Annotated in this window: 53 protein-coding genes (2 of these 53 running past the window's edge); 24 read left to right on the top strand and 29 right to left on the bottom strand. The window is 62.3% G+C overall.

The genetic code is table 11. The features are described 5' to 3' along the window. The 10 genes from F7R20_RS32010 to exaC form a co-directional block, all read right to left on the bottom strand. Positions 1–319, bottom strand: the 5' portion of a protein-coding gene (locus F7R20_RS32010; protein ID WP_003205936.1) for an HNH endonuclease. 452 nt of this gene lie to the left of the window's left edge; 319 of the gene's 771 nt are visible here — the first part of the coding sequence; it begins with the start codon at positions 317–319; the stop codon falls past the left edge of the window. Between the two features lie 517 nt (positions 320–836). Then, positions 837–1,568: a LexA family transcriptional regulator gene (locus F7R20_RS27140; RefSeq protein ID WP_003205934.1), complete on the bottom strand. Its 732-nt coding sequence runs from the start codon at positions 1,566–1,568 to the stop codon at positions 837–839. 195 nt (positions 1,569–1,763) lie between these two features. Continuing rightward, a complete protein-coding gene (gene ppa / locus F7R20_RS27135) occupies positions 1,764–2,291 on the bottom strand; it encodes an inorganic diphosphatase (protein ID WP_003205933.1) in 528 nt (175 codons plus the stop codon). A 111-nt stretch (positions 2,292–2,402) separates the two neighbouring features. Then, on the bottom strand, positions 2,403–3,215 hold the full coding sequence (locus tag F7R20_RS27130) for a M90 family metallopeptidase (protein ID WP_003205930.1): 813 nt from the start codon (positions 3,213–3,215) through the stop codon (positions 2,403–2,405). Between the two features lie 5 nt (positions 3,216–3,220). After that, positions 3,221–3,877 carry a DedA family protein gene (locus tag F7R20_RS27125; protein WP_003205927.1) on the bottom strand — a complete coding sequence of 219 codons (657 nt, stop codon included), beginning with the start codon at positions 3,875–3,877 and terminating at the stop codon, positions 3,221–3,223. 950 nt (positions 3,878–4,827) lie between these two features. Next, positions 4,828–5,289 (bottom strand): GNAT family N-acetyltransferase, encoded by a 462-nt coding sequence (locus F7R20_RS27120; RefSeq protein ID WP_003205924.1) that lies wholly within the window; start codon positions 5,287–5,289, stop codon positions 4,828–4,830. A 107-nt stretch (positions 5,290–5,396) separates the two neighbouring features. Continuing rightward, on the bottom strand, positions 5,397–6,221 hold the full coding sequence (gene eutC, locus F7R20_RS27115; RefSeq protein WP_003205922.1) for an ethanolamine ammonia-lyase subunit EutC: 825 nt from the start codon (positions 6,219–6,221) through the stop codon (positions 5,397–5,399). Between the two features lie 27 nt (positions 6,222–6,248). Beyond that, a complete protein-coding gene (locus tag F7R20_RS27110) occupies positions 6,249–7,643 on the bottom strand; it encodes an ethanolamine ammonia-lyase subunit EutB (protein ID WP_003205921.1) in 1,395 nt (464 codons plus the stop codon). A gap of 330 nt (positions 7,644–7,973) precedes the next feature. After that, positions 7,974–9,344, bottom strand: coding sequence for an ethanolamine permease (gene eat / locus F7R20_RS27105; RefSeq protein WP_003205920.1), 1,371 nt, complete (start codon positions 9,342–9,344; stop codon positions 7,974–7,976). Between the two features lie 243 nt (positions 9,345–9,587). After that, positions 9,588–11,108 (bottom strand): acetaldehyde dehydrogenase ExaC, encoded by a 1,521-nt coding sequence (gene exaC, locus F7R20_RS27100; protein ID WP_003205918.1) that lies wholly within the window; start codon positions 11,106–11,108, stop codon positions 9,588–9,590. Between the two features lie 455 nt (positions 11,109–11,563). On the opposite strand from exaC, the gene F7R20_RS27095 reads away from it, so the two are divergent. From F7R20_RS27095 to F7R20_RS27075, 4 genes are all read left to right on the top strand, one after another. Next, positions 11,564–13,471 (top strand): sigma-54-dependent Fis family transcriptional regulator, encoded by a 1,908-nt coding sequence (locus F7R20_RS27095; protein ID WP_003205916.1) that lies wholly within the window; start codon positions 11,564–11,566, stop codon positions 13,469–13,471. A 188-nt stretch (positions 13,472–13,659) separates the two neighbouring features. After that, positions 13,660–15,009, top strand: coding sequence for a UDP-N-acetylmuramate:L-alanyl-gamma-D-glutamyl-meso-diaminopimelate ligase (mpl, locus tag F7R20_RS27085; protein ID WP_003205915.1), 1,350 nt, complete (start codon positions 13,660–13,662; stop codon positions 15,007–15,009). Next, positions 15,006–15,638: a flavin prenyltransferase UbiX gene (ubiX, locus tag F7R20_RS27080; protein WP_003205914.1), complete on the top strand. Its 633-nt coding sequence runs from the start codon at positions 15,006–15,008 to the stop codon at positions 15,636–15,638. Before mpl ends, ubiX begins: the two co-directional genes overlap by 4 nt. After that, positions 15,631–15,915, top strand: a complete 285-nt coding sequence (locus F7R20_RS27075) for a YceK/YidQ family lipoprotein (RefSeq protein ID WP_003205913.1) — start codon at positions 15,631–15,633, stop codon at positions 15,913–15,915. Before ubiX ends, F7R20_RS27075 begins: the two co-directional genes overlap by 8 nt. A gap of 148 nt (positions 15,916–16,063) precedes the next feature. On the opposite strand, the gene F7R20_RS27070 is transcribed toward F7R20_RS27075, so the two are convergent. The 3 genes from F7R20_RS27070 to F7R20_RS27060 form a co-directional block, all read right to left on the bottom strand. Then, positions 16,064–16,705: an oxidoreductase gene (locus F7R20_RS27070; RefSeq protein WP_003205912.1), complete on the bottom strand. Its 642-nt coding sequence runs from the start codon at positions 16,703–16,705 to the stop codon at positions 16,064–16,066. Between the two features lie 27 nt (positions 16,706–16,732). Next, on the bottom strand, positions 16,733–18,451 hold the full coding sequence (locus tag F7R20_RS27065; RefSeq protein WP_003205910.1) for a C13 family peptidase: 1,719 nt from the start codon (positions 18,449–18,451) through the stop codon (positions 16,733–16,735). A gap of 102 nt (positions 18,452–18,553) precedes the next feature. Beyond that, positions 18,554–19,009 carry a MaoC family dehydratase gene (locus F7R20_RS27060; protein ID WP_003205908.1) on the bottom strand — a complete coding sequence of 152 codons (456 nt, stop codon included), beginning with the start codon at positions 19,007–19,009 and terminating at the stop codon, positions 18,554–18,556. A 192-nt stretch (positions 19,010–19,201) separates the two neighbouring features. Here F7R20_RS27060 and F7R20_RS27055 point away from each other — a divergent pair, with 192 nt between their 5' ends. The 3 genes from F7R20_RS27055 to F7R20_RS27045 are packed head-to-tail and all read left to right on the top strand — an operon-like array spanning position 19,202 to position 20,881. Next, a complete protein-coding gene (locus F7R20_RS27055) occupies positions 19,202–19,567 on the top strand; it encodes a CidA/LrgA family protein (RefSeq protein WP_003205907.1) in 366 nt (121 codons plus the stop codon). Further along, positions 19,564–20,280, top strand: a complete 717-nt coding sequence (locus tag F7R20_RS27050) for an LrgB family protein (protein ID WP_003205906.1) — start codon at positions 19,564–19,566, stop codon at positions 20,278–20,280. Before F7R20_RS27055 ends, F7R20_RS27050 begins: the two co-directional genes overlap by 4 nt. Before the next feature lie 10 nt (positions 20,281–20,290). After that, complete coding sequence (locus F7R20_RS27045) at positions 20,291–20,881, top strand: LON peptidase substrate-binding domain-containing protein (RefSeq protein ID WP_003205904.1); 591 nt, start codon at positions 20,291–20,293, stop codon at positions 20,879–20,881. A 66-nt stretch (positions 20,882–20,947) separates the two neighbouring features. On the opposite strand, the gene F7R20_RS27040 is transcribed toward F7R20_RS27045, so the two are convergent. Beyond that, positions 20,948–22,264 carry a bifunctional DedA family/phosphatase PAP2 family protein gene (locus F7R20_RS27040; protein WP_003205902.1) on the bottom strand — a complete coding sequence of 439 codons (1,317 nt, stop codon included), beginning with the start codon at positions 22,262–22,264 and terminating at the stop codon, positions 20,948–20,950. A 176-nt stretch (positions 22,265–22,440) separates the two neighbouring features. Continuing rightward, positions 22,441–23,118, bottom strand: coding sequence for a DNA-3-methyladenine glycosylase (locus F7R20_RS27035; protein ID WP_003205899.1), 678 nt, complete (start codon positions 23,116–23,118; stop codon positions 22,441–22,443). A 196-nt stretch (positions 23,119–23,314) separates the two neighbouring features. On the opposite strand from F7R20_RS27035, the gene F7R20_RS27030 reads away from it, so the two are divergent. The 13 genes from F7R20_RS27030 to F7R20_RS26965 all read left to right on the top strand — a co-directional run bounded on the left by F7R20_RS27030 (position 23,315) and on the right by F7R20_RS26965 (position 36,593). Continuing rightward, positions 23,315–24,586 (top strand): glutamate-5-semialdehyde dehydrogenase, encoded by a 1,272-nt coding sequence (locus tag F7R20_RS27030; RefSeq protein WP_003205898.1) that lies wholly within the window; start codon positions 23,315–23,317, stop codon positions 24,584–24,586. Between the two features lie 43 nt (positions 24,587–24,629). Beyond that, positions 24,630–25,274 carry a nicotinate-nucleotide adenylyltransferase gene (gene nadD, locus F7R20_RS27025; protein ID WP_161797247.1) on the top strand — a complete coding sequence of 215 codons (645 nt, stop codon included), beginning with the start codon at positions 24,630–24,632 and terminating at the stop codon, positions 25,272–25,274. 71 nt (positions 25,275–25,345) lie between these two features. Continuing rightward, positions 25,346–25,840 (top strand): ribosome silencing factor, encoded by a 495-nt coding sequence (gene rsfS / locus F7R20_RS27020; protein ID WP_003205895.1) that lies wholly within the window; start codon positions 25,346–25,348, stop codon positions 25,838–25,840. Positions 25,841–25,849: 9 nt separating this feature from the next. Continuing rightward, a complete protein-coding gene (gene rlmH, locus F7R20_RS27015) occupies positions 25,850–26,317 on the top strand; it encodes a 23S rRNA (pseudouridine(1915)-N(3))-methyltransferase RlmH (RefSeq protein WP_003185785.1) in 468 nt (155 codons plus the stop codon). A gap of 9 nt (positions 26,318–26,326) precedes the next feature. After that, entirely contained in the window at positions 26,327–28,222 is a 1,896-nt protein-coding gene (mrdA, locus tag F7R20_RS27010) for a penicillin-binding protein 2 (protein ID WP_003205893.1), read from the top strand. A gap of 31 nt (positions 28,223–28,253) precedes the next feature. Continuing rightward, complete coding sequence (gene rodA, locus F7R20_RS27005) at positions 28,254–29,357, top strand: rod shape-determining protein RodA (RefSeq protein WP_043042958.1); 1,104 nt, start codon at positions 28,254–28,256, stop codon at positions 29,355–29,357. A 17-nt stretch (positions 29,358–29,374) separates the two neighbouring features. Continuing rightward, positions 29,375–30,385 carry a lytic murein transglycosylase B gene (gene mltB, locus F7R20_RS27000; RefSeq protein WP_003205890.1) on the top strand — a complete coding sequence of 337 codons (1,011 nt, stop codon included), beginning with the start codon at positions 29,375–29,377 and terminating at the stop codon, positions 30,383–30,385. Continuing rightward, positions 30,385–31,410 (top strand): septal ring lytic transglycosylase RlpA family protein, encoded by a 1,026-nt coding sequence (locus tag F7R20_RS26995; RefSeq protein WP_003205889.1) that lies wholly within the window; start codon positions 30,385–30,387, stop codon positions 31,408–31,410. Before mltB ends, F7R20_RS26995 begins: the two co-directional genes overlap by 1 nt. 167 nt (positions 31,411–31,577) lie before the next feature. Further along, positions 31,578–32,735 carry a D-alanyl-D-alanine carboxypeptidase family protein gene (locus tag F7R20_RS26990; protein ID WP_003205888.1) on the top strand — a complete coding sequence of 386 codons (1,158 nt, stop codon included), beginning with the start codon at positions 31,578–31,580 and terminating at the stop codon, positions 32,733–32,735. Positions 32,736–32,816: 81 nt separating this feature from the next. After that, positions 32,817–33,092: a DUF493 domain-containing protein gene (locus F7R20_RS26985; RefSeq protein ID WP_003185772.1), complete on the top strand. Its 276-nt coding sequence runs from the start codon at positions 32,817–32,819 to the stop codon at positions 33,090–33,092. Beyond that, positions 33,092–33,739 (top strand): lipoyl(octanoyl) transferase LipB, encoded by a 648-nt coding sequence (gene lipB, locus F7R20_RS26980; RefSeq protein ID WP_003205887.1) that lies wholly within the window; start codon positions 33,092–33,094, stop codon positions 33,737–33,739. The genes F7R20_RS26985 and lipB overlap by 1 nt, the downstream gene beginning before the upstream one ends. Before the next feature lies 1 nt (position 33,740). Further along, positions 33,741–34,763, top strand: coding sequence for a lipoyl synthase (gene lipA, locus F7R20_RS26975; protein ID WP_003205886.1), 1,023 nt, complete (start codon positions 33,741–33,743; stop codon positions 34,761–34,763). A gap of 897 nt (positions 34,764–35,660) precedes the next feature. Then, on the top strand, positions 35,661–36,593 hold the full coding sequence (locus F7R20_RS26965) for a S66 peptidase family protein (RefSeq protein ID WP_003205884.1): 933 nt from the start codon (positions 35,661–35,663) through the stop codon (positions 36,591–36,593). A gap of 112 nt (positions 36,594–36,705) precedes the next feature. On the opposite strand, the gene F7R20_RS26960 is transcribed toward F7R20_RS26965, so the two are convergent. From F7R20_RS26960 to leuS, 5 genes are all read right to left on the bottom strand, one after another. Next, positions 36,706–38,028, bottom strand: a complete 1,323-nt coding sequence (locus F7R20_RS26960; RefSeq protein WP_003205883.1) for a lytic murein transglycosylase — start codon at positions 38,026–38,028, stop codon at positions 36,706–36,708. A 72-nt stretch (positions 38,029–38,100) separates the two neighbouring features. Further along, entirely contained in the window at positions 38,101–38,265 is a 165-nt protein-coding gene (gene arfA / locus F7R20_RS26955) for an alternative ribosome rescue factor ArfA (RefSeq protein ID WP_003205882.1), read from the bottom strand. 245 nt (positions 38,266–38,510) lie between these two features. Next, complete coding sequence (gene holA, locus F7R20_RS26950) at positions 38,511–39,548, bottom strand: DNA polymerase III subunit delta (protein WP_003205880.1); 1,038 nt, start codon at positions 39,546–39,548, stop codon at positions 38,511–38,513. Positions 39,549–39,587: 39 nt separating this feature from the next. After that, positions 39,588–40,193, bottom strand: a complete 606-nt coding sequence (locus F7R20_RS26945) for an LPS-assembly lipoprotein LptE (protein ID WP_003205878.1) — start codon at positions 40,191–40,193, stop codon at positions 39,588–39,590. Positions 40,194–40,282: 89 nt separating this feature from the next. Then, positions 40,283–42,889 (bottom strand): leucine--tRNA ligase, encoded by a 2,607-nt coding sequence (leuS, locus tag F7R20_RS26940; protein WP_003205876.1) that lies wholly within the window; start codon positions 42,887–42,889, stop codon positions 40,283–40,285. A 303-nt stretch (positions 42,890–43,192) separates the two neighbouring features. On the opposite strand from leuS, the gene F7R20_RS26935 reads away from it, so the two are divergent. Then, positions 43,193–43,513: a hypothetical protein gene (locus tag F7R20_RS26935; protein WP_003205874.1), complete on the top strand. Its 321-nt coding sequence runs from the start codon at positions 43,193–43,195 to the stop codon at positions 43,511–43,513. Between the two features lie 103 nt (positions 43,514–43,616). After that, entirely contained in the window at positions 43,617–44,378 is a 762-nt protein-coding gene (locus tag F7R20_RS26930) for a YdcF family protein (RefSeq protein WP_003205872.1), read from the top strand. Between the two features lie 143 nt (positions 44,379–44,521). Here the strand turns inward: F7R20_RS26930 and lnt are convergent, their stop codons facing one another. From lnt to miaB, 5 genes are all read right to left on the bottom strand, one after another. Next, positions 44,522–46,045, bottom strand: a complete 1,524-nt coding sequence (gene lnt, locus F7R20_RS26925) for an apolipoprotein N-acyltransferase (RefSeq protein WP_003205871.1) — start codon at positions 46,043–46,045, stop codon at positions 44,522–44,524. Positions 46,046–46,072: 27 nt separating this feature from the next. Beyond that, entirely contained in the window at positions 46,073–46,912 is an 840-nt protein-coding gene (locus F7R20_RS26920) for an HlyC/CorC family transporter (protein ID WP_003205870.1), read from the bottom strand. A gap of 40 nt (positions 46,913–46,952) precedes the next feature. After that, entirely contained in the window at positions 46,953–47,411 is a 459-nt protein-coding gene (gene ybeY, locus F7R20_RS26915) for an rRNA maturation RNase YbeY (protein ID WP_003205868.1), read from the bottom strand. Further along, the gene (locus F7R20_RS26910; protein ID WP_003205867.1) at positions 47,404–48,414 is read right to left on the bottom strand and encodes a PhoH family protein; all 1,011 of its coding nucleotides are present in this window, start codon (positions 48,412–48,414) and stop codon (positions 47,404–47,406) included. Before F7R20_RS26910 ends, ybeY begins: the two co-directional genes overlap by 8 nt. A gap of 238 nt (positions 48,415–48,652) precedes the next feature. Continuing rightward, complete coding sequence (gene miaB / locus F7R20_RS26905; RefSeq protein ID WP_003205865.1) at positions 48,653–49,981, bottom strand: tRNA (N6-isopentenyl adenosine(37)-C2)-methylthiotransferase MiaB; 1,329 nt, start codon at positions 49,979–49,981, stop codon at positions 48,653–48,655. Between the two features lie 133 nt (positions 49,982–50,114). Between miaB and F7R20_RS26900 the strand changes: the two genes are divergently transcribed. Next, positions 50,115–50,444 carry a DUF1820 family protein gene (locus F7R20_RS26900; protein ID WP_003185742.1) on the top strand — a complete coding sequence of 110 codons (330 nt, stop codon included), beginning with the start codon at positions 50,115–50,117 and terminating at the stop codon, positions 50,442–50,444. Between the two features lie 141 nt (positions 50,445–50,585). On the opposite strand, the gene F7R20_RS26895 is transcribed toward F7R20_RS26900, so the two are convergent. From F7R20_RS26895 to F7R20_RS26880, 4 genes are all read right to left on the bottom strand, one after another. Then, positions 50,586–51,140, bottom strand: coding sequence for a tetratricopeptide repeat protein (locus F7R20_RS26895; protein WP_003205863.1), 555 nt, complete (start codon positions 51,138–51,140; stop codon positions 50,586–50,588). Positions 51,141–51,357: 217 nt separating this feature from the next. After that, a complete protein-coding gene (gene hemL, locus F7R20_RS26890) occupies positions 51,358–52,641 on the bottom strand; it encodes a glutamate-1-semialdehyde 2,1-aminomutase (protein ID WP_003205861.1) in 1,284 nt (427 codons plus the stop codon). A 29-nt stretch (positions 52,642–52,670) separates the two neighbouring features. Beyond that, positions 52,671–53,297: a thiamine phosphate synthase gene (thiE, locus tag F7R20_RS26885; RefSeq protein ID WP_003205859.1), complete on the bottom strand. Its 627-nt coding sequence runs from the start codon at positions 53,295–53,297 to the stop codon at positions 52,671–52,673. Positions 53,298–53,314: 17 nt separating this feature from the next. Further along, positions 53,315–54,112: a hydroxymethylpyrimidine/phosphomethylpyrimidine kinase gene (locus tag F7R20_RS26880; protein ID WP_003205858.1), complete on the bottom strand. Its 798-nt coding sequence runs from the start codon at positions 54,110–54,112 to the stop codon at positions 53,315–53,317. Between the two features lie 313 nt (positions 54,113–54,425). On the opposite strand from F7R20_RS26880, the gene F7R20_RS26875 reads away from it, so the two are divergent. Continuing rightward, positions 54,426–55,912, top strand: partial view of a hybrid sensor histidine kinase/response regulator gene (locus tag F7R20_RS26875; protein WP_003205857.1) — the 5' portion only. 898 nt of this gene lie beyond the right edge of the window; only the first 1,487 of its 2,385 coding nucleotides appear in the window; the start codon lies at positions 54,426–54,428; its stop codon lies off the right edge, out of view.

Below are 55,912 nucleotides of genomic sequence, written 5' to 3'. Positions count from 1 at the left end.
TAGCAAACTCCAGCCATACCAATTCCTCGTCCTTATTGCCTTTTGCAAGACCTGTGCGACCAGTGTTGGTGTAGCTCGGATCCCAACGACGGAAATTGTTGAGCTTCATGCAGACACCATTGGTGTTACGAAAACTCTGGTTCTTGCTCACAGCTGTGGCGTTGCCAATGAGATTGAGGCTCTGTGATAGGGCTCGGACTTCCGGATGATTCACTCCGGGTAAACCATTGCGGTGAAGAAGGTACAGGTTCAGGGCCAGGACGAGTTCGTCACGGCTCCAGGGCGGATTGGATTGATTGCTGATAGGTGAAGAGGACATGGCGGGGGCTATCCGTAGGGTTCCCGTTTCGCTGTAGGACGCAGCGCAATATGTCGTCAGAATATTCTCTTCTGATGGCGTTTGGGAATCATACGGTGTTCGATGACCTTTGCTGTCGAGCACGGGGATACTTACGAGCGACGTTGTTTGGTCATCGGGCGTGATTTTGGATGGGGGATGGAAAAGCTCAGGCATTAAAAAGCCGGCTTATGGCCGGCTTCTCGTTGACTGATTCAGCTCGTTTTTGACAAACCTTACCAGCCTTCAAAACGTACATCCGGCTCTTGCGGCCGGCTGTGGGACTTGGTCAGAAAGTGATCTGCCTTGTCGGTGCGAGGCGTGGGCTCGCAAATGTGGGGCGGAGGATACGCGGGTTTGCTTCGGAATCCCAGTGGTAAGTGGTGTGGAATCATTGGGTTAGGGGTGAAAGAGCAAAAGATCGCAGGCTTCGCCAGCTCCTACAGGACCCAGCGGGAGCAAGCTCCCTCGCCACGGGGAGCTGCGGTGGATGCCGGGGTTAGTCGAACACCGGCGGTCTCTGTTTGTTGAGGGTTGACCACCAGAACACCCAGCCGATCACGTGGATGTGTTGCGCGTCGATCTGTTCTGCGCTGAAGACCTCGTCGGGATACGCAGCACTGTTGTGGCTGCGCAGGCGCAGTCGGTTGCCGGGGATTCTGTGCAGGTATTTGATGCGGAGCATGCCGTCGTGTTCTAGGGCGTAGATTTGGCCGTCGACGATTTGGGTCAGGCCGCGGTCGATGGCGAGGGTGGAGCCGTCTTCGATGCGTTCGGCCATGCTGTCGCCGACCATGGTGATGCAGATGGCGTCGTTGGGGTTTATTTCCAGGGATTCGAGGTGGCTGCGGGGCAGGCGGATGGATTGGTCGGGGATTTCGGTGATGTGGGTTTTGGTTTCGCCGGGGGCGATGGGGACTTCCTTGTAGAAAGGCAGTTCAATGTCCGTGGGTTCCACCACGCTGTAGACGCCATCGTTTTCGGCCGCCTCATAGGTGGTGCCGGGGCCGAGGCCCAATGGGGTCTGTGGGCCTTCGCCGTGGGCGAGCCACTCCGGGCTGACGGTCAGCAGGCTGGCGATGCTGTGGATGCGCCCGGGTGGGATGCCACGGTTGAACCAGTTGTTCACGTGTTGGGATTTCACGCCGTATAACTTCGCGAAGTCGGCGGAACGGATGTTCGCTTCTCTTAGAAGGGCTCTGAAGCGGTCGCCACTGGAAAGTATTTTCATAAACGGAAAGTTTAGGGGCGACTGTGTTTTCGGCAATAAACAAGTCGTTCAAATATATAAGACGATCTTTCCGTTTGCAGGATTTGAAAGGCGCGGGCTAAACGTGGTTACACAGTGTTAATACAGTTTCGTATTGGGAGCCATTAAGACATAAAAAAACCCCGGGGCAAACCGGGGTTCTTTATCAAGTTTGTTTCAGCCTTTGTAGGCGGCAACCGACTTGGTGATCGCTTCGCGGGCGGCATCAGCACCGGCCCAGCCTTCGATCTTGACCCACTTGCCTTTTTCGAGATCTTTGTAGTTCGCGAAGAAGTGCTCGATCTGCTGGATCAGCAGCGGTGGCAGGTCGGTGTATTCCTTCACGTCGACGTACAGTTGCGACAGTTTGTCGTGTGGCACTGCGATGACTTTGGCATCGCCGCCGCCGTCGTCGGTCATGTTCAGGATGCCGACTGGACGGGCGCGGATGACCGAGCCTGGGGCCACTGGGTAAGGGGTCACGACCAGCACGTCGAGGGGGTCGCCGTCGTCGGCCAGGGTGTTGGGGATGTAACCGTAGTTGGCCGGGTAGAACATAGGGGTGGCCATGAAACGGTCAACGAACAGGCAGTCGCTGTCTTTGTCGATTTCGTATTTGATCGGGGCGTGGTTGGCCGGGATTTCGATCGCGACGTAGATGTCGTTCGGCAGGTCTTTGCCAGCCGGAATCTTGCTGTAGCTCATTGGGCGGTGCCCCCGTTAGTTGACCAAATGACTGGTCGGATTGACCAAAAAGTGGCGGCGATTATAGGCATATTCAGCCGCTGTTGCCACGTTACCAGGGTCGTAGAGACCTTAGTATGACGCCTGATAGACCGGATCTTCGGCCTGAAGTTGCCGCAGCCGGGCCAACGGATCCTGGCGGTAGAACGCCTTGAGCTGTTCGTAGACCTTGGGATAGGCCTGGTGCAGCAGGTCTGGGGCGCTGAAGAAGTATTCGCTGGTGACGGCAAAGAACTCCGCCGGGTTTTCCGCGGCGTAGGGGTCGATGACGGTTTCTGCGTCGGGGTTGTGGTCGAGTTGGCGGTCGAGGTCGTCGAAGGCTTGTTGCATGGCGTCGGCCCAGTCGCTGACGCGCATGTCGGCGTGCAGCGGTGGCAGGCCGTTGGCGTCGCCGTTGAGCATGTCGAGTTTGTGCGCCAGTTCGTGGATCACCAGGTTGTAGCCGTCCCAGCCGCCGCTGGCCATCACGCCGTCCCAGGCCAGGATGATCGGGCCTTGGGGCCAGGCTTCGCCGCTGTGTTCGCCGTCCCATTCGTGCTCGATGCCGCTGGCGTCGCGGTAGCGCTGGGGGCTGAGGAAGTCGTCGGGGTAGAGGACGATTTCGTGGAAGCCCTGGTACCAGTTCAGTTCGCCCAGGTGCATCAGCGGCAATTGGGCCTGGGCGGCGAGCAGCAGGCGTTGTTCCTGGTGCAGTTCGACGCCGGGCAGGGCGGTGAGGTGTTTGTCGTGCAGGAACAGTACGCAGGCTTCCCGCAGCCATTGGTCCTCGGCGGCGCTGATGCCGTCGAGGAAGCTCAATTGTTGCCGCACTCGCTGCCAGGTGTCCTCGGCCACGGGGTGTTTGGCGAGGGTGCGTCGGCGGCGCCAGTTGCTCAGGGACCACATGGCGATCAGCGTGGTTGGGCTTTCGAGGCGCGCTGGCTCAGTTTGCTGCGCACCAGGCTGATGATCATCGGCAGCAGCGACACCAGGATGATGCCGACGACCAGCAGCGACAGGTTCTGCTTGATGAATGGCACGTTGCCGAAGAAGTAGCCGAGGGTCACCAGGCCGCCGACCCAGAGGACGGTGCCGAGGACGCTGAAGCCGAAGAAGCGCAGATAATTCATCTTGCCCACGCCGGCGACGAAGGGCGCGAAGGTGCGGATGATCGGCAGGAAGCGCGCCAGGGTCACGGTTTTGCCGCCGTGTTTGTCGTAGAAGTCGTGGGTTTGCTGCAGGTAGTCGCGGCGGAAGATTTTCGAGTTGGGGTTGCTGAACAGTTTTTCGCCGGCGGTGCGGCCGATGAGGTAGTTGGTGCTGTCGCCGAGGATCGCCGCGAGCATCAAGAGGCCGCCCAGCAGGACTGGGTCCATGGCGCCACCAGCGGCGACGGCGCCGGCGATGAACAGCAGCGAGTCGCCCGGCAGGAAGGGCGTGACCACCAGGCCGGTTTCACAGAAGATCACCAGGAACAGGATGGCGTAGACCCACGTCCCGTAGTTGGTCACCAGCATGTCGAGATAGACGTCGAGATGCAGAATGAGGTCGAGGGGATTGAAATCCATGCATAGCACCTGTGGTGGCGGCCCGACTCGGCAGGCTTGTGGGTCTGGCTTTGAGTATGGCTACAGAGTGTGTAGCTTTTTCTTACAAGCCGGGAAGAGCGGCATTATACGGCGAGGATTGTGAAGCGCGTGTTGAGTTTGTAGCGGGGGATTTCGGTGGTTCTGTGGGCAGGGGAGCGCCTTGTTGGAGCGGGCTTGCTTGCGATGGCGGTGGAGCAGTCAGTATTGATGTTGCCTGACAGACCGCTATCGCGAGCAAGCTTTGCTCCCACAGGGGGGGGCTGCGGTGAACGTTGATTTTTGTGCATGCCTCAAAAACAGTGTGGGAGCGGGCTTGCTCGCGATGGCGGTGGAACAGTCAGTATTGATGTTGCCTGACGGACCGCTATCGCGAGCAAGCTTTGCTCCCACAGGTCTGATAGGTGTATGAGCGGGAGAATTAGGCTGGCTGTTAGGCCGCCTTCGCGAGCAAGCTCGCTCCCACAATGGGATCGGGTACGACTGGGAGAGCCAGGCCGGCTGGCAGGCCGCCTCGCGAGCAAGCTTTGCTCCCACAGGTCCTGCTCAAACAGATCTGATGGGTGTACGACCGGGAGAGTCAGGTCGGCGATTAGGCCGCCTCGCGGTGGACGTTGATCTTGGGGCCCCGTTAACCACGCTGGCCGAACGCAGGCATTGTGGAGTGGGTATCCCGGCATGGATGCCGGGATAGCCGCGCTGGGCCATGGAGGGCCCTTCGCGGCGGGCCCACGGAGCAATGCCGGAGTGAGGGCATGCCGAGCCTAAGCGAGGCACCAAGTGGTGGGGCATAAAGCGCTTTGGTTACTTTCGACTGGGCCGGCTTCCGGGCTTTTCGAAAGTGACCCGCCGTAAGGGCGGAACCCTAAGCCGCCATCACCGCAGCAATGGATATGTCCCCAACCATCACATCCAACATTGCTCCCAACGGCTCAGATCCCGTCGCTGATCGGCAACACGTAGTTCTTGAACTCGGTGTCTTCCTTGAACCCAATCGACTCGTAGGTCTTCTGCGCCACGTCGTTATTGCTGCTGGTGGAGACGCGCATGCGTACGGCGTTGGTTTCCTTGGCCATTTTTTTCGCGGTGCGGATCAGGTTGTCGGCCACCAGTTGGCGGCGGGCGTCTTCGGCGACGTAGATGTCGTTGAGGATCCACACGCGCTTGAGCGACAGCGACGAGAAGCTTGGGTAGAGCTGGCAAAAGCCCAGCAATTTGCTGTCATCGTCATCGGGCAAGGCCAGGTAGATCACCGATTCCTTGCGGCGCAGGCGTTTTTCGAGAAAGGCTCGGGACGAATCCGGGTAGGGCAGGGAGCCGTAGAATTCCCGGTATTTGACGAACAATGGGGTCAGCAGGTCCAGGTGTTCCAGGGTCGCTTGGATAATCCGCATGGTAGGTCTCGTCTGCAAAGGTCGACAGATATTCAGACAACAACATCGCGCTGCCGTGCTTTTGATGCTGCCTGAAAGCGGATCAAAAACGCAATCGGATAAACGGATCAGTTTCGGGGCGGCGCCAGTAGGAAGTTACCTTTCATATCGGCAGCGTTTTCCGAATCCAGAGTGTGAACCTGGGCTTCGTCCTTCAGATTGACCCCCGAGAGCTGGCGGCGACAGGCTTCGCGCATCAGGTAGATCAGGCGGTGGGCGGCCATGCCGTAACTCAAACCTTCGAGGCGGACATTGGAGATGCAGTTGCGATAGGCATCGGTCAGGCCGACCTTGGGGGCGTAGGTGAAATACAGCCCCAGGCTGTCGGGGGAGCTGAGGCCGGGGCGTTCGCCGATCAGGATCACCGACATTTTCGCGCCGAGCCGCTGTGCCACTTCATCGGCCACGGCAACGCGGCCTTGCTCCACTAAAACTATTGGCGACACAGACCAACCGTCAGCAGCGATCTGCTCTTCCAGCCGCGCCAGGAACGGCAAGGTATGGCGATGCACCGCCAGCGCCGACAGGCCGTCAGCCACGACGATGGCCAGATCCACGCCGCCAGGGTGGGCCGCCGCGTAATCCTCCAGGACCTGCGCGGAGGCGTCGTCGAGCCGTCGGCCCAGGTCCGGGCGCTGTAGATAACTGTGTCGGTCGGCCGCCGCGCTGTGGAGCAGCAGGCTTTCACGGCCGCGCTCGCTCAGTTGGGCGCGAATGCCCTGGTGGTCGAACGCCAGGTGCACGGCATCGCGGGCCTGGGCGTGGGCGTATTGAAAGTCCAGTTGCGCCTGGGTCGGCAGGCTGGTGCCGGTGCGGCCCAGGGCGATGCGCGCCGGGGTCAGGTTGCGCAGGTTCAGCCAAGGGTTTTGTGGGTCGACAGGTTTTTTGTCCATGGGCAGTTCTCTCATCCCCAATGCGGCTTATCCCAAATGAGCTAATGCGTGACGAAACGCCGGTGGCAGGTTGTCGCCGAACCGCACCCGGCCATCGGCCTGGGTGAAGATGCCCATGTTCGCCAGCCATGTTTCGAATTCCGGCGCCGGTTTCAGGCCCAGGGTCTGGCGGGCGTAGAGGGCGTCGTGGAACGAGGTGGTCTGGTAGTTGAGCATGATGTCGTCGGAGCCGGGGATGCCCATGATGAAGTTGATCCCGGCCACGCCCAGCAGGGTCAGCAGGGTGTCCATGTCGTCCTGGTCGGCTTCGGCGTGGTTGGTGTAGCAGATGTCGCAACCCATCGGCACGCCCAAAAGCTTGCCGCAGAAGTGGTCTTCGAGGCCGGCGCGGATGATCTGTTTGCCGTTGTACAGGTACTCCGGGCCGATGAATCCTACAACTGTGTTCACCAGGAACGGGTTGAAATGCCGTGCCACGGCGTAGGCCCGGGTCTCGCAGGTCTGTTGATCGACGCCGTGGTGGGCGTTGGCTGACAGGGCGCTGCCCTGGCCGGTTTCGAAATACATCAGGTTGTTGCCCAAGGTGCCGCGATTCAGGCTGAGCCCGGCGTCGTAGCCTTCTTTCAAGACGCTCAGGCTGATGCCGAAACTGGCGTTGGCCGCTTCGGTGCCGGCGATGGACTGGAACACCAAGTCCAGGGGCACGCCACGGTTTGCCGCTTCGATGGAGGTGGTGACGTGGGTCAGCACGCAGCCCTGGGTGGGGATGTCGTAGCGCTGGATGATGGCGTCGAGCATTTCCAGCATGGCGCAGATCGAGGCGGTGCTGTCGGTGGCCGGGTTGATGCCGATCATGGCGTCGCCGTTGCCGTAGAGCAGGCCGTCGAGGATGCTCGCGGCGATGCCGGCGGGTTCGTCGGTGGGGTGGTTGGGTTGCAGGCGGGTGGACAGGCGCCCGCGCAGGCCGAGGGTGCCGCGGAACTTGGTCACCACGCGGATCTTTTGCGCCACCAGCACCAGGTCTTGCACGCGCATGATCTTCGACACGGCGGCGACCATTTCCGGCGTCAGGCCCGGGGCCAGCGCCCGCAGGCTCTGTTCATCGGCGGCGTCGCTGAGCAGCCAATCGCGAAAACCGCCGACGGTGAGGTGGCTGACGGTGGCGAAAGCTTGTTTATCGTGAGTGTCGACGATCAGCCGGGTGACTTCGTCGACCTCGTAAGGAATCAGCATTTCTTGCAGGAAATGGCTGAGGGGCAGGTCGGCCAGGGCCATTTGCGCGGCCACGCGCTCACCATCGTTGAGCGCGGCGACCTCGGCCAAAAAATCCCCGGAACGCGCCGGGCTGGCCTTGGCCATCAGGTCTTTGAGGCTGTCGAAGCGATAGGTCTGGGCGCCGACGGAATGGGCGAATGCGGCCATGGGGCGGTGTCCTCCTGGTTCTCTAAATACTCAAATACACCACAGATCCAACCCTGTGGAAGAACCCAGTGAGAGAGCCCAGTGGGAGAGCCTTGTGGAAGAACCTTGTGGGAGCAAAGCTTGCTCGCGATAGCGGAGTGTCAGAAAAGTATTCTCCACTGATACACCGCTATCGCGAGCAAGCTTTGCTCCCACAGAGTCCTTCCCACAGAGTCCTTCCCACAGAGCCCCTCCCACAGAGCCTTCCCAAGAGTTTTCCCACACAGGAAGGGAACTGTGTGCACTTTTAAATAGCAGGCACCAGGCCCTCGGCCCGGTGCCGGTGCAACTTCAGATACCTGTGAGCATAGCGTCCGCCGGGGCATCGGAGCGTTGCTTGGCGGTCAATTGGAAATACAGGTAGCCGACCACCATGAACGCCAGGAACACCAGCCCGATCACGGTGTTGAACCACGCCATCGCCACCAGGCACACCACCGCCAGGAACAGCGCAATGCCCGGCACGATCGGGTAGCCCGGGGCGCGGAAGGTGCGTTCCAGGTTAGGTTCGGTCTTACGCAGCCTGAACAGGCTGAGCATGCTGATGATGTACATGACGATGGCGCCGAACACCGACATGGTGATCATCGCCGCCGTCAGCGTCATGCCTTGCAGGTTGACCAGGCCATCGCTGTAGATCGCCGCGATGCCGATGACGCCGCCGGCCAGGATCGCCCGGTGCGGGGTCTGGAAGCGCGACAGCTTCGCCAGGCCTCGGGGCAGGTAACCGGCCCTGGCCAGGGCGAAGAACTGCCGCGAGTAGCCGAGGATGATCCCGTGGAAACTCGCCACCAGGCCGAACAGGCCGATCCACACCAGCATGTGCATCCACGTTGAATTGTTGCCGACCACGGCCTTCATGGCCTGGGGCAGCGGGTCGTTGATGTTCGACAGGGTGCGCCAGTCGCCCACGCCGCCGGCCATGATCATCACGCCGATGGCCAGGAACACCAGGGTCAGGATGCCGCTGACATAGGCGCGGGGAATCGTGCGTTTCGGGTCCTTGGCTTCTTCGGCGGCCATGGCCGCGCCTTCGATGGCGAGGAAGAACCAGATCGCGAAGGGGATCGCCGCGAAAATGCCCGGGATCGAGGCGAGGCTGAACTCATTGGAGCCGGCCCAGCCGTTGAGCACGAAGTTACTGAAGCTGAAGCCCGGCGCGACCACGCCCATGAACACCAGCAACTCGGCGACCGCCAGCACGGTGACCACCAGTTCGAACGCCGCGGCAATGCTGACGCCGAGGATATTCAGGGTCATGAACACGATGTACGCGCCGACCGCCGCCAGCTTGGGGTCCAGCTCGGGGAATTGCACGTTGAGGTAGGCGCCAATCGCCATGGCGATGGCCGGGGGCGCAAAGACGAATTCGATCAGGGTGGCGATCCCGGCGATCAACCCGCCTTTCTCGCCGAAGGCCCGTCGGCTGTAGGCAAAAGGCCCGCCGGCGTGAGGAATCGCGGTAGTCAGTTCGGTGAAGCTGAAGATGAAGCAGGTGTACATCAACGCCACCATGAGGGCGGTGACGAGAAACCCGAGGGTCCCTGCGGTGCCCCAGCCGTAGCTCCAGCCGAAGTATTCACCGGAAATCACCAGGCCGACGGCGATGCCCCATAAATGCAGGGTGCCGAGTGTGGGTTTGAGTTGAGTGGTAGAAGTCATAAGTCCTCTCTGTCTTTTTTATTGTTTGATCTGTTGGACTTTCGGGATTGCTGTGGAGCGGGCACGCAAGGCTCATGCCAGAGCGGTGGGACGGCGTTGTTGTTTGATTTTGATTGTTCCCACGCTCTGCGTGGGAACACAGCCAGGGACGCTCCGCGTCCCAAAGAGCCGAACGCGGAGCGTCCGTAGAGGCATTCCCACGCAGAGCGTGGGAACGATCAGCCGGGCGCAATTTCCCGCAGGTTAGAAGAACCCCAACGGATTAATGTCGTAGCTCACCAGCAAATTCTTGGTCTGCTGGTAATGGTCGAGCATCATCTTGTGCGTCTCACGCCCGACGCCGGACTTCTTGTAGCCACCGAACGCGGCATGCGCCGGGTACAGGTGGTAGCAGTTGGTCCACACGCGACCGGCCTTGATCGCCCGGCCCATGCGGTAGGCGCGGTTGATGTCGCGGGTCCAGAGGCCGGCACCGAGGCCGAACTCGGTGTCGTTGGCGATCGCCAGGGCTTCGGCTTCGTCCTTGAAGGTGGTGATGCTCACCACAGGGCCAAAGATTTCTTCCTGGAACACGCGCATCTTGTTGGTGCCCTTGAGCAGGGTCGGCTGGATGTAATACCCGGTCGCCAGGTTGCCCTCGAGTTTTTCCACCTTGCCACCGGTCAGCAGCTCGGCGCCTTCGCCCTTGGCGATTTCCAGGTACGAAAGAATCTTGTCGAATTGCTGCTCGGACGCCTGGGCGCCGACCATGGTCTCGGTGTCCAGCGGGTCGCCGCGTTTGATCTGCAGGACTTTCTTCATCACCACTTGCATGAATTCGTCGTAGATCGACTCCTGCACCAGGGCGCGGGATGGGCAGGTGCAGACTTCGCCCTGGTTGAAGAACGCCAGTACCAGGCCTTCGGCGGCTTTCTCGATGAAGCTCGGCTCGGCTTGCATGATGTCTTCGAAGAAGATGTTCGGCGACTTGCCACCCAGTTCCACGGTAGACGGGATGATGTTCTCGGCGGCGCATTTCATGATGTGCGAGCCCACCGGGGTGGAACCGGTAAAGGCGATCTTGGCGATGCGCTTGCTGGTGGCGAGGGCTTCACCGGCTTCTTTGCCGAAACCTTGCACCACGTTCAGTACGCCAGGCGGCAGCAGGTCGCCGATCAGCTCCATGAGCACGCAGATGCCCAGTGGGGTTTGCTCGGCCGGCTTGAGCACCACGCAGTTACCGGCGGCCAGCGCCGGGGCGAGTTTCCAGGCGGCCATCAGCAGCGGGAAGTTCCACGGGATGATCTGCCCGACCACGCCCAGCGGTTCATGGATGTGGTAGGCCACGGTGTTGCCGTCGATCTCGGCGGCGCTGCCTTCCTGGGCCCGCAGGCAACCGGCGAAGTAGCGGAAGTGGTCGGCGGCCAGGGGGATGTCGGCGTTGAGGGTTTCACGCACGGCCTTGCCGTTGTCCCAGGATTCGGTGATCGCCAGCACTTCGAGGTTGGCTTCGATGCGGTCGGCGATTTTCAGCAGGATCAGCGAACGGGCCTGGACCGACGTGGCACCCCAGGCATCAGCGGCAGCGTGGGCGGCATCCAGGGCCTTTTCGATGTCTTCGGCTGTGGAGCGCGGGAATTCGGCAATGACCTCGCCATTGACCGGGGAAGTATTGGTGAAGTACTGACCTTTGACAGGCGCGACGAACTCGCCGCCGATGTAGTTACCGTATTTGCTCTTGAACGAAACGATAGCGCCTTCAGTACCGGGGTGAGCGTAACGCATGATGAGTTCTCCTTGGCTTTTGTGCTTATACGGGAGGGCCGCGCAAAATTGAGCGCCGGTAATTAAGCCTAGAGCAAAGGTTGGGCCATTGCCTTGCAGGGCCCGTAAATCAAGACTTTAGGAGGAGTTGGTCGGACAAACGGATGGGTTGTGTGACGCTTGCGATACAGCGGGTGTGACAGTTTGTGCCAGATGCGAGACAGTCTGTGACTGACAGGTCGCGCCAGCATTGCAAAGGCGGTTGGGCTGGAGGATGCTGAACATTCAGCACAGCTCCTGCGGGAACAAAGGTCTGTGGGGGCAAGGTCTGTGGGAGCAAGGCTTGCCCGCGATAGCCACGACGCGGTTCAACTGACCTGCGCGTCATCGTTCATCGCGGGCAAGCCTTGCTCCCACAGGGGCCAGGTTCGACAGTTGCTCCAGCAGGCCGCAACCTTCGGGGAGAACAATAAGAAATGCACAGCAACCATTTGAGTCGCCATGCCCAGCAAGTCCTGACGGTCACCCAGGGCAAGGCCCATTTGCAGGGCCCTGGCAGCGATCCGTCGATTGCCCGTTCCTGGTTGCGCTGCCTCGAGGACTATCACCTCGACCCGGCCCAGAACCTGGCGCCGACGGTGCTCGAACATGGCCGGGTGCTGGAAAGCCGCGAGCGCTTGCAACAGGTGCTGCACATCGCCGGCAATGAAATGACCAGCCTGCACCAGCAACTCTCCGGCGCTGGCCACGCGGTGTTGCTGACCGACGCCCGGGGCGTGATCCTCAACTGCGTCACCGCCCCCAGCGAACGGAAGATTTTCGAACGGGCCGGCCTCTGGCTCGGCGCCGATTGGAGCGAAGCCTGCGAAGGCACCAACGGCATCGGCACCTGCCTGGTGGAGCGCCAGGCCCTGACCATCCACCAGGAAGAACATTTTCGCGGCCGCCACACCGGCCTGACCTGCTCGGCCAGCCCGGTCTTCGACCCCCAGGGCGAGCTGCTGGCGGTGCTCGACGTGTCTTCGGCCCGGCCGGACGTGTCGCGCCAGAGCCAGTTCCACACCATGGCCCTGGTCAATCTCTCGGCGAAGATGATCGAGAGCTGCTACTTCCTGCGTTGCTTCGACAATCAATGGCTGCTGCGCTTCCATCTGCAGGCTGAGTCCGTGGGGCTGTTCAGCGAAGGCCTGATGGCGTTCGACGGCGAAGGGCGGATCAGCGCCGTCAACCAGAGTGCGCTGAACCTGCTGGGGCATATTCGCGGCAGCTTGCTGGGGCAGCGGGTGGGGGACTTTTTCGACTGTTCGTTGGACGAATTGCTCGGCCGCGCGAGTGTAAATGCCAGTGCGAGTTGGCCGCTGCGCACCCGTGACGGCCGGCATTTGTTCGCCGTGCTGCGTGGGCAGCCGCGCAGCGTGCCGGTGCCGGTTGCGGCAGCGCTCAAGATTATCGAGCCCGCACGGCTGCCGGGCATCTGCCTGGGGGATGCGGCGTTGCAGGAACATTTTCGCAAGGCGCTGCGGGTGTTCGAGCGCGATGTGCCGCTGCTGATTCAGGGCGAAACCGGCTCCGGCAAGGAGGCGTTTGCCAAGGCCGTGCATCACGCCAGCCAGCGCGCCGGCAAGCATTTCGTCGCCCTCAACTGCGCGGCCATCCCGGAAAGCCTGATCGAGAGCGAGCTGTTTGGCTATCGCGGCGGCAGCTTCACCGGCGCGCGCAAGGAAGGCATGCGTGGCAAGTTGCAACAGGCCGACGGCGGCACGCTGTTCCTCGATGAAATCGGCGACATGCCCCTGGCCTTGCAGACCCGCTTGCTGCGGGTGCTGGAGGATCGCCAAGTGGTGCCCATCGGCGGCGAGCCCGAGGCGGTGAACGTGCGCATCATCAGCGCCACTCACCGGCAGTTGCTGGATCGGGTGCAGGACGGCAGTTTTCGTGAGGATTTGTACTACCGGCTCAACGGCCTGGAAATCCCGTTGCCGGCGTTGCGCGAGCGCAGCGACAAGTCGCAGTTGCTGGATTTTCTGTTGGCGGAAGAGAGCGGGGCCGAGACGGTGTCCATCGACGAACCGGCGCGCCAGGCGTTGCTGGGGTTCGACTGGCCGGGCAACGTGCGGCAATTGCGCAACGTGCTGCGGACCCTTGCCGCGCTGTGCGACGGCGGGCGGATCGGGCTGGAGGACTTGCCGGCGATGATCCGCCAGCGTCCGTCGATTGCGCTGGTTGAAACGGTGGCGGAGCGGCCGCTGGAGGATGCCGAACGGTTGGCATTGCTCGATGCGCTGGAGCGCCAGCGCTGGCACATGACCCACACTGCCGAGCAACTGGGGATCAGCCGCAATACCCTCTACCGCAAGCTGCGCAAGCACGCGATTGCCCGATAACCGCGTGACGATCGTTCCCACGCTCCGCGTGGGAATGCCTCTGCGGACGCTCCGCGTTCGGCTTCCAGGGACGCAGAGCGTCCCGGGCTGCATTCCCACGCGGAGCGTGGGAACGATCAGATTCGAAACACAAGGTGCGATTTCCCCCTCCCTAGGCTAACCTGCGGCCATGTTTTACGAGGTCGACTATGCACATCCATATTCTCGGTATTTGCGGCACTTTCATGGGTTCGATGGCGGTCCTGGCCAAGGAGCTGGGCCATCACGTGACCGGCTCCGACGCCAACGTCTACCCGCCGATGAGCACTCAGCTGGAGGCCCAGGGCATCGAGCTGACCCAAGGCTACGACCCGGCGCAACTGGACCCGGCGCCGGACCTGGTGGTCATTGGCAACGCCATGTCCCGTGGCAACCCGGCGGTGGAGTACGTGCTCAACAAAGGCCTGCCGTACGTGTCCGGGCCGCAGTGGCTGGCCGATCACGTGCTGCAGGGCCGTTGGGTCCTGGCTGTGGCCGGCACCCACGGCAAGACCACCACCAGCAGCATGCTCGCCTGGGTGCTGGAGCACGCCGGCATGAGCCCGGGCTTTTTGATCGGTGGCGTGCCGCAGAATTTCTCGGTGTCGGCGCGCCTGGGTGGCACGCCGTTCTTCGTGATCGAGGCTGACGAATACGACAGCGCGTTTTTCGACAAGCGCTCGAAATTCGTCCACTACCGTCCCCGTACCGCGATCCTCAACAACCTTGAGTTCGATCATGCGGACATCTTCCCCGATCTGCCGGCCATCGAGCGGCAGTTCCACCATTTGGTGCGCACCATCCCGAGTGAAGGCCTGGTGATTCACCCGACCACCGAACCGGCCTTGCAGCGCGTGATCGAGATGGGCTGCTGGACTCCGGTGCAAACCACCGGCGCGGGTGGGCAGTGGCAGGTGAAGTTGCTCAAGGATGACGGTTCGCAATTCGAAGTCATGTTCGAAGGCGTGTCCCAAGGCGTGGTCGAGTGGGACATGACCGGCCAGCACAACGTTGCCAATGCCCTGGCGACCCTGGCGGCGGCTCGGCATGTCGGCGTAGTGCCATCCATGGGCATTGCCGCGTTGAGCGCGTTCAAGAGCGTGAAGCGGCGGATGGAGAAGGTCGCCGAAGTGCGCGGCATCACCATCTATGACGACTTCGCCCACCACCCGACCGCCATCGCCACCACCCTCGACGGGTTGCGCAAGCGCATCGGCGATGCGCCGCTGATTGCGATCATCGAGCCGCGTTCCAACTCCATGAAGCTCGGCGCGCACCGTGACGGCCTGCCGGAAAGCGTGGTCGATGCCGACCAGGTGATCTGGTACGCACCGGCCAACCTCGGCTGGGACCTCGGTGCCACTGCGGCGCTGTGCACGGTGCCGTCGATTGTCAGCGATTCGCTGGAAGGCATCATCGAGCGCGTGAAGAGCCAGGCCCAGCCCGGCACTCACGTGGTGATCATGAGCAACGGCGGCTTCGGCGGCCTGCACGGCAAACTGGCCGAGGCGCTGAAATGAGCAATGGTCCGGAACGCATCACGCTGGCGATGACCGGTGCGTCCGGCGCCCAGTACGGCTTGCGCCTGCTCGATTGCCTGGTGCGCGAAGACCGCGAGGTGCATTTCCTCATCTCCAAGGCCGCGCAGTTGGTGATGGCCACCGAGACCGATGTGACCCTGCCGGCCAAGACCCAGATGATGCAGGCCTTCCTCACTGAATACACCGGTGCGGCGGCGGGGCAGATTCGCGTGTATGGCAAGGAAGACTGGATGTCGCCGGTGGCCTCGGGCTCCGGCGCGCCGGCGGCCATGGTGGTGGTGCCGTGTTCCACCGGGACGCTCTCGGCGATTGCCACCGGGGCCTGCAACAACCTGATCGAACGGGCGGCGGACGTCACGCTCAAGGAGCGCCGCCAGTTGATCCTCGTGCCGCGGGAAGCGCCGTATTCGAGCATTCACCTGGAGCACATGCTCAAGCTGTCGAACATGGGCGTGAGCATCCTGCCGGCCTCGCCGGGTTTTTATCACCAGCCGCAGACCATTGATGACCTGATCGATTTTGTCGTCGCCCGGATCCTCAATCTGCTGAACATTCCCCAGGACATGTTGCCGCGCTGGGGCGAACATCATTTGAGCAGCGATGAATAAGCTGCTGATCGTGCTGTTGGCGCTGCAGCTGACCGGCTGCGCCACGGCCCGCACCCTCGACGCCGCCAAGCCTGGTGCGCCGGTGGTGTACGCCGGAACACGCCTGGATTTGTACGCCCTCAACGGTGGCTGCTGCGCCAAGGACCGCTTTGGCGCCGAGGCGCCGAGCTACCCGGGTCTCGATCTGCCGGGCAGTGCGCTGCTCGATACCTTGTTGTTGCCGTTGTCGTTGTTTACCGCCATAGGTGTGGGGTTTCAGGCTACAGGGGGGTTGTAGCACCCACAATAAGTGCTTGGCTTTGGATTGGTGGCGCGCCCTTCGCGAGCAAGCCCGCTCCCACAGGTGATCGTGTTCCTCCAGAAGGAATGCGGTCGAATGTGGGAGCGGGCTTGCTCGCGAAGGCGTCCGACTAGGCACCACATGACTATTTGCCGAGCTTGCGCAACTCATCCGACTCCACCACCCGCACCCCATCCTGCTCTTCCAGCGCCAGACGCCACATGGCCCGGGCCAGTTGGCAGGCTTCGATGCCGTGGTACTTGCCTGGGATCAGCTTCGACAAGGGGCCAGCCAGTTGCTCGGCCAGGCGCGGTTCGACGCGGTCGCCCAGCAGCAGGGAAGGCCGGCAAATGGTCAGTTGCGGCCAGCCCTGGGCCTTGAGCGCCGCCTCCATTTCACCTTTGACCCGGTTGTAGAAGATCGATGACTTGGCGTCGGCCCCCAGCGCGCTGATCACCACCAGATGCCGTGCGCCCAGTTCCCGGGCGCGCTTGGCAAACGCCACGACCAGGTCCAGGTCGATCGCGCGGAAGGCTGCTTCAGAGCCGGCTTTCTTGATGGTTGTGCCGAGGCAGCAGAAGGCGATGTCCACCTGGCCACTGAGTTGTGGCAGCACCTGGGCCGGCTCCCCAACCGGGTTTTCCAAGTGTGGATGTTCAGCCAGTGGCCGGCGTGAAGGCGCCAATACGCGAGTGATGGTCGGCTCGTTGAGCAGCCGGTCCAGTAGATGTTCCCCGGTCAGCCCGGTAGCACCGGCGAGCAAAACATGCTGAGGCGTCAAGTACATAGTGTTTCCCCCTTGATACGGTTCAGCTTAGTTGCTCTTTGTGGCCTCGTCGTTCAATGCAGCACTTTGCAATGCTTTACGTGCCTGCTGTTTGCGCAGCAGTTGCCAGTGGGAAAGGACCGTCCTCGGCGCCCACATCTGAGGTTCGGACGCTTCGAAGTTGTCGGCCTGTTCGCGCTCGGCAACGGTGGCCTTGGCTCGCTTGAAGGCCTGCTCCAAGTCGTCGGTCTGGTTCAATGCCTGGGCGAACAGCGCATCGCCGAAATAGGTGAAGTTGGCTTCCTCGGAGCAGCCGAAGGACACCCGGTCGCCCCGGGAGGCGGTCATGATCAGGGTGCGTTCATCCTTGAGTGCCGGGATGAAGCCGCCGGAATAACAGGCCGAGATCACTACGATCTTGTCGCGGTTCTTCAGTGGCGCCAGCACCACGGCCAGTTCATCGGCGGGCAGGTCGGCCAGTTCCATGCGCGGCTGGTCGAGCACCAGCTCATGCTCGCTGGTGCCGTGGCTGGTCAGGTAGATGAAAATCAGGTCTTCCGGACCACTGCGCTCGGCCAGGGTGGCGGCGGCGCGGCGCAGGCTTTCGCGGCTGGCCATGGGCCGGTCGCCGAGGTGATCGCGGTGGTTGACCAGGCGAATCTGCCCGAACGCGCCGAAACGGCTGGCGAGCATGTTGGCGACATAGTCGGATTCGCGCAGGAACACGCTTTGCTTGCCATCGCCGCCCAGGGTCAGGCTGTACAGCTCCACCGCCGGGGTCGAGGCCGGGATGTTGGCGAGAGCATCGTCCAGTAGGCGGCCTTGGGCCAGCACGCCAAGTTCGAGCACATCCGGCAGCAGCCTGCCGTCCGCGTCGCGCACCCGTTGGCCGTTGGCCCAGGTGCCGCTTTGCACGGTGCCGTCTGTCAGCGCCAGGGTGCCGCGCCCGTGGTAGCTGTCGCTTTCGAACTGGCCGACGTAGAAACTGCCGTCGGGCAGGTTCAGGCGGCCCTCGCCAGTAAAGCGCCAATCATTGAATTGACCGAGATAGTGGCTGCCGTCAGCGCCGATCAGTTCGCCCTTGCCGGTCAGCGCGCCGTCCTTGAACCGGCCGATCCAGACATCGCCGTCGGCATTTTCGTAGCGCCCGCGACCGTTGAGCTGGTTGTTCTTGAAGCCGCCGATGTAGACATCGCCATCGGCACTGTTGAAGGTGCCCTTGCCCTGCAGTTGCCCGTCGACAAAATGCCCGGTGAACTGGTTGCCGCTGGCGTCGAAGCGCTGGCCTTCACCGTTGGGCTTGCCGTTGGCGAACGGGCCTTGGTACTGGCTGCCGTCGTCGAGTTCCAGGCGTCCGAGGCCGGAATAGCGGTCGGCCTTGAACTCGCCCCGGTAGGTCATGCCGTTTTCCTTGAGCGTCCCTTCACCGTCCCGGCGCCCCAGCTTGAAGCCGCCGGTGTAGCTGCTGGTCGGTGTGGTCAGGCTGCCCTGGCCGTGGAACAGGCCCTGCTCGAACTGGCCGCGATAGACCTCGCCATTGCTGCCATGCCATTCCCCGGTGCCGTGCCACTGGCCTTTGTCGAACTGCCCGGCGTACCAGCTGCCATTGGGGTAGTCGATGCGCCCCTGGCCTTGCAGCAGCCCGTCCATCAGGTCGCCGCGATAGCGGCCGCCGTCGGGCAGGCGCGCGTCGGGAGGCAGCGGCGATTCGCCGTTGCCACAGGCGGTGAGCAGCAGGGTCAGAGTCAGTGGGACGAATAAGCGCATAACGGGATCCAGGTCATCAGGCCACGAGTATGCCGCAGCTATGCCCCTTGGATACAGAGAAGCGATGCGAAACTGCCTGAGCGGTTTCGCGACCGCGCAGGTTTACACGAAGCAGAGCGACAGCGGCTCGGCGATGTAGGCCGGTTTTTCCGAACCTTCGATCTCCAGTGTGGCGGTGGCCTTGAGCAGCCATTGGCCAGGTTTTTTCTCGGTGACTTCCACCAGGTCGACCTTGAGCCGCACCTTGGAATCGACCTTCACCGGTTGGATGAAGCGTACGCTGTCCAGCCCGTAGTTGACGACCATCTTCACGCCCTCGGGCAGGATCAGGATGTCTTCCATCAGCTTGGGCATCAGCGACAGCGACAGGAAACCGTGGGCGATGGTGCTGCCAAACGGGGTCTGCGCGGCCTTGACCGGATCGACGTGGATGAACTGAAAGTCGCCAGTGGCTTCGGCGAACAGGTTGATGCGCTCCTGATCGATGGTGAGCCATTCGGAACGTCCAAGTTCCTTGCCGACATAATCTTTGAGCGCTGCAACGGGGACGTAGGGCATTGAGACTCTCCTTGGGTTCATCTGTTTTACTTTTTCTGGAACGGGGATCGGCATCCCCGGAGAACCACTGTAGATCAACATGGCGCGCAAGTAAGGTCACCGAACATGCTTTTTACGAATGCCGACCCATAGCGTGGGCATGCTTATAATGCCGGCGCATTCTTTGAGTAAGTGTTGCAGGGGAGAGAGCGGATGTTGCTACGGGGCCTGACCTGGCTGGTGCTGTTTCAATTACTGGGCACTGCGATCAATCATTTGTTCTTGCCGGTGTTGCCGGGGCCGATCATTGGCCTGCTGCTGTTGCTCGGTTATCTGGTGGTGCGCGGCGAAGTCAGCGAGCCGCTGAACCTGGCCGCCAGCAGCCTGCTGCGTTATCTGCCATTGCTGCTGGTGCCGCCCGCAGTGGGGGTGATGGTCTATGCCCGGGCGATTGCCGCCGATTTCTGGGCCATCGTCGGCGCGTTGACCTTATCGCTGGTGCTGTCCGTGGCGTTGACAGGGGTGCTGATGCAGCGCCTGGCCCGGCGTCACATCGCCGCTCCGGAGGACAGTCAATGATGCTCGACTGGCAAGGTGCCTGGACCTCGGTGATCCACCATCCGCTGTTTGGCATCGGCATTACCCTGGGCGCCTATCAACTGGTACTGGCGGCGTTCGAAAAAACCCGCTGGGTGTTCCTGCAACCGGTGCTGATGTCGATGGTGCTGTTGATCGTCGTGCTGGTCGGTTGCGGCATCGACTATGCCGAATACCGCAAGAGCACCGAGATCCTCAGCATCCTGCTGGGCCCGGCCACGGTCGCCCTGGCCGTGCCGTTGTATTTGAACTTGCGACGGATCCGGCAGTTGTTCTGGCCGATTTTTACTACGCTGGTGATAGCTGGGGTGTTTGCCACCGGCTCTGCGGTGGTGTTGGGCTGGGCTTTTGGTGCCGAGCACATGATTCTGATGACCATGGCGCCCAAGTCCGTGACCTCGCCGATCGCCATGCTGGTGGCCGAGCAGATCGGCGGTGTGGCGGCGATGGCGGCGGTGTTCGTGTTGATCACCGGTGTGCTCGGGGCGATCCTCGGTCCGAGCATTCTGACCAGGCTGGGTGTCCATAGCCCAGAAGCCCGGGGCATGGCCCTGGGGCTGGCGGCCCATGCGGTGGGCACGTCGGTGGCGTTGCAGGAAAGCGAGGAAACAGGCGCCTTTGCGGCGCTGGCAATGAGTCTGATGGGCGTGGCCACGGCGGTGCTGCTGCCGTTGGTGGTGTCGATGACGGTTTAAGGAACTGGTTATGAGCTTGCCGCTTTTCCCGTTGAACACCGTGCTGTTCCCCGGTTGCATCCTCGACTTGCAGATTTTCGAGGCGCGTTACCTCGACATGATCGGGCGCTGCATGAAAAAGGGCGAAGGCTTCGGCGTGGTGTGCATCCTCGATGGCGAGGAAGTCGGCATCGCGCCTGAGGGCTACGCGCGGGTCGGTTGCGAAGCGCGCATCACCGACTTTTCCCAGCAGGACAATGGTCTGCTGGGCATTCGCGTGCAGGGCGGGCGGCGTTTTATCGTCCATGACAGCAGCGTCCAGGCGGATCAACTGACGGTCGCTGAAGTCGAGTGGCTGGAAGAAGAACCGGAGCAACCGCTGCAAGAGGAAGACGCCGACCTGGTGGCGCTGCTCAAGGCCCTGGCCGAGCACCCGATGGTCGAGGCCCTGAACATGGGCACCGAAGCGACCGGCCAGCAATCGCTGGCCAATCAACTGGCCTACCTGCTGCCGTTCAATGAGCTGGACAAGATCGACCTGCTGCAACTCGACGACCCGCAACAGCGCCTGGATGCGATCCAGGCGTTGCTCGATGAGTTGCAGGGCGAACTCTTCGCCTGACACCACTCATATCCACCGAACAACACCGCTCCCACAGGGGATCTCCAGTGCCCACAGATAGTGTGTTCAATAGGCATACCGCAACATCGCATGCGGCAGGTGCCGCAGCGCGAAGAAGCTGAACACCGCCACCAGCGCCGGCAGGATCAGCCACCAGACTTTCGGCGGCATGGCCGGTAGCGGGCTTTGGCGCTGGCTCAACCACAGGGCGGCCGCACAGATGCTGGCGGCGAGCATCGCCCCGGCGACGATGTCGCTCGGCCAGTGCGCCCCCAGGTAAACCCGCGACAGGGCGATGGCCAGCGCTGGCAGGCAGCCCAGCAGCAGCCAGGTCAGGCGCAGGCGTGGCGGTTGGCCGCGACCGGCCAGGACGGCGAGGGTCAGGAACAGCGCGAATGCCCCGGAGGAGTGGCCGCTGGGCATGCTGTAGCTGGTCAGCGGGTCGGTGAGGATTTCCGGGCGCACACGGGCAAAGAAGTGTTTGCTACCAGTATTGGCCAGGGAGGTGAGCAGCATCGTGCCACCGGCAAAGATCGCCTGCCGCCATTGCCGTGCCAACAGCAATAACGCGGTCAACAGGCTGCAGACAATCAGCATGTAGCGGAATTCGCCGATCAGCGTGAAGGTCACGGCGATTTCATCCAGTGTCGGGCTGCGATGCTCCTGGACCAGGGCCATCAAGCCCTGGTCGAACGCCGTCAGGTAGCGAAAGCCGATGAACAGGCCGATCAGGATCACCAGGCCGAGGCCTGCGATCAGCGCCGTGGCATGGCGATGGCGACGCAGGCTGCTGTTGACGCTCAGCCCGATCATCACCGCGATACTGCCGATGACCACGCCGGCCTGTGGCCAGAAACCTTCAGGCAGCGGCAGGCGAAACGCCGCCCCGGTGGCCCAGCCCGGTAGCAGGTACGCCACGGTCCAGCCTGCCGCAGCCAACACGCTGACGGCGGCGAAACGCGGGAACGGCATGTCGCACATCCCGGCCACCATCGGCAACATGGGCCGTAGCGGGCCGATGAAACGGCCCACCAGCAGGCTGGCGATGCCGTAGCGCTGGAAATAGTTTTCCGCCGCGCTCATCCATTCCGGGTGATGCCGCAGCCCCGGCAGGCGCCGGATGTTCTGGTGGAAATGCCGGCCGAGGAAGTACGACACCAGGTCCCCCAGCAAGCCGCCGAGCAGGCCCAGCAGCAACGTCTCGCCCAAGGACAATGCGCCGCTGCCGGCCAGCACGGCGATGGCAAACAACAGCACGGTACCGGGCACGATCAGGCCGGCGATGGCCAGGCACTCCACGCAGGCGACGATGAACACCGCCACCGCCAGCCATTGCGGGTTGACGGTCAACCAACCGGTGATGCTATCGAGCCATGGGCCCATAAATACAACTCCATTGAATATTGATCGGCATGCAGTTTTTACTGTGGGGAGCGCTTGTGGGAGCAAAGCTTGCTCGCGACGAACGATGACGCGACCTTACTGTTGATCCGTGTCGCCTGCATCGCGGGCAAGCCTTGCTCCCACAAGCCCGCTCCCATAGGGGGGACGATATTTCATCAGGACAACAAAAAATAATCACGCCCTTCGACCTGTCCGCGCCGCAAAGGGTTGCGGGTGCACCACGGGGCATAGGCGGCATCGACGAAGCGGTAGGGCAGGTGCTCGTCCCGTCCCTGGGGAATGCCCAGGCGGGTGGTCTGGATCGCATTGACCGTCGGCACGCCGACATCTTCCACCAGCAAGCGCTCGGGGTCGAAGCGTTTGGCGTCCCAGTCCGGCACTTTCAGCCCCAGGGCTTTGCACAGCAAGGTCTGGCCGGCACAGAGTTTCTGCGGTGTGCGCGGCCGGCCTTGGGCGTCGGGGTTGTTGAGCAGCATCTGCGCCAGGCTCGCCGGCCCGGAAAGAGCATCGACCCACGGGTACGCCGATTTGATCAGCACCGCATTGCCGGGGCCCTGGGCGCTGAAGTTCAACGAATCGCCGCCCCGGGCGTAGTACATATAGATGTGGCCGCCATCCAGAAACAAAGCCTTACGTTTTTCTGTGTAGCCCAGCGAGGCGTGGCTGCCTTTTTCGGCGAAGTAATACGCCTCGGTCTCGATGATCCGCGCGCTGAGCCACAGGTCACCGACCTTGTGACGGATGACTTTGCCCAGCAGGTCCTTGGCAAGCACCTGGGCGTCGCGATCGAAAAAGGCGTGGGGCAGGGCGTTGGGCGATGGCAAATCGGTCATGGCGATAAACGAGGTGAGGCCAAAGGAAGCGCGATGATAGCAATGGAAAGCTTAATCACCGCTGAACAGTCGCTTCAACCGGCTGTTTACGCCTGTTTTGCTCCTCCGCCGGTCACCACTGTGAGTCCATGCTGTTAGTCGAGGGTTACGACAGCTATAATCTGCCGCTTTCCTCATCGCCAAGACCACACAGACCATGACTGAGTCCGTTCTTGACTACATGACCCGCCTGGGTCGCGCCGCTCGCCAAGCGTCGCGCATCATCGGCCGGGCCAGCACCGCGCAGAAAAACCGCGCCCTGCAGGCCGCCGCCAATGCGCTGGACGCTGCGCGTGCCGAGTTGTCCGCTGCCAACGAGCTGGACCTGGCCGCCGGCCGGGCCAATGGTCTGGAACCGGCCATGCTCGAGCGCCTGGCGCTGACCCCCGCACGCATCGACGGCATGATCGTCGGTCTGCGCCAGGTCGCGGCCCTGCCGGACCCGGTCGGGGCGATCCGCGACATGAGCTACCGGCCGTCGGGCATCCAGGTCGGCAAGATGCGCGTGCCCCTGGGCGTGGTCGGGATCATCTACGAGTCGCGGCCGAACGTGACCATCGACGCCGCCAGCCTGTGCCTGAAGTCGGGTAACGCGACCATCCTGCGTGGCGGCTCCGAGGCGATCCATTCCAACCGCGCCATTGCCGCCTGCATCCAGCGCGGCCTGGCCGAAGCCGATCTGCCGGCGGCCGTGGTGCAAGTGGTGGAAACCACTGACCGTGCCGCAGTCGGGGCATTGATCACCATGCCCGAGTTCGTCGATGTCATCGTGCCGCGTGGCGGCAAGGGCCTGATCGAACGGGTCAGCCGTGACGCCCGCGTGCCGGTGATCAAGCACCTGGACGGCATCTGCCACGTCTACGTCAGCGCCCACGCTGAATTGCCGAAGGCCCAGCGCATCGCCTTCAACGCCAAGACCTACCGCTACGGTATCTGCGGCGCGATGGAAACCCTGCTGGTGGACCAGGCCGTGGCCAAGGACTTCCTGCCGTCGATGGCTGCCCAGTTCCGCGAGAAAGGCGTCGAGCTGCGCGGTTGCGAGCGCACCCGGGTGATCATCGAGGCCGTTGCGGCCACGCAAGAAGACTGGGACACCGAATACCTGGCGCCGATCCTGTCGATCCGTGTGGTCGACGGGCTGGAGGAGGCCATCGAGCACATCAATCGCCACGGCTCGCACCACACCGACTCCATTGTCAGTGAAAACCTGGGTGAAACCCGGCGCTTCGTGGCCGAAGTGGATTCGGCGTCGGTGATGATCAACACCCCGACCTGCTTCGCCGATGGCTTTGAATACGGATTGGGTGCCGAGATCGGCATTTCTACTGATAAGCTGCACGCCCGCGGCCCGGTGGGCCTCGAAGGCCTGACCTGCGAGAAGTACATCGTGGTCGGTGACGGCCAGTTGCGCGGACAGGAGTCGGTCTGACTTGGGCGATCTCGACCCGCCAGCTGCTGTGACGACGACAACCCTGCCCCGGCGCATCGGTATCCTGGGCGGCACGTTCGACCCGGTGCACATCGGCCATTTGCGCGGTGCGCTGGAAGTCGCCGACGCCCTGGCCCTCGATGAGCTACGCCTGACGCCCAGCGCCCGGCCGCCTCACCGGGATACGCCGCAGGTGTCGGCGCAGGACCGCCTGGCGATGGTCGAGTGCGCGGTGGCCGGTGTGGCACCGTTGGTGGTGGACGCCCGCGAATTGCAGCGGGACAAACCGTCCTACACCATTGATACCCTGGAGCTGATGCGCGCCGAACTGGCCGCTGATGCCCAGGTTTTTCTGCTTCTGGGCTGGGACGCATTTTGCGGCCTGCCCACTTGGCATCGCTGGGAAGAGTTGCTCCAGCATTGCCACATCCTGGTGCTGCAACGCCCGGATGCCGACAGCGAGCCGCCGGATGCCTTGCGCAACCTGCTGGCGGCCCGCTCGGTGAGCGACCCGCTGGCCCTGAAAGGGCCGAGCGGACAGATTGCATTCGTCTGGCAGACGCCGCTCGCGGTATCCGCCACCCAGATCCGTCAACTGCTGGCCAGCGGTAAGTCGGTACGTTTCCTGGTGCCCGACGCGGTCCTGGCCTACATCGATGCGCACGGGCTTTACCGTGCGTCGAACTGAAAAAGGTGTGCTTCAAGGCACGTGAATGCGTGTAGCGAAGCGCCCGAACATACGAGCAAAACGAGTTTTATATGACTGACAAAGACGTAAACAAAGTAAAGCGCAAAGGCACGTTCAAAAGCGCCCCGCTGCCAGTAGAGGCCCACACCGGCGTCGTACTGGCCGGTGAAGAACTGGTCAAGGTGGCCGTGGCGGCCCTGGAAGACGTCAAGGCACAGGACATCCAGGTGATCGACGTTCGTGAAAAGCAGAGCATCACGGACTACATGATCATCGCCACCGGTACCTCCAACCGCCAGATCGGCGCGATGCTGGACAAGGTCCGCGAAGCGGTCAAGGCCCAGGGCGTCAAGCCGCTGGGTGAAGAAGGCAAGGGCGACAGCGACTGGGTACTGCTGGATATGGACGACGTCATCGTGCACATGATGACTGCCTCGGCGCGCCAGTTCTACGACCTGGAGCGCCTGTGGGCCGGTGCCGAGCAGAGCCGTTCGGCCAGCGCCGCGCACCACAGCCCGGAAAACCCCCATGAGCACTTCACCAAGCTCAACAAAGACCAGCAATAAGGGACCGCTGTGCGACTGCGCCTGATCGCCGTCGGTTCTCGCATGCCCAAGTGGGTGGAAGAAGGCTGGCATGAATATGCCAAGCGTCTTCCGTCCGAGCTGGCCCTGGAACTGGTGGAAATTCCGCTCAACACCCGTGGCAAGAACGCCGACGTGGCGCGCTTCATCCGCCAGGAAGGCGAAGCCATGCTGGCCAAGGTCGGGCCGAACGAGCGCATTGTCACCCTCGAAGTCCACGGCAAGCCCTGGAGCACCGAGCAACTGGCGGTGGAGCTCGATCGCTGGCGGCTGGATTCGCGTACGGTCAATTTCATGGTCGGTGGCCCGGAAGGGCTGGCGCCGGAAGTCTGTGCCCGGGCCGATCAGCGCTGGTCATTGTCGCCGTTGACGTTGCCACACCCGCTGGTGCGGATCCTGATCGGCGAACAGCTGTATCGTGCCTGGACAGTTCTGTCCGGGCACCCTTACCACAAGTAATCCTGCCCCATGCCCCAGCCGATCCGTATCAAGGACCACGAAAAAGACGCCCGCCTGGTGCGGGGCCGCGTCGTGTTCGGCGCTATTACGGTGGTGACGCTGATCGGCGTGCTGATTGCGCGCTTGTATTTCCTCCAGGTGATCCAGTACGAGTACCACTCGACCCTGTCGGAAAACAACCGGGTGCATGTGCAGCCGATTCCGCCGACCCGCGGGTTGATCTTCGACCGCAATGGCGTGGTGGTGGCGGATAACCGGCCCAGCTTCAGCCTGAGCATGACCCGCGAGCGCTCCGGCGACTGGCAGCACGTGCTCGACGTGATCGTCGAAGTGCTGCAACTGACGCCCGAGGACCGGGCGATCTTCGAGAAGCGCATGCGCCAGGGCCGACGTCCGTTCGAGCCGGTGCCGATCCTGTTCGAGCTGACCGAAGAGCAGATCGCCCTGATCGCCGTGAACCAGTTCCGCCTGCCCGGCGTCGAGGTGGTGGCGCAGTTGGTGCGTCATTATCCCCAGGGGCCGCACTTTGCCCACTCGGTCGGCTACATGGGGCGGATCAACGAGAAAGAGCTCAAGACCCTCGATCCGGTCAATTACAGCGGCACCCACCATATCGGCAAGACCGGCATCGAGCGTTTCTACGAGCCGGAGCTGCATGGCCAGGTGGGTTACGAGGAAGTCGAAACCAATGCTCGCGGCCGCGTATTGCGGGTGCTCAAGCGCACCGACCCGATTCCCGGCAAGGACATCGTCCTGAGCCTGGACATCAAGCTGCAAGAGGCCGCCGAAGCGGCGCTGGGCGGTCGCCGTGGCGCCGTGGTGGCGCTGGACCCGAACACCGGCGAGGTGCTGGCGATGGTCAGCCAGCCGAGTTTCGACCCGAACCTGTTCGTCACCGGTATCAGCTTCAAGGCCTACGCCGAGTTGCGCGATTCCATCGATCGGCCGCTGTTCAACCGTGTGCTGCGCGGCCTCTATCCGCCGGGGTCGACCATCAAGCCTGCCGTGGCGATTGCCGGGCTGGACTCTGGCGTGGTGACCGCGTCGAGCCGGGTCTATGACCCCGGCTATTACATGCTGCCCAACTACGACCACAAGTACCGCAACTGGAACCGCACCGGCGACGGTTATGTGGACCTGGAAACGGCCATCATGCGTTCCAACGACACCTACTTCTATGACCTGGCCCACAAGCTGGGGATCGATCGGTTGTCGTCCTACCTAGGCAAGTTCGGCATCGGTCAGAAGGTCTCCCTGGACATGTTCGAAGAGTCACCTGGCTTGATGCCGTCCCGGGAATGGAAGCGCGCGACCCGGCGCCAGGCCTGGTTCCCCGGCGAAACCCTGATCCTGGGGATCGGCCAGGGCTACATGCAGGCCACGCCCTTGCAGCTGGCCCAGGCCACGGCGCTGGTGGCGAGCAAGGGCAAGTGGTATCGCCCGCACCTGGCCAAGACCATCGAAGGCCAGAAACCGGTGGACCCGGACCCGATGCCAGACATCATCCTGCGCAATCCGTCGGACTGGCAGAAGGTCAACAACGGCATGCAGCAGGTGATGCACGGCGCCCGGGGCACCGCCCGCAAGGCGGCCATCGGCTCGCCCTACCGCATTGCCGGCAAGAGCGGTACGGCCCAGGTCGTCGCCATCAAGCAGGGCGAGAAGTACGACCGCTCCAAGGTCCAGGAACGCCATCGCGACCACGCCTTGTTCGTCGGCTTCGCGCCGGCCGACAACCCGAAGATCGTCGTATCGGTGATGGTCGAGAACGGTGAGTCGGGTTCCGGCGTCGCCGCGCCGGTGGTGCGCCAGATCATGGACGCCTGGCTGCTGGACGAGCACGGCCAGCTCAAGCCTGAATACGCAAGCCCCACCACTGCGGAGGCTACGGCCCGTGAAGAATAATTTCGACCGGATCCTCTCCAGCGAAGATGTGATGCGCCGTCGTGCCACGCTGTTGCAGCGCATGCACATCGATGGTCCGTTGCTGATCCTGCTGCTGACCCTGGCCGCAGGCAGCCTGTTCGTGCTGTATTCGGCCAGTGGCAAGAACTGGGACCTGCTGGGCAAGCAGGCCACCTCGTTCGGCATCGGCCTGGTGTCGATGATCGTCATTGCCCAGCTCGAGCCGCGTTTCATGGCCCGCTGGGTGCCGCTGGCCTATGTGGTGGGCGTGGGCCTGCTGGTGGTGGTGGACGTGATGGGCCACAACGCCATGGGTGCCACCCGCTGGATCAACATTCCCGGGGTGGTCCGCTTCCAGCCTTCGGAGTTCCTCAAGATCATCATGCCGGCGACCATCGCCTGGTACCTGTCCAAGCGCACCCTGCCGCCGCAGCTCAAGCACGTGTGCATCAGCCTGTTGCTGATCGGCATCCCGTTCATCCTGATCGTGCGCCAGCCGGACCTGGGTACTTCGCTGCTGATCCTGGCCGGTGGTGCCTTCGTGCTATTCATGGGCGGGTTGCGCTGGCGCTGGATCCTCAGCGTGATCGCCATCGCCGTGCCGGTGTCGGTGGCCATGTGGTACTTCGTGATGCACGACTACCAGAAGCAGCGAATCCTGACCTTCCTCGACCCGGAGAGCGATCCGCTGGGCACCGGCTGGAACATCATCCAGTCCAAGGCCGCCATCGGTTCCGGCGGGGTGTTCGGCAAGGGCTGGCTGATGGGCACCCAGTCGCACCTGGACTTTTTGCCGGAAAGCCACACCGACTTCATCATCGCCGTGATGGGCGAGGAGTTCGGCCTGGTGGGTATCTGCGTGCTGCTGCTGATCTATTTGCTGCTGATCGGCCGGGGGCTGGTGATCACCGCCCAGGCCCAGACGTTGTTCGGCAAGTTGCTGGCGGGCAGCCTGACCATGACGTTTTTTGTTTATGTTTTCGTCAACATCGGTATGGTCAGTGGCCTGTTGCCGGTCGTGGGGGTGCCGTTGCCATTCATTAGCTACGGAGGAACTTCGCTGGTGACACTACTGTCAGCGTTTGGGGTCTTGATGTCGATTCATACGCATCGCAAATGGATCGCGCAGGTTTGAATAAGGTGAAGAGTTCAATGCAAGCAATGCGTGGCTGGTCGACGCGATATGCGCCGTGGATCGGCCTGGTCGGCTTCCTGGGCGGTGCGTCCCATGCCCAGGCTGGCGAATACGAAGGCTCGCCGCAGGTGGCCGAATTCGTCGGTGAGATGACCCGCGACTACGGTTTTGCCGGTGAGCAGCTGATGGGCGTGTTTCGCGAGGCCGAGCGCAAGCAGTCGATCCTTGACGCCATCTCCCGGCCCGCCGAGCGGGTCAAGCAGTGGAGCGAGTACCGGCCGATGTTCATCACCGAGGCGCGTATCGCCCGGGGCGTGGACTTCTGGCGCCAGCACGAGGCGGCCCTGGCCCGTGCCGAGCAGGAATACGGCGTACCAGCCCAGTTCATTGTGGCTATCATTGGCGTCGAGACCTTCTTTGGCCGTAACACCGGGAATTTCCGGGTGATCGACGCGCTGTCGACCCTGGGCTTCGACTACCCGCCGCGCGCCGAATTCTTCCGCAAGGAGCTGCGCGAGTTCCTGCTGCTGGCCCGCGAAGAGCAGGTCGACCCGCTGACCCTCAAGGGTTCTTACGCCGGGGCCATGGGCCTGCCGCAATTTATGCCCAGCAGTTTTCGCGCTTACGCGGTGGACTTCGACGACGACGGCCACATCAATATCTGGACCAACCCGACCGATGCCATCGGCAGTGTTGCCAGCTATTTCAAGCGCCACGGCTGGGAAGCCGGCCAGCCGGTGGTCAGCCGGGCCGACGTGCGTGGCGAGCAGGTGGACGAGGGCCTGACCGAGGGCATCGAGCCGACGAAAACCGTCGGGGAGTTGCGGGCGTTGGGCTGGTCGAGTCATGATGCGCTGCGTGACGACATGCCGGTCACCGCGATACGCCTGGAAGGCGAACAAGGCCCCGAATACTGGATGGGCCTGAAGAATTTCTACGCGATTACGCGTTATAACCGCAGCGTGATGTACGCCATGGCCGTATATCAACTGTCTGAAGAGCTGGTCAAAGCACGGGGCGTCAAATAATGCGGGCACTGCCTACCTATCAACCCCTGAAAACCAAGCCCCTCAAGCTCGTGGCGTTGGCCGCGCTGTCGCTGTTGGTCGTCAGTTGTTCGACCAGCCGCACGCCGGCCCAGAAAGACTCCACCGCCGTGCGCGCGACGCCGGGCCTGGACATCAACCGGGCCCACAAGGACGGCGCGCCGTGGTGGGACGTGGATGTCTCGCGCATTCCCGACGCGACGCCGACCCTGCACACCGGCCCCTACAAGGCCAACCCGTACACGGTATTGGGCAAGACCTATTTCCCGCTGAGCGACTCCAAGCGCTATGTCGCTTCGGGCACGGCGTCCTGGTACGGCACCAAGTTCCATGGCCAGAACACCGCCAACGGCGAAGTGTATGACCTGTATGGCATGAGCGCGGCCCACAAGACCTTGCCGCTGCCCAGCTATGTGCGGGTGACCAACCTGGACAACAACAAGAGCGTGATCCTGCGGGTCAATGACCGTGGGCCGTTCTATTCCGACCGCATCATCGACTTGTCGTATGCGGCGGCGAAAAAACTTGGTTACGCTGAAATCGGCACCGCCCGGGTCAAGGTCGAAGGTATCGACCCGCAGGAATGGTGGGCCCAACGCGGCCGTCCGGCGCCTTTGATGCTCAACGAGCCGAAAGTGGCGCAAAATGCCGCGCCGACCGTGACGGCGTCCACCGGCACGGTCGAGCAGTGGACGCCACCGCCGCAGCAGCACGCGGCGGCCGTAGTGCCCGTTCAGCTCGACGCAAAAAAAAACGCTTCTGCAACAGCGTCTGGCCAGTTTCTGCAAGTGGGCGCGTTCGCCAACCCGGACGCTGCCGAGCTGCTGAGGTCGAAGCTCAGCTCGATGGTGAGCGCCCCGGTGTTCATCAGCTCGATCGTGCGCAACCAGCAGACACTGCATCGAGTTCGCCTGGGGCCGATCGGTTCTCCGGGTGAAGTCCAGCAAGTACAGAACAGTGTGCGCCTGGCCAATCTCGGTTCGCCGAGCCTGGTCACCGCCGAGTAATTGATTGAGGCCCGCTTGCGGTTGGAGCGGGTCAGGTTGTTGGCTCCATGAATAACAAAAGCCCGGCAAGGGTTGTGAGTGAGCAACTTAAATACGCGGTGGCCCGTTAAGAGGCTGCCTGTTTAGTTTTGCCTTCGGGCAGTTCCATTAGCGATTTCGAGAGACGGATGAACATCACCACCTTTGCCAAACGCCTTTGCCTGCTAGTCCCGCTGCTTCTCTCTCCAGCCGCGTTCGCGGTCGAGATGATGCCTGCGCCTCCTCAATTGGCCGCCAAATCCTTTGTGCTCATGGATGCCAGCAGCGGCGAGGTCCTGGTAGAGAACAACGGCGACCAGCGCCTGCCACCGGCCAGCCTGACCAAGCTGATGACCGCCTACATCGCCACCCTGGAAATCCGTCGCGGCCAGATCGGTGAAAACGATCCGGTGACCGTCAGCGAAAACGCCTGGCGTACCGGCGGTTCGCGGATGTTCATCAAGGTCGGTTCGCAAGTGACCGTCAGCGACCTGCTGCACGGCATCATCATCCAGTCCGGCAACGACGCCAGCGTCGCCCTGTCCGAGCACATCGCCGGCAGCGAAGATGCGTTCGCCGACATGATGAACAAAACCGTGGCCGACCTGGGCATGACCAACAGCCACTTCATGAACCCTACCGGTCTGCCGAACCCTGAGCACTACTCGTCGGCTCACGACATGGCGCTGTTGGCACGGGCGATCATTCATGAAGACCCGGCGCACTACGCCATCTACTCCCAGAAGGAATTCTTCTGGAACGGCATCAAGCAGCCTAACCGCAACCTGCTGCTGTGGCGCGACAAGACCGTCGATGGCCTGAAGACCGGCCACACCGACGAGGCTGGCTACTGCATGGTGTCCTCGGCTGTCCGTGACGGCATGCGCCTGATCGCCGTCGTCTTCGGCACCAGCAGCGAAGTGGCCCGTGCCGCTGAAACCCAGAAGCTGCTGACCTACGGTTTCCGCTTCTTCGAAACCCAGACCTTCTACCAGAAGGGCACCGAACTGGCCCAGGCCCAGGTCTGGAAAGGCACCACCAATCAGGTGAAGGCCGGCCTGGCCCAGGACCTGACCATGACCTTGCCTAAAGGCCAGCTCAAGAAGCTCGCTGCCAGCATGACCATGAACCCGCAACTGACCGCTCCCATCGCCAAGGGCGACGTGATCGGTAAAGTCGAAGTCAAACTGGACGACAAAGTGGTGCACAGCGCCGACCTGATCGCTCTGGACGCGGTCGAGGAAGGTGGTATCTTCCGCCGCATGTGGGATAGCATCCGTCTATTCTTCTACGGCTTGTTCAACTGATTGAAGTGTTGACCTGCATGGCCTCGTTCCCATCCGGAGCGGGGCCATGTGCGTTACCACGGCTTACGAGGCCGTTACCCCATGACAGACTCTGAAGTAAAAGCGCCAAAGATCGAATTCCCTTGCGCGGATTATCCGATCAAGGTCATCGGCGACACCGGCGTGGGTTTCAAGGACCGGATCATTGCGATCCTTGAAAAACATGCCACCGTTGACCACAAGACCCTGGCCGAGCGCCAGAGTACCAACGGCAAGTACACGACGATCCAGTTGCACATCATTGCCACCGGTCAGGAACAGCTCTACGACATCAACAGCGAGCTGCGCGCGACCGGTTTCGTGCACATGGTGTTGTGATGCCGGGCACGCTGGGCTTTCGCGAGCTGGGCACGATGGCTTACGAGCCGGTCTGGCATGCCATGCAACGCTTCACGAACGAACGCGGCACCACCGCCGACGATGAAGTCTGGCTGGTGGAACACCCGCCGGTGTTCACCCAGGGCCAGGCCGGCAAGGCCGAGCACCTGCTGCTGCCGGGGGATATCCCGGTGGTGAAGGTCGACCGGGGCGGGCAGGTGACCTACCATGGCCCTGGCCAATTGGTCGCCTACCTGTTGCTGGATGTGCGCAAGCTGGGGTTTGGCGTGCGCGAGCTGGTCACCCGCATGGAGACATGCCTGATCGAGCTGCTGGCCAGCTACGGTGTGACGGCGGCGGCCAAGCCGGATGCGCCGGGTGTCTATGTCGACGGGGCGAAGATCGCCTCCTTGGGATTGCGAATCCGCCACGGCTGTTCGTTTCATGGCCTGGCGCTGAACGTGGACATGGACCTTGCGCCATTTCGACGGATTAATCCCTGTGGCTACGCGGGACTGGCGATGACCCAGTTGAGCGAGCATGCAGGATCGATTGAATTTGCCGAGGTAAGTGCCCGGCTGCGCGCGCAGCTCGTCAAACACCTCGACTATGCTGAGCAGACGACCCTCACGGGCGGAATCGACTGATATGACTACTGATGCAGTGCAAACCATTATCCCGACGCAGGACGTCACCGAGCGTCCGGCCCCACGTGCCAAGGTAGAGGCCGGCGTCAAGCTGCGCGGCGCCGAGAAGGTTGCACGCATCCCGGTCAAGATCATTCCGACCACCGAATTGCCGAAGAAGCCTGACTGGATCCGCGTGCGCATCCCGGTGTCCCCGGAAGTCGACCGGATCAAGGCCCTGCTGCGCAAGCACAAGCTGCACAGCGTCTGCGAAGAAGCCTCCTGCCCGAACCTGGGTGAGTGCTTCTCCGGCGGCACCGCCACGTTCATGATCATGGGCGACATCTGCACCCGTCGCTGCCCATTCTGTGACGTTGGCCACGGCCGTCCGAAGCCATTGGACACCAACGAGCCGGAAAGCCTGGCCATCGCCATCGCCGACCTGAAGCTCAAGTACGTGGTCATCACCTCGGTGGACCGCGACGACCTGCGTGACGGCGGTGCCCAGCACTTTGCCGACTGCATCCGCGAGATCCGCAAGCTGTCGCCGAACGTTCAGCTGGAAACCCTGGTGCCCGATTACCGTGGCCGCATGGACATCGCCCTGGAAATCACCGCGGCCGAGCCGCCGGATGTGTTCAACCACAACCTGGAAACCGTGCCGCGCCTGTACAAGGCCGCGCGTCCGGGTTCGGATTACCAGTGGTCGTTGACCTTGCTGCAACGCTTCAAGCAGATGATGCCGCACATTCCGACCAAGTCTGGCTTGATGCTGGGCCTGGGTGAGACCGATGAGGAAGTCATCGAGGTCATGAAGCGCATGCGTGAGCATGACATCGATATGCTGACCTTGGGCCAGTACCTGCAGCCTTCGCGTAGTCACCTGCCGGTGCAGCGTTTTGTGCATCCGGATACCTTTGCCTGGTTTGCTGAGGAAGGGTACAAGATGGGCTTCAAGAACGTGGCTTCGGGGCCGTTGGTGCGGTCTTCGTATCATGCGGATGAGCAGGCTAAGTTGGTTAAGGCTGAGCTGCTCGGGTCCTGATTTTTTAGCGTTGGTTTTTGGGGTGGTGTGTATATCCGTTTTTGCGTAACGGCGGCTGACGGTTCCGCTCTTACAGCGGGTCACTTTTGGAAAAGCCCGGAAGCCGGCCCAGTCAAAAGTAACCAAAAGCGCTTTGCCCCACCACTCGGTGCCTCGCCTGGGCTCGGCATGCCTTCACTCCGGCATTGGTTCGTGGGCCGCCGCGAAGGGCCATCCATGGCCCAGCGCGGCTAACCCGGCATCCATGCCGGGTTGCCCACGAACCAATGCCTGCGTTCAGCCATCGTGGTTAACGGGGCGCCCCAGATCAAGATCAAAAGCCAAAGCGAGGCGGCCTTAGAGCCGACCTGGTTCTTGGTGAGACCGCGTTTCCCCTGTGGGAGCGAGCTTGCTCGCGAAAGCGGTGTGTCAGTTTGCGGTGATGTTGGATGTGCCGGCCCCATCGCGAGCAAGCTCGCTCCCACAAGGGGTAGCGGTGTACATGAGTTTTGTGGCTGCTGAAGATCCAATGTGGGAGCGAGCCTGCTCGCGATAGCGGTGGCACAGCTACGTAAATGCTGGATGTGCCGCGCTTTGGCTTTGCTTTGCTTTGCTTTGGCTTTTGATCTTGGGCGCCCCGTTAAACCACGCTGGCCGAACGCAGGCATTGCGCAGTGGGCATCCCGGCATGGATGCCGGGTTAGCCGCGCTGGGCCATGGATGGCCCTTCGCGGCGGCCCACGGAGCAATGCCGGAGTGAGGGCAAACCGAGCCTAGGCGAGGTGCCAAGTGGTGGGGCAGAGCGTTTTTGGTTACTTTTGGCGCTCTTTCCAAAAGTGACCCGCCGTAAGGGCGGAACCGCCAGCCGCCGTTACAAAAAAAACGGATATACACACGATCAAGAAAACTGGGAACCCCATGGCCCTAACCCCACACCACCCCGTCCCAGCCCTCCCTCAAGAAGGCCTGATCGCCGTGATCGCCCCCGCCGGCCCCGCCCCCCTGGACACGGAAAAAGCCATCCAATGGATGCGCGCCCGGGGTCATGAGCTCCGGATATTCCCCGGCGTCTACGAAAAGGACAACTACCTGGCCGGCAGCGACGAGACAAGGCTCAACGACCTGCACACCGCCTTCGCCGACCCAGAAGTCAAAGCCATCATCTGCCTACGCGGCGGCTACGGCACGCCCCGTCTACTCGATCGTATCGATTTCGAGCTCTTAAAGCGCAACCCCAAACCATTCGTAGGCTACAGCGATATCACCGCCCTGCACCTGGCCATCAGCCGTTACGCCGGCTTCGTGACCTTCCACGGGCCGCTGCTCAACGCCGATCTGCTGGGCGACAAGGAGCCCCCAACCGTCACCTCGTTTTTCAGCTTGCTGCGTGGCCAGTTGAAGGCCGGTAGCACGCTAAGCCATCCCGCAGCGTATCCATTGACCACCGTTGAGCCGGGCATCGCCCATGGACGTCTGCTGGGCGGCAATCTGTCGATGATTGCCGCGACCATGGGCACGCCTTATCAGATCGACGCCGAAGGGGTGATCCTGTTCATCGAAGACGTCAACGAGCCGTTGTACCGCATCGACCGATTGCTGACGCAGCTGCGGTTGGCCGGCACGTTGCACCAGCTACGCGGCGTGTTGGTGGGGGATGTGGCCGGGGTCGACGTCGAGGCGTTGAACCGATTGCTCAAGCAGACCTTCGAGCCATTGCGCATCCCGGTGCTGTCCGGCTGGCGCAGCGGGCACTGCGATCCGAACCTGACCTTGCCCATGGGGGCATTGGTGACGCTGGATGCGGGGGAGAAGAGGTTGGTGCTGGAGCAGGATGTGGTGGTTAGCTGCTAGTTCTGTAGCGTCCGCAAATCAGTCATCGCGAGCAAGCTCGCTCCCACAGGTTGATCGGGAATACCTGTGGGAGCGGGCTTGCTCGCGAAAGCGGTAGTCGCCATAAGGCAATTCAGCGGCTACGCAACGCCTCCAGCAACTGGTGCGTCGGATACCCATCAGCCGGCCAGCCGAACGACTGCTGGGCGCTGCGGATGGCCTTGCGGGTGTTGGCGCCGATGATGCCGTCGGGGTTGCCCGCGTCATAGTTGTGCTTGCCCAGCAGGGTTTGCAGCTCGATGCGTTCGCTGCGACTCAGGGGCAGGTCCTCCTTGGGCCACTGGCCATAGACCAGCCCGCCGTCGGTAAAGCGCTTTGACAACAACCCGACCGCCAAGGCATAGGACGACGAGTTGTTGTACTTGAGGATGGCGCGGAAGTTATCAAAGATCAGGAACGCCGGGCCGCGATGGCCGGCCGGCAGGAGCAGGGACGCCGACAGCTGTTTGTCATCCGGGGTTATTGGCAGGCCACCATATTCTGAAACCCCCAGTCGCTCCCATTCAGCAACAGGCTTGCGGATCGTGCCATCGGCCAGTGTGTAGTCGAAGCCCTCTGGGAGATCGACTTCGAACCCCCACGGCTGGCCACGCTGCCAGCCGGAGCTTTGCAGGTAGTGGGCGGTCGAGGCCAGGGCGTCGGTGGAGCTGCCCCAGATGTCGCGGCGACCGTCGCCGTCGAAATCCACCGCATGGGTGTTGTACGTGGTGGGAATGAACTGGGTCTGGCCCATGGCGCCGGCCCAGGAGCCAAGCATTTTTTCCGGTGTGATATCGCCCTGTTGCAGGATTTGCAGCGCGGCGATCAGTTGCGCATGGGCAAAACCCGGGCGCCGTCCTTCGTAGGCCAGGGTCGCCAGGGAGTTGATCACCGACTTGCTGCCCTGGAACTGGCCGAAGTTGCTCTCCATGCCCCACACCGCTACCAGCGCCTCACGATCGACGCCGTAACGCTGCTCGATGCTTTGCAGGATCTGGGCGTTCTGTTGGATCAGGCTCTTGCCTTTGTTGACCCGCAGTGGCGACAGCGCGCCATCGAGGTATTCCCACACGGGACGGGTGAATTCCGGCTGGCTGCGATCGGCCTTGATCACGCTCATGTCCGGGCTGACGCCGATGAACGCACGGTCGAACAGGTCGCCACGGATCCCGGCGGCCAGTGCCTCCTTGCGAAACCCGGCCTGCCATTGCGCGAAGGTCTGGGTGGGCGCAATGGCCAGGTCTTCACCGGTCGGTACCAGAGGCGGCACGATGGCCGGAGCGGTCACAGCGGGGGCTGTCTGGAGCGGTTGGGCGTCGGCGGCAGTAGGTTTTTCGGCGCAGGCGACAAGCAGGGCAACGCTTGCGGCAACAATCATTTGGCGCAGTGGCCAACGATGGGAAAGACAGAAGGGCATGCACGGGTCCAGAAATACAAATCAGGTGCTGACCTTAACATGCGAAAGGGGCGTAGGGCTTGTCCTGGTGTTTCAAGCGGCCAGAAAGCAAGAAGCCTCCCAGTTGTCAGACTGGAAGGCTTCGCGGCGGTAGCTGCCTTTGCCTTTGGCGGGTCGTTCCTGGCGGCTGCGGAACAGGGGCTGGGCGACGATGGACTTGGCCTTGTTGGGGCCATGCTTGGATGGCTTTTTGCTCATGGTGGGTACTCTCGTAGGGTGGGTTTTGCAGGATAAATCATGGGGCAGAGTTGGGGGGCTGTCCAGTCCCTGCATTGCGTAGGAAATGTCATTCAGACGAACACACGACTTGTGGCGCCGATAGGTGGGAGCAAAGCTTGCTCGCGATACAGGCACCTCGGTTTCAGAGACACCGCGCTGCTTTCATCGCGGGCAAGCCTTGCTCCCACAGATATCTTCGCCGCAGAACAGCCTTCAGTGCGTGCTTATTCGGCAGGCAACGTCAACCGCTGTCCAGCCATCAACAGCGACAAGCGACTGAGGCTCATCCACGGCGAGCCGGCGGCCTGGCCCTTGATCTGCGCATCGATGCGCTGGGCCTCGAGCAGCAATTGCGCCCAGCGCGATGCGGAATAGCGTTGCAGGGCCTTGCTCATCAGCGGTTTGCGTTTGTCCCAGACGGGCGGGCGGGCCTGGCTGAAGGCCTTGTCCAGCGGTACGCCCTGGCTGTATTGCAGGGACAGGTTGGCCAGCAGGCGCAATTCCCGGGCCAGGGCCCAGAGGATCACCGGCGGTTCGACACCTTCGCCCCGCAGGCCTTCGAGCATGCGCAGGGCATGGGCGGCTTCACCGTTGAGGATCGCATCGGTCAGCCCGAAGACATCGAAGCGCGCACTGTCGGCCACGGCAGCCTGCACCGTTTCCACGGTGATCTGTCCGCCTTCGGCCATCAGCTTGAGCTTTTCGATTTCCTGGGCGGCGGCCAGCAGGTTGCCTTCGACCCGGGCGGCAATCAGCTCCACTGCGTCCTGGCTGGCCGAGAGACCGGCTTGGGACAGGCGCTGGCGGATCCAGCTGGGCAACTGGCTGACGTCCACCGGCCAGATCTGCACGAACTGGGTCTGTGGGCCTTCGACCAGGGCCTTGCCCCATTTGGTCTTCTGCGCGCTGCCGTCGAGTTTCGGCAAACTGATGAGCAGTACCGTGTCCTCGGCCGGGCGTGAGCAATATTCGATCAGCGCAGCGGCACCCTTGTCCCCGGGTTTGCCGGAGGGCAAACGCAGTTCCAGCAGGCGTTTTTCGGCGAACAACGACATGCTCGCCCCGGCCTGCAGCAGCGTGCCCCAGTCGAAACTGGCGTCGGCGGCGAAGACCTGGCGCTCGTCGAAGCCTTGCTGGCGGGCGGCGGAGCGGATGGCGTCGGCGGCTTCCTGGCACAGCAGTGGGTCATCGCCACTGATGATGTAGACCGGCGCGAGGGCGCCTTGCAGGTGTTTGCCGAGTTGGGCGGGAGCGAGCTTCATAAGAAAAGGCGAGCGGGGCGCCGGAGCGCCCCGCAAGGCTTATTCAGCCGGGATCTGCATCGGCGACTGTTGCGGGGTTTCCGCCTCAGCCTTGCGTGCCGCTTCCAGCGCATCGGCTTCGGCCTTGGCGCGGGCGTTGGCGGTCTGTTGCAGCTGTTCCAGCTGGGTCGGGCTCAGCTGTTGCAGGCGCAGCATCATGCGCTGTACGAGGTCGCGTCGCATTTCGCCACGCACTTCGGTGGACTCCTGGTCGGAACCGGTGATGTTATTGCCATCGTGCAGGTAGACCTTCTGCACCTGGAGCTTGTCGTCCAGCAGCACCAAGTCGTTCTGGTCGCGGATCTCATAGCTCAGCACGTCGTTCAGTTCGTACTCGGCGGAACGACCGGCACCGGCATAGCTCAGGCTGCGCTGGCTTTGCTGTTCACGGGTCAGTACCAGCTTGTACGGGGCCCCGGTGTAGACTTTCACACCGCTGTTTTCCAGGGTGTCGCGCAGCATCTTGACGGTGTCGCCAAAGGCGTCCCGTGCGCTGAGGTCCAGTTCCTTGATCGCCAGCTCGGTGGTGCCGGTGCCGCGCAGTTGGAAGCCGCAGGCGCTCAACAGGACCGCCAGGCCCACTACCAGCAGATTACGTTTGATCATCTTGTTGCTCCCCTTGAACCCTATGGAGGTCGACGATGCGACCCCGCAGGTTGTATTCGGCGCCAGGCTCAAGCCCGCGCCCGATCCAATTAGCTTGCGACGATGTTGACCAGTTTGCCGGGTACGACGATCACTTTGCGAATCGTCAGGCCATCGACAAAGCGCAGCACGTTTTCGTTGGCCCGCGCAGCGGCTTCGACTTCTTCGCGAGTGGCGGCGGCCGGCATTTCGATCTGGCCGCGCAGCTTGCCGTTGACCTGGATGACCAGGGTCAGGCTGTCCTGCACCAGCGCGGTTTCGTCCACCACCGGCCAGCGTGCGTCAATCACCGGGTCGGCGTGACCCAGTTGATTCCACAGCTCGTGGCTGATGTGTGGGGTGATCGGCGCGAGCAGCAACGTCACGGCTTCCAGGCCTTCGTGAACCAGAGCGCGATCCTGTTCGGTGCCTTGCGCGGCTTTTTCCAGCACGTTCATCAACGTCATCACCTGGGCGATGGCGGTATTGAATTTGTGGTTCTGGCCGACGTCATGGCTGGCTTGCTTGATGGCCAGGTGGATCGAGCGGCGAATGGCTTTCTGCTCGTCGTTCAGGCTGGCGACGTCCAGTTTCCCCGGCAGGCCCTGGGTGACGTGGGCTTGCGCCAGGCGCCAGACGCGCTTGAGGAAACGGTGCGAACCCTCGACGCCGGAATCGGACCACTCTGCGCTCATGTCAGGTGGCGAGGCGAACATCATGAACAGGCGGCAGGTGTCTGCGCCGAACTGGTCGATCATCGACTGTGGGTCGACGCCGTTGTTCTTCGACTTGGCCATTTTCTCGGTGCCGCCGATTTCCACCGGCAGGCCGTCGGCGATCAGCTTGGCGCTGATGACCTTGGCCTTGCTGTCGCGTTCGAGTTCGACGTCGCTCGGGTTGAACCAGGTGTAGGCGCCGTTGGCTTCGCGACGATAGTAAGTCTCGGCGATCACCATGCCTTGGGTCAGCAGGTTCTTGAACGGCTCGTTGGAACTCACCAGGCCTTCGTCACGCATCAGCTTGTGGAAGAAACGTGCGTAGAGCAGGTGAAGAATGGCGTGTTCGATGCCACCGATGTACTGGTCCACTGGCAACCAGTGGTCAGCCGCGGATTTTTCCACCAGGCCGCCTTGATAGTGCGGCGAGGCGTAGCGCGCGTAGTACCAGGACGACTCGACGAAGGTGTCCATGGTGTCGGTTTCACGCTTGGCCGGTGCGCCGCATTTCGGGCAGCTGCACTCATAGAACTCGGGCATGCGCGCCAGGGGCGAACCGGCGCCGTCGGGTACGACGTCTTCCGGCAGGACCACGGGCAGTTGATCTTCCGGCACCGGTACGTCGCCGCAGGTATCGCAATGCACGATCGGGATCGGGCAGCCCCAGTAGCGCTGGCGGCTGATACCCCAGTCCCGCAGGCGGAACTGGGTGCGCGAGGCGCCGAGGTTCTTCTTGATCAGGGCGACTTCGATGGCATCGAACGCGCCAGGGAAATCCAGGCCGTTGAACTCACCGGAGTTGATCAGCTCGCCGTGTTCGCCGTAGGCGTCCTGCCAAGGTTCGGGGGTCTGGTCGCCGGCGCTGGTGCGCACGACAGCTTTGACCGGCAGGTTGTACTTGTGGGCGAATTCGAAATCGCGCTCGTCGTGGGCCGGCACCGCCATGACAGCGCCGTCGCCGTAGTGCATCAGCACGTAGTTGGCGACCCACACCGGCAGTTTCTCGCCGGTGAGCGGGTGCTCGACGAACAACGAAGTCGGCAGGCCTTTCTTCTCTTGAGTGGCGACATCGGCTTCGGCGACGCTGCCGCCCTTGCATTCGGCGATGAACGCCTGCAGCTCAGGGTTGTTCCGTGCCGCCAGGGTGGCCAGCGGATGCTCGGCGGCCACGGCCACATACGTGGCGCCCATCAGGGTGTCCGGGCGGGTGGTGAAGACTTTCAGGGTGCCGGCTTCGCCAATGGAGGCGACGTCGTACGGGAACTGCACTTCCATGCCCCGGGACTTGCCGATCCAGTTGCGCTGCATGGTCTTGACCTGCTCGGGCCAACCGGTCAGTTCGTCGAGACTCTCCAGGAGTTCATCCGCGTAGGCGGTGATCTTGAAGTAGTACATCGGGATCTCGCGCTTTTCGATCAGCGCGCCGGAGCGCCAGCCGCGACCGTCGATCACTTGCTCGTTGGCCAGTACGGTCTGGTCCACCGGGTCCCAGTTCACGGTGCCGTTCTTGCGGTAGATCACGCCTTTTTCGAACAGGCGGGTGAACAGCCATTGTTCCCAGCGGTAGTAGTCGGGCTTGCAGGTGGTGACCTCGCGGGACCAATCCACCGCCAGGCCCAGGCTGCGCAGCTGGGTTTTCATGTAGGCGATGTTTTCGTAGGTCCACTTGGCGGGGGCCACGTTGTTCTTCATCGCGGCGTTTTCCGCCGGCATGCCGAAGGCGTCCCAACCCATGGGTTGCAGGACGTTCTTGCCTTGCATGCGCTGGTAGCGGGAGATCACGTCGCCGATGGTGTAGTTGCGCACGTGCCCCATGTGTAGCTTGCCGCTGGGGTAAGGGAACATCGACAGGCAGTAGTACGTCTCCTTGCCTGGCTGTTCACTGACTTCAAAGGACTTTTGCTCGTCCCAGAACGACTGGGCGGCGGCTTCGATTTCACGGGGCTGGTAGTGTTCGTGCATGGCTACTTTTGTACTGAATGGGGTGGCCCAATCCTCTTCGTTGCCATGCTGGACGCAGACGACGCCGAATGCGGCGTTTTCGATGCCCAGCCAAGCTGGAAGTGGAGTTACAGGAAGCGCCGTAGCATACATGACCGCGCTCTGCCGAGGGAAACCCTGATTGCTGCCGAACCACCGCCGAGCCACTGCCGATCATCGGCGATGACCCGTGTTCAGGGCCGTTGGTCGCGGCGCCCAGCCGGTTTGCCCAGCGAAGCTAAGCTTCTCAATGGGGAGTGAGTCTTATCTTCAATGAGGTGAGGGATGGTTGAATCACAACGAAAAGTCGCTACACCTGAGTTGTACGAAAAACTGATCGATCGTCTCGGGGTGGCCCTGGACGCTGCAAGAACCGCCGGTCGCTTGCGTGATGAACGCCCGGTAGAGCTGGAACTGCGAGGCTTGAGCCCCGCGGAGTTCGAACTGGTCGAGGCTTACCTCGAACAGGTCGGACATCAAACCTCCACCAGTGAGGCCCAGGTACTCAAGCGTCTCGATACGCCCCGTTCGGCCAAGGTTGTGTGGCTCAAGGACCGGACGCCTGATAAGGATGCTGTAAGGATCCGGTCGCTGCAGTTCAAGTAAAGCCGGATTCACGCGTGTCGCTTTTTTTGGTTCAAGGCTTTTTCGAATCTGTTGTCGCTTTGCGTCAACCCACTTAGGCTTCGGGCATCTATGGAGATGCCCGATGCCGTTTCGCTATTTCATCAAACAACTTCTATTGCCGCCCGGCATTCTTTTGCTGCTGTTGGCGCTCGCCTGGTGGTGGCGCCATTCTCGGCCGCGCCTGGCCCGGCTGTGTTTCGCCGTGGGCCTGGGCGGTTTCTGGTTGATGAGCCTGCCGGTGGTGGTGCAGTGGAGCGCCAAGGCATTGGAGCGTGAGCCGCCGCTGCTGCGCAGTGAATGGGCAACCCTGGCCCAGCGTGCCGACGCCATCGTGCTGCTGGGATCCGGTCGCGAGCGCGGCGACCTGGCCTGGGGCGCCGACCAGCCCACCGGTGTCGGCCTGGAGCGCCAGCGTTATGCGGCGCGGCTGGCCAAGGCGTCGGGCTTGCCCGTGCTGACCACCGGCGGCTTGCACTACGGCACCCCACCCAGCGAGGCCAAGTTGATGGCCGACTCGATGCTGGATGATTTCGGCGTCAACGTGCGCTGGCAGGAAGGACGTAGCCGCACCACTTGGGAAAACGCCCAGATGAGCGCCGAGATCCTGTTGCCGGAAGGCATCAAGCGGGTCGTGGTGATCACCCAGGCCTGGCACATGCCGCGGTCGGTCTGGAGTTTCGAACGCGCGGGGTTTGAAGTGGTGCCGGCGCCGGTGGGTTTCCTGGGGCAGGACAATGCCCGACCGTTGGGCGGCTGGATGCCGGAGTTCAAGTCGATCTGGCAATCCGGGCAGTTGATGAATGAGGCGGCGGGGCTGGTGGGGTATTGGTTGTTTTACCGCTGAGGTGTTACCGGATCATTCCCACGCTCCTGCGTGGGAATGCCTCAAGGGACGCTCTGCGTCCCAAATCGGGCTGGCGTCTGCTGCCAATGTGACGCGGAGCGTCACAGGCTGCATTCCCACGCGGAGCGTGGGAACGATCAACCTTAAACCGTCCTGGCCATCCGGCTCGTCATCAACGCCCAGCCCAACAGCAACATGCACAAGATGATCAGCGGCCATGAGCGCCATTGCAGGTAAGGCGTCAGGTCGTGCATCGGCACCACTTCGCCGTAGAGGATGCCGCGCTCGAATTGCGGGATCTGTGCGGTGATCTGGCCGAAGGGGTTGATCAGCCCGGTCACGCCGTTGTTGGTGGCGCGGATCATCCAGCGGCCGGCTTCCAGGGCGCGCATCTGGGCCATTTGCAGGTGTTGCAGCGGGCCGATCGAGGTGCCGAACCAGGTGTCGTTGCTGATGGTCAGCAGCAGGTCGCTGCGCGCTGACAAGCTGGCGGCAAATTCCGGGTAGACCACTTCATAGCAGATGAACGGCGCGATCTGGTAACCCTTGGCTTGCAGCAACGGCTGGTCGGCCGGGCCCCGGGCAAAGTCCGACATGGGCAGGTCGAAGAAGGCGATCAGGCCACGCAGGATGTCCTGTAGCGGCACGTATTCGCCAAATGGCACGAGTTTTTGCTTCAGGTAGGTACCGTCGCCCTCGCCGGTCACGGTGATGCCGTTGAAGTAGCGCTTCTCGCGATGTACCAGTTGGCGAATCGGCACACCGGTAATCAACGCCGAATGCCGCTCGGCGGCGAAGCTGCCCATCATGTCCAGGTAACCCTGGGCAGATTCCTTGAGCACCGGTACCGCGGTTTCCGGCCAGATCAACAGGTCGACGCGCTTGGAGGCAAAGCTCATGTCACGGTACAGCGCCAACTGCGCGTTGAGCTGCTCGGGGTCCCACTTCATGCTTTGTTCGATGTTGCCCTGGATCGCCGCGACGCTCAGCGGGGCGCCCGAAGGGCTGGTCCAGGCATGGCCCTTGAGGGCCAGGCCGGCCACCCATGGGCCGATCAGCAGCACCACGCCCGCGGCGATAAAGCCTTTGCGCCCGGTGCGGATCAACCGGGGCGCGTTGTATAGCAGCGCGGCGGTCAAGGCCAGGGTGAAGGAAATCAGCCACATTCCGCCCAGCGGCGCGAGGCCGGCCAGCGGGCCGTTGAGCTGGCTGTAACCGGAATACAGCCAGGGGAACCCGGTGAGGAACCAGCCGCGGAAGGCTTCCTGGCCCAACCACAGGGCGGCGAACGCCAGGGCATCGGCCAACGGCGCTTCGTTGCGGCGCAGCCAGCGCGCCCAGAGCCAGGCGGGCAGGGCGAAGAACCAGGCGATGGCGGCGATGAACAGCAGCATCAACAACCCGGCGAGCAGCACCGAGGCGCCGCCGAAGTTATGGATGCTGACGTAGATCCAACTGGTGCCGGCACCAAACAGGCCAAAACCGAAACACCAGCCTCGGCCCAGGGCCTGGCGTGGCGAGAGTTCGCGCAGCCCGGCGTAGAACAAACCGACCGCCAGCAATGCCAGCGGCCAGAGGTCGAACGGCGCCAGGGCCAGGGTGGTGATCGCACCGGCCGCCATGGCCAGCAGGTTACCGGGCCAGCCGGGGCGGGTTATCCAGCGCATTTTTGTCCTTAGCGGGTCTCGCAGGGGTTATCGGCCAATGGGCGAAAGGCGCAGCAAGTGAATCCGACGGCTGTCGGCATTCAGGATGCGGAAGCGCCAGGAGCCGATTTCCGTGGTTTCGTTGCGCTTGGGCAGGTGCCCGAAAGCACTCATCACCAGGCCGCCGACGGTGTCGAACTCATCGTCGGAGAATTGGCTGTCGAAGAATTCGTTGAAGTTCTCGATCGGCGTCAGGGCCTTGATCAGGAAGTCGCCGCTGGGCAGGGGCTTGATGTAGCTGTCTTCCTCGACGTCGTGCTCGTCCTCGATGTCGCCGACGATCTGCTCGAGCACGTCTTCGATGGTGACCAGGCCGGCCACGCCGCCGTATTCGTCAATGACGATGGCCATGTGGTTGTGGTTGGCGCGGAATTCACGCAGCAGCACGTTCAGGCGCTTGGACTCGGGCACGAAGGTGGCCGGGCGCAACAGGTCCTTGATGTTGAAGCTGTCGCCGTTCTCCTGAAGGATCAGCGGCAGCAGGTCCTTGGCCAGCAGCACGCCCATGACGTCGTCATGGCTTTCGCCGACGACCGGATAGCGCGAGTGAGCGGAGTCGACCACGGCGGGCAAAAATTCGCGAGGGGTCTGGGTCGCCTTGATGCTGACCATCTGCGAGCGCGGGACCATGATGTCCCGGACCTGCAGGTCAGCGACCTGGATGGCGCCTTCGACAATGGCCAGCGCTTCGCTGTCCAGCAGTTTGTTCTGGTGTGCATCGCGCAGCAGCTCCAGCAGCTCCTGGCGGTTTTTCGGCTCATGGGCAAAAGCCTGGGTGAGCTTGCCCAGCCATGACTTCTGCCCGTTGCTCGATCGATCTTCGCTCATAGCGATTACTCTGAATCCTTTGTCGTTACAGGTTGATGTATCAGTGTTCGTCGCCGGCGTAGGGGTCGGGATGACCCAGCTCTGCAAGCAACGTTCGTTCCAGTGCTTCCATTTCTTCGGCTTCGTCATCTTCTATATGGTCGTAACCCAGTAGATGCAAGCAGCCGTGAATCACCAGATGGGCCCAGTGGGCCTCAGGGGTCTTGTCTTGTTCCGCCGCTTCACGCTCCACCACCGGGACGCAGATCACCAGGTCGCCCAGCAGTGGGATGTCGAGCAGTTCGTCAGGCACATCGGCGGGGAACGACAGCACGTTGGTGGCGTAGTCTTTCTGCCGCCAGGTGTGGTTCAGTTCACGGCCTTCGGGTTCGTCCACCAGGCGGATCGTCAGCTCCGAGTCGGCACTGCGCTGGCGCAGGGCCAGTTCGCACCATTGGCGGAACTGGGCTTCGCTGGGGGCGGCGTGTTCGCACGCCACTTGCAGGTCGAGTTCAAGCATTGTGGCGATTGCCTTTGCTTTCGGCCGAGTCTTCATCGGCGCGATTCTCGAAACGCTCGTAGGCTTCGACAATGCGTTGCACCAACGGATGGCGCACGACGTCCTTGGGCATGAAGTGCGTGAAGCTGATGCCCGGCACGTCCTTGAGGACCTGGATCACATGGTTCAGCCCGGACTTGGTGCCACGGGGCAGGTCGACCTGGGTGATGTCCCCGGTGATGACGGCGGTGGAGCCGAAGCCGATCCGGGTCAGGAACATTTTCATCTGCTCGACCGTGGTGTTCTGGCTTTCGTCGAGGATGATGAAGCTGTTGTTCAGCGTCCGACCACGCATGTAGGCCAGTGGCGCGACCTCGATGACCTGGCGCTCGATCAGCTTGGCGACATATTCGAAGCCGAGCATTTCATACAGCGCGTCATAGAGCGGGCGCAGGTACGGGTCGATCTTCTGGGCCAGGTCGCCGGGCAGGAAACCGAGTTTTTCGCCCGCTTCGACCGCCGGTCGCACCAGCAGGATGCGCCGCACCTGTTCACGTTCCAGCGCATCGACGGCGCAGGCCACGGCCAGGTAGGTCTTGCCGGTACCGGCTGGGCCGATGCCGAAGTTGATGTCGTTGCCCAGGATTTCCTTCACGTAGCGCTGCTGATTCAAGCCGCGAGGGCGAATCATGCCTTTTTTCGTGCGCAGGGCCACGGCCGGTTCCGACGGGGCGTGGTTGTCGAGTTCTTCGACAGCCGACTCCTGCAGGAACAGGTGGACCGTATCCGGCGACAGCTCGCTCCCCTTGGTTTCCCGGTAGAGACGGCGCAGCAGGTTTTCCGCGGAGGTGGTGTGCTTGGGTTCGCCGATCAGTTCGAACTGGTTTCCGCGGTTGCGGATCTCGATGGCCAGGCGCTGTTCGATCAAGCGCAGGTGCTCGTCGAATTGCCCGCACAGATTGGCGAAGCGGCGAGCCTCAAAGGGCTCGAGAATAAAGCGATGTGGTTCGATGGGTGCGTTCAAGGTCGTTTTTAGCCGCCCGGGGGCAATTAAGGTGAAATCAAGGATAACGCCAGTAGGCTGGGTGCGAAAGCTCTTAAACAGGCGAATCTGATCACAGGGTTGGCACAACCCATTGTGGGAGCAAGGCTTGCCCGCGATCAAGGCTCCGCGGTCTTCAGTGAGATTGCGGTGCTTCTATCGCGGGCAAGCCTTGCTCCCACAGGTCTTGCTTGCACAGACAATAGTGTTTTTTAGCAGGTTACTGGATCAGCGAACCGCGCAGGGAGTGCGGTTGCGCGGCGTCGATGTGCACGTCGGCGAACTGGCCGATCAGGGCCGGGGTGTCGCAGCGGAAGTTGACGATGCGGTTGTTTTCGGTCCGTCCTTGCAACTCGCCCGGGTCCTTTTTCGAGTAATCGGTCACCAGAATCCGCTGGACGGAGCCGACCATTTGTCGGCTGATCTCGAAACCTTGCTGGTTGAGACGATGTTGCAAGGCGTTGAGCCGTTCCTTTTTCAGCTCTTCGGGCGTGTCGTCCGCCAGGTCGGCCGCCGGAGTGCCAGGGCGCTGGCTGTAGACGAACGAATAGGAGAAATCGAAACCCACGTCTTCGATCAGCTTCATGGTCTGCTGGAAATCTTTCTCGGTTTCGCCAGGGAAGCCGACGATAAAGTCCGAGCTGATGCAGATCCCCGGCACTGCCGCGCGCAACTTGCGCAGCTTGGATTTGTACTCCAGCGCCGTGTGGTTGCGCTTCATGGCCGCAAGGATCCGGTCGGAGCCCGATTGCACCGGCAGGTGCAGGTGCTTGACCAGTTCGGGGACTTCGGCGTGGGCCTGGATCAGGCTGTCGGAGAACTCCAGCGGATGAGACGTGGTGTAGCGGATGCGGTCGATGCCATCCACTGCCGCCACGACGCGGATCAGTTCGGCGAGGTCCGCCAGGCGCCCGTCATGGGTCAGGCCGCGATAGCCGTTGACGTTCTGCCCCAGCAGGGTCACTTCGCGCACACCGTGTTCCGCCAAGTGGATGATCTCGGCGATCACGTCGTCGAACGGCCGGCTGACTTCTTCGCCGCGGGTGTAGGGCACCACGCAGAACGTGCAGTACTTGCTGCAACCTTCCATCACCGACACGTAGGCACTTGGGCCGTCGATGCGCGGTTCGGGCAGGTGGTCGAATTTTTCGATTTCCGGGAACGAGACGTCCACTTGCGGCAGCTTGGTGCTGCGCGCGGCGTCGATCATCTCCGGCAGGCGGTGCAAGGTCTGCGGGCCGAAGACCACGTCCACGTAGGGTGCGCGATCACGAATGGCCGCGCCTTCCTGGCTGGCCACGCAACCGCCCACGGCGATGACCATCTCCGGGTTGGCCAACTTCAGTTCGCGCCAGCGGCCGAGCTGGGAATACACCCGGTCCTGGGCGCGTTCGCGAATCGAGCAGGTGTTGAGCAGGATCACGTCCGCGTCTTCAGCGCGGGCGGTGACTTCCAGGGCCTGGTGTTCACCCAGCAGATCGACCATGCGCGAGCTGTCGTACTCGTTCATCTGGCAACCGTGGGTTTCGATGTAAAGCTTCTTGGCCATGGACGGGATCATCACGTGATTCAAAGAACCGCGCATTATAGAGAACAAGTCCCTGGGTTCCCACCGCTGTGCGAGCAGTGGCTATGCTATAGTTCGCGCCCTCATTTTTACCCGCCGATGTGTTTCGCCAGCCATGACCAAACGTGAAGCTCCAATCTACAAGGTGATTTTCCTCAACCAGGGCCAGGTGTTCGAAATGTACGCCAAGCAGATCTATCAAAGTGATCTGTGGGGTTTCCTGGAAGTGGAAGAATTCGTCTTTGGCGAGCGCACGCAAGTGGTCGTCGATCCGAGCGAGGAAAAGCTCAAGGCGCAGTTCGAAGGCGTGGTGCGCAGCTTCGTGCCAATGCATTCGATCGTGCGCATCGACGAAGTCGAACGCCTGGGCACCCCGAAAATCAGCGAAGCCCGCGGCGCGGTCGGCAATGTGATGCCGTTTCCGATGCCGATGCCTGAGAAGTAGGATTCAAGATCGGGTTGCTCCCAATCGCGAGCAAGCTCGCTCCCACAGTGGGGGCTTTGTGAACACAAGATTTGTGTACACCAGCGATCCAGTGTGGGAGCGAGCTTGCTCGCGATGAGGCCATCAAGGCCTGCGCAATAATCAGGGCAGAGGTGAGAAGGGCGTACGCCCATCGGCGTTCTGCAATTCCATCAGGTATTTGCGAAAGATCTGCCCCAGCACCTGGGTTGCCACTTCCAATTCGTCACGGGGCATTTGCTCGGCGACTTCGTCGGCGGTGTCCAGGGCTTCTTCGGCGCCGTTGACCGCGGCCATCTTCAGGACGATATAGGCCTGGACGTTGTTGGCCGGCACGCCCTCGCCATGGAAGAACATGCCGCCGAGCTTGAATTGCGCCTGGGCATGGCCTTGCAGCGAGGCTTTTTCGAAGTAGTCGAGGGCTTTTTTGAGATCGCGCGGCGCAGCCTTGCCTTCGTAGTAGAACTCGCCCAACTCGTATTGCGCTTGTGCATCACCTGCGTCCGCCGCTTTTTGACAGGCGTCGAGTGCCGGTGCGAGATCTTGTGGCTGGGTATTGAGCGTGCAACGGCCCAGCGCCGGGATCAACAACGAGTTACCGCCTGCCTGTGCATTCGCGAGCAGGGGCTGAAGGAGCAACAGGCAGCCCAAGGCAAGGGTGCGGCCGGTGCGGTTCATGGGAATCGACTTACCTCTGAGGGGCGCGCGGACCCTCCGGGGGATCCAATAAGCGCGCATTATGAAATAAGCAGGGCCATCCTTACAAAGTCTTTACTCGTTTTTCTGCTGCGAGGGAATGCTAATAGCTGCTTCGGGCATAAATACGTAGGAAAAAGGCGGGAGGTTGTCGGCAATCACTGACGCCAGCTTCAGCCAGCGTCAGTTATCCACAGGCTTATTTCAGCGCAGCAAAGGCCCGTTCGGCCGCATCGAGGGTGATCTTCAGCTCGGTCTCGCCATGGGCGATGGAAGTGAAGCCGGCTTCGAATGCGCTCGGCGCCAGATACACACCGCCGTCGAGCATCAGGTGGAAGAAGCGCTTGAAGCGGTCGGCGTCGCTGGCCATCACGTCTTCGAAGGTGACGATGTCATCGGCGCCACTGAAATACAGGCCGAACATGCCGCCGGCCTGGGTGGTCACGAACGGAATGCCTGCCGCGTCGGCACGAACCTGCAAGCCGTCGAGCAGGCGGGTGGTGTAGTCGGTCAGTTCGGCGTGGAAGCCCGGGCGGCTGATCAGGCGCAGTGTGGTCAGGCCGGCGGCCATGGCCAGCGGGTTGCCCGACAAGGTGCCTGCCTGGTAGACCGGGCCCAGCGGCGCGATGCATTCCATGATCTTGCGCTTGCCGCCGAAGCAGCCCACCGGCATGCCGCCACCGATGATCTTGCCGAAGGTGCTCAGGTCCGGCGTGACGCCGTAATGGGCCTGGGCGCCGCCGAGGGCTACACGGAAACCGGTCATCACTTCATCGAAAATCAACACCACGCCATGCTGGTCGCAGAGGCTGCGCAGGCCTTCGAGGAAACCCGGTGCCGGCGGTACGCAGTTCATGTTGCCGGCCACTGGCTCGACAATGATGCACGCCACTTCCTGGCCGACTTCGCCGAGCATCTTCTCGACTTCTTCAAGGTCGTTGAACGGCAGGGTCAGGGTGTGTTTGGCGAACGCTGCCGGTACCCCGGCCGAGCTCGGCACGCCCTGGGTCAGTGCGCCGGAGCCGGCCTTGACCAGCAGGCTGTCGGAGTGGCCGTGGTAGCAGCCTTCGAACTTGATGATGCTGTCGCGACCGGTGAAGCCCCGCGCCAGGCGGATCGCGCTCATGGTCGCTTCGGTGCCGGAGCTGACCATGCGCACCATTTCCATCGACGGCACGATCGAGCAGACCAGGTCGGCCATCTCGGTTTCCATCGCGGTCGGAGCGCCGTAGGACAGGCCGTGTACCAGTTGCTTGCGCACCGCATCCAGCACGTCCGGATGGCTGTGGCCGAGGATCATCGGGCCCCAGGAACCGACGTAATCCACATAGCGTTTGTCGTCTTCGTCGGTGACGTACGCGCCTTCGGCGTGCTTGAAGAACAGCGGGGTGCCGCCGACGCTCTTGAACGCACGAACGGGCGAGTTCACGCCGCCGGGGATGTGTTTCTGGGCATCGGCAAACAGGGTTTCGGAACGGGACATGGTTGGGCTCTCGAAAACGGAAAAATGGACTATTTGATCTGCAGCAGCTCGTTGAAGGCGCGGGCGCGGCGCGTCACTTCAGCGGTGCTGTCGGCGCCGAACAGGCCGTGGACCACCGCCAGCAGGTCGACCCCGTGGGCCACTAGCGGGGCGGCGTTGTCCAGGGTGATGCCGCCAATGGCGCACACCGGAACATGCAGTTTGAGGTGCGCCTGTTCGAGCAGTTCAAGGTTTGCGCTGGGGGCGCCGGGCTTGGTGTTTGAGTTGAAGAAACGCCCGAACGCGACATAACTGGCGCCTTCGCTGGCGGCCTGTTCGGCCAGTGCCAGGCTGGCGTGGCAGGTGGCACCGACGATCGCCTTGTGCCCGAGCAGTGCCCGCACTGGCGCCAACGGGCCATCGGTCTGGCCCAGGTGCACACCGACGCCCAGGCGTGCGGCCAATTCTGCGTCGTCGTTGATGATCAACTGGGTCTTGTAGCGCTCGCACAGGTTGCGCAGTGCTTCGGCTTCCCGCAGGCGGCGGGCCTCGTCGCTGCTTTTATCACGGTATTGCAGCAGGGTGACGCCACCTTCCAGCGCCGCTTCCACATAAGCGAGGAACTTGCCGGCCAGCAATTGGCTATCGGTGATGGCGTAAAGGCCACGTAATTTCATTCCACAGGCCTCCGGTACTACGAGCAGAAATCCAGCGGCAGGCGACGCGGCACGAACTGGCCTTTGCCCAGTTGTTCGGCATCGCGCAAGGTGCGCCAGGTGTAATCCAGTGCCGTCTTGACGGCGCTGGCGAGCTGTTCGCCCTGGGCCAGCCGACCGGCCAGGGCACTGGCCAGGGTGCAGCCGGAACCGTGGTAACTGCCGGGCAGACGCTGGCAGGTAAAGGTTTCGCGCCCGCCGTCGCGGCTGTACAGGCGATTATGGACTTCATGTTCGTCGCCGTGACCACCGGTGATCAACAGGTGTTTGACGAAGGGCAGCAGTTTTTCCGCGCACTCGTCGGCGCTGCCCTCGGGCAGTTCGGCGAGGATGCGCGCTTCAGGCAGGTTGGGGGTGGCGATGATTGCCAGGGGCAGCAGGCGTTCGCGCATGGCGTAGCCGACCTCATCCTTGCCCAGGCGCCCGCCACCGCCGGCGCGCAGCACCGGGTCGCAGACCATGGGCAGGTGCGGGTGCGCCTGGAGCAGTTCGACCACCGTGTCGACCATTTCCAGTGAGCCAAGCATCCCCAGCTTGACCGCTGCCACCTGGGCGTCGTTGAGCACGGCATTGGCTTGTGCCAGCACCCACTCTCGGTCGAGCACTCGGAAATCGCTGACGTTGACGGTGTCTTGCACGGTCAATGCGGTAACGGCAGGGGCGGCATGACAACCCTGGGCAAGCAGGGCTTCGATATCTGCCTGCAAACCGGCGCCACCACTGGGGTCGTGGCCGGAGAGACAGAGGACAACGGGGCGAGAGCTGTAGATATTCATGGTGCGCGAGCTTACCACCAAACCTCTTTTATCGGTGGTCGGACTCAGAGGGTTTTATGCGCAGTCGCTTGCGGGTGGATGCTTTTTTGCCCCGTCATTTGCCGACCTGAACAACGCAACAGCTCTATCTCAATGCTTTGCTCTGAAACGCCCGTTCTAGAGCCTTTTGTAGGAAAAAATTCAATGGTGCAAATTGGCCATCAGCGGCTATGCTAGAGATGGATCCAACTCATAACAGGTAATGCCGGTTTTACGTCTACTCAGGGAATGGGGGGCTTCCTGACTCAACCGGACAGGCCGCGCTGGGGCTTAAATGCGCTATTTGCTGATGTTGTTGCTGTGCTTGTCCCCTTTGGCAAGTGCTCTCGAATTCGATGAATTCACCCAAAACCTGCCCTTGGGCCATGCCCTGCAGGTGTTCGAAGATGCGCGCGGCACGGCCACCATTGACGATGTCCTGGCTCAGGCTGCCGCTGGTGCTTTCAAGCCCCATGACCAAGCTACCCTGAACGCCGGTTACTCGCGATCAGCCTTCTGGTTGAAAATCGACCTGCACTACCGTCCTGCCAATCCGGACGCCCAGCGCACCTGGCTGCTGGAGCTGGCATACCCGCCGCTGGACCACCTCGACTTGTATTTGCCCGATGCGGCGGGGGGCTATCGCCTGGTTCGCCAGACCGGTGATGCGTTGCCGTTCGCCAGCCGCGAGATCCGCCAGAACAACTACCTGTTCAGCCTGGCTTTCAAGCCCGAACAACAGCAGACCCTCTACCTGCGCCTGCAAAGCCAGGGTTCGATCCAGGCGCCGCTGACGCTGTGGTCGAGCACCGCGTATCTCGAACAACAGCCCGTGCGCTTGTATGTGCTGGGGATCATCTATGGCGTGCTGCTGGGGATGCTGGTCTACAACCTGTTCATCTACCTGAGCGTGCGCGATACCAGCTACCTCTATTACATCTTCTACATTGCCTCGTTCGGCCTCTACCAGTTGTCGGTCAACGGCGCCGCCGTGGAGTACTTCTGGCCGGAAAACCCCTGGTGGGCCAACGCCGCGACGCCGTTCTTCATCGGCTGCGCGGGCCTGTTTGGCAGCCAGTTCGCCCGCAGTTTCCTGCAAACGGCCCAGCATAGCCGTTGGCTGGACCGCTTGCTGCTGGCGCTGATCGCCTACAGCGCCGTGGTGGTCGGCCTGTCGCTGATGACCAGTTATGCCCTGGCGCTGCGCCTGGCGACGGTGTTGGCGCTGCTGTTCACGGTGGCGATCTTTGCCGCCGGGCTGTTTGCCTGGTGGCGTGGCCTGCGGGTGGCGCGTTATTTCATCATTGCCTGGTCGGCGTTTCTGCTGGGGGGCATCGTCAATACGTTGATGGTGCTCGGTTACCTGCCGAACGTCTTCCTGACCATGTACGCCAGCCAGATCGGCTCGGCCATCGAAGTGGCGCTGTTGTCCCTGGCCCTGGCCGACCGCATCAATGCCATGCGCGAACAGCAGGCCCAGACCCTGTTGGACGCCGGGCAGAAACTCGAAGTGCTCAACCAGCAACTGGCCCACGGCAACAAGCTCAAGGATGAATTCCTCGCCACCCTGACCCACGAACTGCGCACGCCGATGAATGGCGTGATCGGTTCCCTTGAGCTGATGGAAACCGTCGAGATGGACGAGGAACTGACCCAGTATCAACAGACCGCCGCCGGTTCGGCGCGGGACATGATGCGCATGGTCAATGGCATGCTCACCCTGACCGAGTTGCAGGCCGGCAAGCTCAAGGTTTATCCGGCACCGTTCAGCCTGCGTGGGGT

Source organism: Pseudomonas brassicacearum subsp. brassicacearum (genome assembly GCF_008801605.1).
GTDB classification, from domain to species: domain Bacteria; phylum Pseudomonadota; class Gammaproteobacteria; order Pseudomonadales; family Pseudomonadaceae; genus Aquipseudomonas; species Aquipseudomonas brassicacearum.
This window is presented reverse-complemented; position numbering and strand designations above follow the sequence as displayed.

Excerpts from the sequence above, each read along its gene's own strand:
- F7R20_RS27140 (WP_003205934.1), bottom strand. The coding sequence starts at position 1,568 with ATGAAAATACTTTCCAGTGGCGACCGCTTCAGAGCCCTTCTAAGAGAA.
- ppa (WP_003205933.1), bottom strand. The coding sequence starts at position 2,291 with ATGAGCTACAGCAAGATTCCGGCTGGCAAAGACCTGCCGAACGACATC.
- F7R20_RS27130 (WP_003205930.1), bottom strand. The coding sequence starts at position 3,215 with ATGTGGTCCCTGAGCAACTGGCGCCGCCGACGCACCCTCGCCAAACAC.
- F7R20_RS27125 (WP_003205927.1), bottom strand. The coding sequence starts at position 3,877 with ATGGATTTCAATCCCCTCGACCTCATTCTGCATCTCGACGTCTATCTC.
- F7R20_RS27120 (WP_003205924.1), bottom strand. The coding sequence starts at position 5,289 with ATGCGGATTATCCAAGCGACCCTGGAACACCTGGACCTGCTGACCCCA.
- eutC (WP_003205922.1), bottom strand. The coding sequence starts at position 6,221 with ATGGACAAAAAACCTGTCGACCCACAAAACCCTTGGCTGAACCTGCGC.
- F7R20_RS27110 (WP_003205921.1), bottom strand. The coding sequence starts at position 7,643 with ATGGCCGCATTCGCCCATTCCGTCGGCGCCCAGACCTATCGCTTCGAC.
- eat (WP_003205920.1), bottom strand. The coding sequence starts at position 9,344 with ATGACTTCTACCACTCAACTCAAACCCACACTCGGCACCCTGCATTTA.
- exaC (WP_003205918.1), bottom strand. The coding sequence starts at position 11,108 with ATGCGTTACGCTCACCCCGGTACTGAAGGCGCTATCGTTTCGTTCAAG.
- F7R20_RS27095 (WP_003205916.1), top strand. The coding sequence starts at position 11,564 with ATGCACAGCAACCATTTGAGTCGCCATGCCCAGCAAGTCCTGACGGTC.
- mpl (WP_003205915.1), top strand. The coding sequence starts at position 13,660 with ATGCACATCCATATTCTCGGTATTTGCGGCACTTTCATGGGTTCGATG.
- ubiX (WP_003205914.1), top strand. The coding sequence starts at position 15,006 with ATGAGCAATGGTCCGGAACGCATCACGCTGGCGATGACCGGTGCGTCC.
- F7R20_RS27075 (WP_003205913.1), top strand. The coding sequence starts at position 15,631 with ATGAATAAGCTGCTGATCGTGCTGTTGGCGCTGCAGCTGACCGGCTGC.
- F7R20_RS27070 (WP_003205912.1), bottom strand. The coding sequence starts at position 16,705 with ATGTACTTGACGCCTCAGCATGTTTTGCTCGCCGGTGCTACCGGGCTG.
- F7R20_RS27065 (WP_003205910.1), bottom strand. The coding sequence starts at position 18,451 with ATGCGCTTATTCGTCCCACTGACTCTGACCCTGCTGCTCACCGCCTGT.
- F7R20_RS27060 (WP_003205908.1), bottom strand. The coding sequence starts at position 19,009 with ATGCCCTACGTCCCCGTTGCAGCGCTCAAAGATTATGTCGGCAAGGAA.
- F7R20_RS27055 (WP_003205907.1), top strand. The coding sequence starts at position 19,202 with ATGTTGCTACGGGGCCTGACCTGGCTGGTGCTGTTTCAATTACTGGGC.
- F7R20_RS27050 (WP_003205906.1), top strand. The coding sequence starts at position 19,564 with ATGATGCTCGACTGGCAAGGTGCCTGGACCTCGGTGATCCACCATCCG.
- F7R20_RS27045 (WP_003205904.1), top strand. The coding sequence starts at position 20,291 with ATGAGCTTGCCGCTTTTCCCGTTGAACACCGTGCTGTTCCCCGGTTGC.
- F7R20_RS27040 (WP_003205902.1), bottom strand. The coding sequence starts at position 22,264 with ATGGGCCCATGGCTCGATAGCATCACCGGTTGGTTGACCGTCAACCCG.
- F7R20_RS27035 (WP_003205899.1), bottom strand. The coding sequence starts at position 23,118 with ATGACCGATTTGCCATCGCCCAACGCCCTGCCCCACGCCTTTTTCGAT.
- F7R20_RS27030 (WP_003205898.1), top strand. The coding sequence starts at position 23,315 with ATGACTGAGTCCGTTCTTGACTACATGACCCGCCTGGGTCGCGCCGCT.
- rsfS (WP_003205895.1), top strand. The coding sequence starts at position 25,346 with ATGACTGACAAAGACGTAAACAAAGTAAAGCGCAAAGGCACGTTCAAA.
- mrdA (WP_003205893.1), top strand. The coding sequence starts at position 26,327 with ATGCCCCAGCCGATCCGTATCAAGGACCACGAAAAAGACGCCCGCCTG.
- rodA (WP_043042958.1), top strand. The coding sequence starts at position 28,254 with ATGCGCCGTCGTGCCACGCTGTTGCAGCGCATGCACATCGATGGTCCG.
- mltB (WP_003205890.1), top strand. The coding sequence starts at position 29,375 with ATGCAAGCAATGCGTGGCTGGTCGACGCGATATGCGCCGTGGATCGGC.
- F7R20_RS26995 (WP_003205889.1), top strand. The coding sequence starts at position 30,385 with ATGCGGGCACTGCCTACCTATCAACCCCTGAAAACCAAGCCCCTCAAG.
- F7R20_RS26990 (WP_003205888.1), top strand. The coding sequence starts at position 31,578 with ATGAACATCACCACCTTTGCCAAACGCCTTTGCCTGCTAGTCCCGCTG.
- F7R20_RS26985 (WP_003185772.1), top strand. The coding sequence starts at position 32,817 with ATGACAGACTCTGAAGTAAAAGCGCCAAAGATCGAATTCCCTTGCGCG.
- lipB (WP_003205887.1), top strand. The coding sequence starts at position 33,092 with ATGCCGGGCACGCTGGGCTTTCGCGAGCTGGGCACGATGGCTTACGAG.
- lipA (WP_003205886.1), top strand. The coding sequence starts at position 33,741 with ATGACTACTGATGCAGTGCAAACCATTATCCCGACGCAGGACGTCACC.
- F7R20_RS26965 (WP_003205884.1), top strand. The coding sequence starts at position 35,661 with ATGGCCCTAACCCCACACCACCCCGTCCCAGCCCTCCCTCAAGAAGGC.
- F7R20_RS26960 (WP_003205883.1), bottom strand. The coding sequence starts at position 38,028 with ATGCCCTTCTGTCTTTCCCATCGTTGGCCACTGCGCCAAATGATTGTT.
- arfA (WP_003205882.1), bottom strand. The coding sequence starts at position 38,265 with ATGAGCAAAAAGCCATCCAAGCATGGCCCCAACAAGGCCAAGTCCATC.
- holA (WP_003205880.1), bottom strand. The coding sequence starts at position 39,548 with ATGAAGCTCGCTCCCGCCCAACTCGGCAAACACCTGCAAGGCGCCCTC.
- F7R20_RS26945 (WP_003205878.1), bottom strand. The coding sequence starts at position 40,193 with ATGATCAAACGTAATCTGCTGGTAGTGGGCCTGGCGGTCCTGTTGAGC.
- leuS (WP_003205876.1), bottom strand. The coding sequence starts at position 42,889 with ATGCACGAACACTACCAGCCCCGTGAAATCGAAGCCGCCGCCCAGTCG.
- F7R20_RS26935 (WP_003205874.1), top strand. The coding sequence starts at position 43,193 with ATGGTTGAATCACAACGAAAAGTCGCTACACCTGAGTTGTACGAAAAA.
- F7R20_RS26930 (WP_003205872.1), top strand. The coding sequence starts at position 43,617 with ATGCCGTTTCGCTATTTCATCAAACAACTTCTATTGCCGCCCGGCATT.
- lnt (WP_003205871.1), bottom strand. The coding sequence starts at position 46,045 with ATGCGCTGGATAACCCGCCCCGGCTGGCCCGGTAACCTGCTGGCCATG.
- F7R20_RS26920 (WP_003205870.1), bottom strand. The coding sequence starts at position 46,912 with ATGAGCGAAGATCGATCGAGCAACGGGCAGAAGTCATGGCTGGGCAAG.
- ybeY (WP_003205868.1), bottom strand. The coding sequence starts at position 47,411 with ATGCTTGAACTCGACCTGCAAGTGGCGTGCGAACACGCCGCCCCCAGC.
- miaB (WP_003205865.1), bottom strand. The coding sequence starts at position 49,981 with ATGGCCAAGAAGCTTTACATCGAAACCCACGGTTGCCAGATGAACGAG.
- F7R20_RS26900 (WP_003185742.1), top strand. The coding sequence starts at position 50,115 with ATGACCAAACGTGAAGCTCCAATCTACAAGGTGATTTTCCTCAACCAG.
- F7R20_RS26895 (WP_003205863.1), bottom strand. The coding sequence starts at position 51,140 with ATGAACCGCACCGGCCGCACCCTTGCCTTGGGCTGCCTGTTGCTCCTT.
- hemL (WP_003205861.1), bottom strand. The coding sequence starts at position 52,641 with ATGTCCCGTTCCGAAACCCTGTTTGCCGATGCCCAGAAACACATCCCC.
- thiE (WP_003205859.1), bottom strand. The coding sequence starts at position 53,297 with ATGAAATTACGTGGCCTTTACGCCATCACCGATAGCCAATTGCTGGCC.
- F7R20_RS26880 (WP_003205858.1), bottom strand. The coding sequence starts at position 54,112 with ATGAATATCTACAGCTCTCGCCCCGTTGTCCTCTGTCTCTCCGGCCAC.